General features: G+C 59.2%; 54 protein-coding genes and 1 pseudogene. 36 read left to right on the top strand and 19 right to left on the bottom strand.

Annotated features, from left to right (window positions below):
- Nucleotides 1-359 (top strand): HlyD family efflux transporter periplasmic adaptor subunit (locus tag LJD17_RS21630; protein WP_227386281.1); only part of this gene is annotated, 359 nt, incomplete at its 5' end.
- 413 nt (nt 360-772) lie between these two features.
- On the opposite strand, the gene LJD17_RS21635 is transcribed toward LJD17_RS21630, so the two are convergent.
- A complete protein-coding gene (locus LJD17_RS21635) occupies nt 773-1,018 on the bottom strand; it encodes a hypothetical protein (RefSeq protein WP_227386282.1) in 246 nt (81 codons plus the stop codon).
- A 143-nt stretch (nt 1,019-1,161) separates the two neighbouring features.
- Between LJD17_RS21635 and LJD17_RS21640 the strand changes: the two genes are divergently transcribed.
- The 5 genes from LJD17_RS21640 to LJD17_RS21665 all read left to right on the top strand — a co-directional run bounded on the left by LJD17_RS21640 (nt 1,162) and on the right by LJD17_RS21665 (nt 9,450).
- Nucleotides 1,162-1,803: an SOS response-associated peptidase gene (locus LJD17_RS21640; protein WP_227386283.1), complete on the top strand. Its 642-nt coding sequence runs from the start codon at nt 1,162-1,164 to the stop codon at nt 1,801-1,803.
- Between the two features lie 440 nt (nt 1,804-2,243).
- A complete protein-coding gene (locus tag LJD17_RS21645) occupies nt 2,244-2,594 on the top strand; it encodes a hypothetical protein (RefSeq protein ID WP_227386284.1) in 351 nt (116 codons plus the stop codon).
- Nucleotides 2,595-3,235: 641 nt separating this feature from the next.
- A complete protein-coding gene (locus tag LJD17_RS21650; protein ID WP_227386285.1) occupies nt 3,236-3,580 on the top strand; it encodes a hypothetical protein in 345 nt (114 codons plus the stop codon).
- A gap of 2,355 nt (nt 3,581-5,935) precedes the next feature.
- The gene (locus LJD17_RS21660; protein ID WP_319799718.1) at nt 5,936-6,886 is read left to right on the top strand and encodes an SEL1-like repeat protein; all 951 of its coding nucleotides are present in this window, start codon (nt 5,936-5,938) and stop codon (nt 6,884-6,886) included.
- Between the two features lie 743 nt (nt 6,887-7,629).
- A complete protein-coding gene (locus tag LJD17_RS21665; protein ID WP_227386286.1) occupies nt 7,630-9,450 on the top strand; it encodes an SEL1-like repeat protein in 1,821 nt (606 codons plus the stop codon).
- Between the two features lie 561 nt (nt 9,451-10,011).
- On the opposite strand, the gene LJD17_RS21670 is transcribed toward LJD17_RS21665, so the two are convergent.
- Nucleotides 10,012-10,272: a DUF7696 family protein gene (locus LJD17_RS21670; RefSeq protein WP_227386287.1), complete on the bottom strand. Its 261-nt coding sequence runs from the start codon at nt 10,270-10,272 to the stop codon at nt 10,012-10,014.
- A gap of 141 nt (nt 10,273-10,413) precedes the next feature.
- Between LJD17_RS21670 and LJD17_RS21675 the strand changes: the two genes are divergently transcribed.
- Complete coding sequence (locus tag LJD17_RS21675; protein WP_227386288.1) at nt 10,414-10,902, top strand: tetratricopeptide repeat protein; 489 nt, start codon at nt 10,414-10,416, stop codon at nt 10,900-10,902.
- A gap of 15 nt (nt 10,903-10,917) precedes the next feature.
- Here LJD17_RS21675 and LJD17_RS21680 read toward each other — a convergent pair whose 3' ends face one another.
- The gene (locus LJD17_RS21680) at nt 10,918-11,571 is read right to left on the bottom strand and encodes a hypothetical protein (protein ID WP_227386289.1); all 654 of its coding nucleotides are present in this window, start codon (nt 11,569-11,571) and stop codon (nt 10,918-10,920) included.
- 762 nt (nt 11,572-12,333) lie between these two features.
- A complete protein-coding gene (locus LJD17_RS21685) occupies nt 12,334-14,418 on the bottom strand; it encodes an ATP-dependent helicase (protein WP_227386327.1) in 2,085 nt (694 codons plus the stop codon).
- A gap of 271 nt (nt 14,419-14,689) precedes the next feature.
- On the opposite strand from LJD17_RS21685, the gene LJD17_RS21690 reads away from it, so the two are divergent.
- The 4 genes from LJD17_RS21690 (at nt 14,690) to LJD17_RS21705 (ending at nt 17,971) form a co-directional block, all read left to right on the top strand.
- Nucleotides 14,690-15,340, top strand: coding sequence for a CGNR zinc finger domain-containing protein (locus tag LJD17_RS21690; RefSeq protein ID WP_227386290.1), 651 nt, complete (start codon nt 14,690-14,692; stop codon nt 15,338-15,340).
- Between the two features lie 41 nt (nt 15,341-15,381).
- Entirely contained in the window at nt 15,382-16,203 is an 822-nt protein-coding gene (locus tag LJD17_RS21695; RefSeq protein WP_227386291.1) for a DUF2066 domain-containing protein, read from the top strand.
- A gap of 300 nt (nt 16,204-16,503) precedes the next feature.
- Entirely contained in the window at nt 16,504-16,947 is a 444-nt protein-coding gene (locus tag LJD17_RS21700) for a cupin domain-containing protein (RefSeq protein ID WP_227386328.1), read from the top strand.
- A 190-nt stretch (nt 16,948-17,137) separates the two neighbouring features.
- The gene (locus LJD17_RS21705; RefSeq protein ID WP_227386292.1) at nt 17,138-17,971 is read left to right on the top strand and encodes an inositol monophosphatase family protein; all 834 of its coding nucleotides are present in this window, start codon (nt 17,138-17,140) and stop codon (nt 17,969-17,971) included.
- A 35-nt stretch (nt 17,972-18,006) separates the two neighbouring features.
- Here LJD17_RS21705 and LJD17_RS21710 read toward each other — a convergent pair whose 3' ends face one another.
- The gene (locus LJD17_RS21710; RefSeq protein ID WP_227386293.1) at nt 18,007-18,261 is read right to left on the bottom strand and encodes a YdeI/OmpD-associated family protein; all 255 of its coding nucleotides are present in this window, start codon (nt 18,259-18,261) and stop codon (nt 18,007-18,009) included.
- 101 nt (nt 18,262-18,362) lie between these two features.
- On the opposite strand from LJD17_RS21710, the gene LJD17_RS21715 reads away from it, so the two are divergent.
- The 3 genes from LJD17_RS21715 to LJD17_RS21725 all read left to right on the top strand — a co-directional run bounded on the left by LJD17_RS21715 (nt 18,363) and on the right by LJD17_RS21725 (nt 21,055).
- Nucleotides 18,363-18,980 (top strand): hypothetical protein, encoded by a 618-nt coding sequence (locus LJD17_RS21715; protein ID WP_227386333.1) that lies wholly within the window; start codon nt 18,363-18,365, stop codon nt 18,978-18,980.
- A complete protein-coding gene (locus LJD17_RS21720) occupies nt 18,931-19,086 on the top strand; it encodes a hypothetical protein (protein ID WP_264478544.1) in 156 nt (51 codons plus the stop codon). The genes LJD17_RS21715 and LJD17_RS21720 overlap by 50 nt, the downstream gene beginning before the upstream one ends.
- An 850-nt stretch (nt 19,087-19,936) precedes the next feature.
- Nucleotides 19,937-21,055: a branched-chain amino acid ABC transporter substrate-binding protein gene (locus LJD17_RS21725; protein ID WP_227386294.1), complete on the top strand. Its 1,119-nt coding sequence runs from the start codon at nt 19,937-19,939 to the stop codon at nt 21,053-21,055.
- Between the two features lie 307 nt (nt 21,056-21,362).
- Here LJD17_RS21725 and LJD17_RS21730 read toward each other — a convergent pair whose 3' ends face one another.
- Complete coding sequence (locus tag LJD17_RS21730; protein ID WP_227386295.1) at nt 21,363-22,247, bottom strand: MurR/RpiR family transcriptional regulator; 885 nt, start codon at nt 22,245-22,247, stop codon at nt 21,363-21,365.
- Nucleotides 22,248-22,315: 68 nt separating this feature from the next.
- Complete coding sequence (locus LJD17_RS21735; RefSeq protein WP_227386296.1) at nt 22,316-23,083, bottom strand: HAD-IIA family hydrolase; 768 nt, start codon at nt 23,081-23,083, stop codon at nt 22,316-22,318.
- A 202-nt stretch (nt 23,084-23,285) separates the two neighbouring features.
- Between LJD17_RS21735 and LJD17_RS21740 the strand changes: the two genes are divergently transcribed.
- The 8 genes from LJD17_RS21740 (at nt 23,286) to LJD17_RS21775 (ending at nt 33,374) form a co-directional block, all read left to right on the top strand.
- Complete coding sequence (locus tag LJD17_RS21740; protein WP_227386297.1) at nt 23,286-24,209, top strand: ABC transporter permease; 924 nt, start codon at nt 23,286-23,288, stop codon at nt 24,207-24,209.
- A 3-nt stretch (nt 24,210-24,212) separates the two neighbouring features.
- On the top strand, nt 24,213-25,136 hold the full coding sequence (locus tag LJD17_RS21745) for an ABC transporter permease (protein ID WP_227386298.1): 924 nt from the start codon (nt 24,213-24,215) through the stop codon (nt 25,134-25,136).
- A 156-nt stretch (nt 25,137-25,292) separates the two neighbouring features.
- Nucleotides 25,293-26,759 carry an ABC transporter substrate-binding protein gene (locus tag LJD17_RS21750; RefSeq protein ID WP_227386299.1) on the top strand — a complete coding sequence of 489 codons (1,467 nt, stop codon included), beginning with the start codon at nt 25,293-25,295 and terminating at the stop codon, nt 26,757-26,759.
- A 71-nt stretch (nt 26,760-26,830) separates the two neighbouring features.
- Nucleotides 26,831-27,709, top strand: coding sequence for a metallophosphoesterase family protein (locus LJD17_RS21755; protein ID WP_227386300.1), 879 nt, complete (start codon nt 26,831-26,833; stop codon nt 27,707-27,709).
- Between the two features lie 10 nt (nt 27,710-27,719).
- Entirely contained in the window at nt 27,720-29,546 is a 1,827-nt protein-coding gene (locus LJD17_RS21760; RefSeq protein WP_227386301.1) for an ABC transporter ATP-binding protein, read from the top strand.
- Between the two features lie 1,355 nt (nt 29,547-30,901).
- A complete protein-coding gene (locus LJD17_RS24455) occupies nt 30,902-31,174 on the top strand; it encodes an HU family DNA-binding protein (protein ID WP_227386330.1) in 273 nt (90 codons plus the stop codon).
- 604 nt (nt 31,175-31,778) lie between these two features.
- Complete coding sequence (locus LJD17_RS21770) at nt 31,779-32,195, top strand: alpha/beta hydrolase family protein (RefSeq protein WP_406600864.1); 417 nt, start codon at nt 31,779-31,781, stop codon at nt 32,193-32,195.
- A gap of 456 nt (nt 32,196-32,651) precedes the next feature.
- On the top strand, nt 32,652-33,374 hold the full coding sequence (locus tag LJD17_RS21775; RefSeq protein WP_227386302.1) for a hypothetical protein: 723 nt from the start codon (nt 32,652-32,654) through the stop codon (nt 33,372-33,374).
- Nucleotides 33,375-33,410: 36 nt separating this feature from the next.
- Here LJD17_RS21775 and LJD17_RS21780 read toward each other — a convergent pair whose 3' ends face one another.
- Both LJD17_RS21780 and LJD17_RS21785 read right to left on the bottom strand, forming a co-directional pair.
- Entirely contained in the window at nt 33,411-34,226 is an 816-nt protein-coding gene (locus LJD17_RS21780) for a hypothetical protein (protein WP_227386303.1), read from the bottom strand.
- 29 nt (nt 34,227-34,255) lie between these two features.
- Entirely contained in the window at nt 34,256-34,957 is a 702-nt protein-coding gene (locus LJD17_RS21785) for a hypothetical protein (RefSeq protein WP_227386304.1), read from the bottom strand.
- Nucleotides 34,958-35,316: 359 nt separating this feature from the next.
- On the opposite strand from LJD17_RS21785, the gene LJD17_RS21790 reads away from it, so the two are divergent.
- From LJD17_RS21790 to LJD17_RS21805, 4 genes are all read left to right on the top strand, one after another.
- Entirely contained in the window at nt 35,317-35,895 is a 579-nt protein-coding gene (locus tag LJD17_RS21790) for a DEAD/DEAH box helicase (RefSeq protein ID WP_227386305.1), read from the top strand.
- A gap of 44 nt (nt 35,896-35,939) precedes the next feature.
- On the top strand, nt 35,940-36,479 hold the full coding sequence (locus tag LJD17_RS21795) for a hypothetical protein (protein WP_227386306.1): 540 nt from the start codon (nt 35,940-35,942) through the stop codon (nt 36,477-36,479).
- Between the two features lie 107 nt (nt 36,480-36,586).
- On the top strand, nt 36,587-36,832 hold the full coding sequence (locus tag LJD17_RS21800; protein ID WP_227386307.1) for a type II toxin-antitoxin system Phd/YefM family antitoxin: 246 nt from the start codon (nt 36,587-36,589) through the stop codon (nt 36,830-36,832).
- Nucleotides 36,829-37,215, top strand: a complete 387-nt coding sequence (locus tag LJD17_RS21805; protein WP_227386308.1) for a type II toxin-antitoxin system VapC family toxin — start codon at nt 36,829-36,831, stop codon at nt 37,213-37,215. Before LJD17_RS21800 ends, LJD17_RS21805 begins: the two co-directional genes overlap by 4 nt.
- A 568-nt stretch (nt 37,216-37,783) precedes the next feature.
- Here LJD17_RS21805 and LJD17_RS21810 read toward each other — a convergent pair.
- Both LJD17_RS21810 and LJD17_RS21815 read right to left on the bottom strand, forming a co-directional pair.
- Nucleotides 37,784-39,214, bottom strand: coding sequence for a Do family serine endopeptidase (locus tag LJD17_RS21810; RefSeq protein WP_227386309.1), 1,431 nt, complete (start codon nt 39,212-39,214; stop codon nt 37,784-37,786).
- Between the two features lie 360 nt (nt 39,215-39,574).
- Nucleotides 39,575-39,724: a hypothetical protein gene (locus tag LJD17_RS21815; RefSeq protein WP_227386310.1), complete on the bottom strand. Its 150-nt coding sequence runs from the start codon at nt 39,722-39,724 to the stop codon at nt 39,575-39,577.
- 511 nt (nt 39,725-40,235) lie between these two features.
- On the opposite strand from LJD17_RS21815, the gene LJD17_RS21820 reads away from it, so the two are divergent.
- The 4 genes from LJD17_RS21820 to LJD17_RS21835 all read left to right on the top strand — a co-directional run bounded on the left by LJD17_RS21820 (nt 40,236) and on the right by LJD17_RS21835 (nt 44,471).
- The gene (locus LJD17_RS21820; RefSeq protein ID WP_227386311.1) at nt 40,236-40,724 is read left to right on the top strand and encodes an EF-hand domain-containing protein; all 489 of its coding nucleotides are present in this window, start codon (nt 40,236-40,238) and stop codon (nt 40,722-40,724) included.
- Nucleotides 40,725-40,779: 55 nt separating this feature from the next.
- The gene (locus LJD17_RS21825) at nt 40,780-41,208 is read left to right on the top strand and encodes a hypothetical protein (protein WP_227386312.1); all 429 of its coding nucleotides are present in this window, start codon (nt 40,780-40,782) and stop codon (nt 41,206-41,208) included.
- An 85-nt stretch (nt 41,209-41,293) separates the two neighbouring features.
- A complete protein-coding gene (locus LJD17_RS21830; protein WP_227386313.1) occupies nt 41,294-43,357 on the top strand; it encodes an autotransporter family protein in 2,064 nt (687 codons plus the stop codon).
- A gap of 226 nt (nt 43,358-43,583) precedes the next feature.
- Nucleotides 43,584-44,471: a PhzF family phenazine biosynthesis protein gene (locus LJD17_RS21835; protein ID WP_227386314.1), complete on the top strand. Its 888-nt coding sequence runs from the start codon at nt 43,584-43,586 to the stop codon at nt 44,469-44,471.
- Nucleotides 44,472-44,827: 356 nt separating this feature from the next.
- Here the strand turns inward: LJD17_RS21835 and LJD17_RS21840 are convergent, their stop codons facing one another.
- From LJD17_RS21840 to LJD17_RS21865, 6 genes are all read right to left on the bottom strand, one after another.
- The gene (locus tag LJD17_RS21840; protein WP_227386315.1) at nt 44,828-45,634 is read right to left on the bottom strand and encodes an ABC transporter ATP-binding protein; all 807 of its coding nucleotides are present in this window, start codon (nt 45,632-45,634) and stop codon (nt 44,828-44,830) included.
- Nucleotides 45,631-46,686: a dihydrodipicolinate synthase family protein gene (locus LJD17_RS21845; protein WP_319799719.1), complete on the bottom strand. Its 1,056-nt coding sequence runs from the start codon at nt 46,684-46,686 to the stop codon at nt 45,631-45,633. The genes LJD17_RS21840 and LJD17_RS21845 overlap by 4 nt, the downstream gene beginning before the upstream one ends.
- A gap of 35 nt (nt 46,687-46,721) precedes the next feature.
- Nucleotides 46,722-47,567 carry a GNAT family N-acetyltransferase gene (locus LJD17_RS21850; RefSeq protein WP_227386317.1) on the bottom strand — a complete coding sequence of 282 codons (846 nt, stop codon included), beginning with the start codon at nt 47,565-47,567 and terminating at the stop codon, nt 46,722-46,724.
- Nucleotides 47,554-48,597 (bottom strand): NAD-dependent epimerase/dehydratase family protein, encoded by a 1,044-nt coding sequence (locus LJD17_RS21855; protein ID WP_227386318.1) that lies wholly within the window; start codon nt 48,595-48,597, stop codon nt 47,554-47,556. Before LJD17_RS21855 ends, LJD17_RS21850 begins: the two co-directional genes overlap by 14 nt.
- Nucleotides 48,594-49,409: an ABC transporter permease gene (locus LJD17_RS21860; RefSeq protein ID WP_227386319.1), complete on the bottom strand. Its 816-nt coding sequence runs from the start codon at nt 49,407-49,409 to the stop codon at nt 48,594-48,596. The genes LJD17_RS21855 and LJD17_RS21860 overlap by 4 nt, the downstream gene beginning before the upstream one ends.
- An 88-nt stretch (nt 49,410-49,497) precedes the next feature.
- Complete coding sequence (locus tag LJD17_RS21865) at nt 49,498-50,166, bottom strand: TetR/AcrR family transcriptional regulator (protein WP_227386320.1); 669 nt, start codon at nt 50,164-50,166, stop codon at nt 49,498-49,500.
- A gap of 124 nt (nt 50,167-50,290) precedes the next feature.
- Between LJD17_RS21865 and LJD17_RS21870 the strand changes: the two genes are divergently transcribed.
- From LJD17_RS21870 to LJD17_RS21885, 4 genes are all read left to right on the top strand, one after another.
- On the top strand, nt 50,291-51,283 hold the full coding sequence (locus LJD17_RS21870) for an ABC transporter substrate-binding protein (protein WP_227386321.1): 993 nt from the start codon (nt 50,291-50,293) through the stop codon (nt 51,281-51,283).
- 464 nt (nt 51,284-51,747) lie between these two features.
- A complete protein-coding gene (locus LJD17_RS21875) occupies nt 51,748-52,269 on the top strand; it encodes a thermonuclease family protein (RefSeq protein WP_319799720.1) in 522 nt (173 codons plus the stop codon).
- A 41-nt stretch (nt 52,270-52,310) separates the two neighbouring features.
- Nucleotides 52,311-53,018, top strand: a complete 708-nt coding sequence (locus LJD17_RS21880; RefSeq protein ID WP_227386322.1) for a hypothetical protein — start codon at nt 52,311-52,313, stop codon at nt 53,016-53,018.
- 166 nt (nt 53,019-53,184) lie between these two features.
- The gene (locus LJD17_RS21885) at nt 53,185-54,276 is read left to right on the top strand and encodes a hypothetical protein (protein ID WP_227386323.1); all 1,092 of its coding nucleotides are present in this window, start codon (nt 53,185-53,187) and stop codon (nt 54,274-54,276) included.
- A 72-nt stretch (nt 54,277-54,348) separates the two neighbouring features.
- Here the strand turns inward: LJD17_RS21885 and LJD17_RS21890 are convergent, their stop codons facing one another.
- A complete protein-coding gene (locus LJD17_RS21890) occupies nt 54,349-55,170 on the bottom strand; it encodes a hypothetical protein (protein ID WP_227386324.1) in 822 nt (273 codons plus the stop codon).
- A 299-nt stretch (nt 55,171-55,469) separates the two neighbouring features.
- On the opposite strand from LJD17_RS21890, the gene LJD17_RS21895 reads away from it, so the two are divergent.
- Nucleotides 55,470-56,228, top strand: a complete 759-nt coding sequence (locus LJD17_RS21895; protein WP_227386325.1) for a class I SAM-dependent methyltransferase — start codon at nt 55,470-55,472, stop codon at nt 56,226-56,228.
- Between the two features lie 171 nt (nt 56,229-56,399).
- Nucleotides 56,400-56,753, top strand: coding sequence for a hypothetical protein (locus tag LJD17_RS21900; RefSeq protein WP_227386326.1), 354 nt, complete (start codon nt 56,400-56,402; stop codon nt 56,751-56,753).
- A 47-nt stretch (nt 56,754-56,800) separates the two neighbouring features.
- On the opposite strand, the pseudogene LJD17_RS21905 reads toward LJD17_RS21900, so the two are convergent.
- Nucleotides 56,801-57,139: pseudogene (locus LJD17_RS21905) on the bottom strand (nucleotidyltransferase domain-containing protein); the annotation flags it as partial.

The raw sequence follows: 57,139 nt of genomic DNA on the forward strand, positions 1-57,139 counted from the left end.
TGCCGACGAACGACAAGCTCGAGCTCGAGGCCAAGGTGATGCCGAACGACATCGACCAGGTGGCCATCGGCCAGAATGCGACGGTGCGGGTGCATGCCTCGAACCAGCGCATGGTGCCCGAGCTGCACGGCACGGTGAGCCGGATCTCGGCGGACGTGTCGCGTGATCAGCAGACGGGTGTGACGTTCTACACGATCCGTGTGGATCTGCCCGCGGATCAGATCCAGCGTCTGGAGAACCTGAAGCTGATCGCCGGCATGCAGGCCGAGGTGTTTGTGGAAGTGAACAGGCGCACGCCGTTCGAATACTTCTTCAAGCCCATGGAAGAACAGTTCGCCAGAGCCTTCAGAGAACACTAGATTGCGAATCTACACTTAGCTCTTTGGGTTGGATCAGAAACGTCCGCGGAACCCATCTGAACACGATCACTAACGCTGGGAAGGCAGGGGGCCCGATCTGTAAGCCGATCGTTTCCGGCCAAGGCTTCCTTCTGTCTCAAGCCTGAGGCAAAATAAGGCTTCCAAGTTGGTCGCCTGCGAAATCTCGGGCAATGGAGGCGCGTCCCAGTCTGATCCAGCAGAAAGAATGCGTTCTCGATCGGCGTCGTTCATTTAATCAAAACTCCCCTTACAACAACTGATGCAATTTTGAGTGTTTCCATATCACATAACTAGCTTTTGTCCGTAGCAACTAAGTCACAGTTTTAAAGTTTCAGCTGTTTCAAGATGCAGGATCAAATCAGGCTGAGACGCAGCAACGGCCGGCTCGTCCGTTAACTGCGATAGCTGACGCCCATCTGCTCGGGGGATGGGGCTTCCTGACCCCGCCGATACGGCTCTACCGATTTGGCCCTTGCTCCGCAGCGCTGGCATTTGAACTTCGGAGCAATGCGGGACAGCATCTGCCCTTCCGGTAGCTTCAAGAGATTCCACCAGGTGATAACGATAAAGCCGCAGCCCTCACAGGTGATTTCCAGGCCATCAAAGCCTTGTCGCTTGAGATCCCCAATGGACGGCATACTCTGCTCCGTGAACGAAGCAAGAACATGCCATAAGGTCAGGCTTGAGTCGAATCCAGTACTCGGACTTGTGGATGACGATGAGGGCTTCAGAGCTCCGCGCCGGCCATTGCTGTTCAGCTGTCGTTTGGTAACCTGAGCCGATGTGCAACCTGTACTCGATCACCAAGGCGCAGGACGCGATCCGGCAGCTGTTCCAGATCCGTCAAGACCGCACCGGCAACCTTCCGCCCATGCCTGGGATCTTCCCGGACCAGATGGCGCCGGTGGTCAGGAACCACGATGGTGAGCGCGAGCTTGCAATGATGCGCTGGGGCTTCCCGCCGCCGCCGAACGTCAATGGTCCGCCGGTAACGAATGTGCGGAACGTGAAGAGCCCGTACTGGCGCGGCTGGCTCAAACCACAGTACCGTTGCTTGGTGCCGCTCACCAGCTTCTGTGAGTACGAAGACACCAAGCCGAAGAAAACGCCGACCTGGTTCGCCTTGTCCGAGGACCGGCCGCTGGCGGCCTTTGCCGGGATCTGGCGGCCGTGGACCGGTACCCGCGGCACCAAGGCCGAACCGGTGGAGGGTGAGCATTTGCTATACAGCTTTCTGACCTGTGAGCCGAATGCCGAGGTGAAGCCGATCCACCCCAAGGCCATGCCCGTGATACTCACGTCAGACGAAGAGTTTGACGCCTGGCTGAATGCGCCGGTCGAGGAGGCTCTGAACCTACAACGGCCCTTGCCCGATGGGGCGTTGCAGATCGTTGCCCGCGGTGAGCGGAAGGATGCTGCATAGATGAATGAGTCGCCTTCATCAGGTCGGCCACCGTCGCGAGCCGAAAAATTGATCGGGGCGGCTGTTACGGCTCTAGTGATCTGTGGCGGGACAGTAGCCTACGCAAAGGGCTATGGGCTGGTCGTAATTGGTCTTGTTGTCCTTATCCTCATTGGCCCGTCTCGACTCGGGCTTCGGCGAAAACGGCAGGACCCAGTCACCGCTGAAGAGAACCGCAAGCTGTAGCTTCTTACGGTTTCATTCTCTTGCAATTATGTTGCCATATTCCTGTGCGGAGCGTCAGCTGACGCCTATCCAACAGAGGCAGGGTGGAGATCCCGCAGGCCGCGGCTTGCGGGTGAAGCGTCAGGAGCAATTCAGCTCTGTGCCGCCAGGCCCGCGCGCTCGACTTGTGCAGAAGGCCGCTTATGGAACGGCGAGCTGAATGATATGGCGGGGGGATGCTGATCAGAACGCCGACGAAAACCGAGCTTGTGATCCAGGGGCTACTGGTAGCCCTCCTGGTCGGGGTGCTGGTGGACTTTTTCCAGGCACTTGGCGCTGCCGCATGCACTGATCCCAACGCGGGCGAGAACTGTTACCCATGGGGGATGACAGAGGACCCTATGGAAGGAGAGAGTTGGAACTACAGAAATAAGGCCAACTATCTGATTTCGTCGGGAGCTTGGATGATTGTCGTCGCAATGGCAGCCTTGGCTCCATTCGTTGCGAGAGGCCGTCGGAGCGGCTTGATTGCACTGGCAGCCATTCTGGTCTTAGGGCGTCTGGGCTTCTGGTTGGCGACTGCGTAATTTCTGATAAGCGCCTTTAATGAGTAGCTTGTTCCTGCTTGGCTATACAGACCGGCTCATCATGACGCTGAGAAACGTAATGGCCAGACATCCCACGAAGGCGCTGAAGACAGCCATTCTCACAGGATAGAGGCCAGCTGCCCGAGCTGCTTGCCACCAATCCCGTCGAAAGATCCGAGATTGCCAATAGGGGCTGACCAGCCAGAGGGGAGAGTAGCTTCTGCCTTCCCGTTGGCAGACATGGCGGAGGATAGCGTCATCAAGGATGACCTGCACCAGCACCAAGGCTGTTCCGAGGACAAAGAGAACTATTGTTACATCGCTCATGCAAATGGGCTCTCTAACAGGTCAACCGATCGCAGAGAGTCCTATCAGAACATCAATCCAATTTCCGATATGTCCCTGCATGGAATCGGACAGTGTGCCTTTTGAGGGTATTCGGAAGATAAGTTCACAAAGCTCAGGCGCGCCTCTGCAAGGCTAGTCTAACTGCTCTCGTTTCCGGCGTCAGCTGTATCCGTAATATTCAAAACTACTTAAGCACTCTCCCCCGCCTTTCCGACACTCGCGAGAACACGCTTGTGGGACAATATTGCTACAGATTAAGCTGCATCGGACGAGCTGTAGAAGAGGGTTCAGACATGTGGCGGGGACTGAAGTTGACCCTCTTGGGTCTGTGCTGCGCCCTTATTGGATTTATCGGTGGTATTATCTTTGTCCGAACCCCTAGCAGCATGGTCGTCTCTGTTGTTCGAGAGCACGTTGATGCCTCAACAGGTCCCTTTATGTGCATCTTGGACGAGATGGGCAGTGTGCGCCGCTACCTAAGTCGGGAAGGGATCCAGACCGACAAATTCGACAATCTCAGGACCATCGATGACGAGAACATGCTGGTGGTGTTTGACGGGCGTGAGGTGACTGCGGTGAGGTTCACAACCTTCGGATACAGGTTTGGCGAGGAAAAATGCTCCCGAATCGACCGATGAATGAGATCTCGCGAAACGGGCGTCATGGAGGCGCAGAACGGCAAACGAAGCTCGGGAGCAAGTCAGCCCTGTGAACGCAATCCGGGCGCGTGCGCAAAGTCTCCAATTGTTGTTAGGAATCTATACGTGGGTTAGGATGCCTACGCCCTTATGAACTCCATGACGCACCGGGTGCCGCGGGACGATGCTATCAAGAGCACAGATTGGACGATCCTGGATTGCGCTGACGACATTTGCTGCCGTGATCTCGTTTTGCAGCAATGCGCAAGCGCAAGCGAGTACTGTCTACACAACAATCGGATATGGCGAATTTGATATGGCGCTGCGACAGCTTAAGCACTTGGACAGGGAAGATTGGATTTCTCAAAGGTTGTCCAGCTATTTCGTAAAATTCTGTTCCAAGAAAAATACAAACGACCTTGAAGGGCAGGGCTTCCGATGCTCTGGCCGACGCTGTGAGATCTCAAAGACTGAGGCCATAAGAGGCGTGTTCGGCGGAAATTTGCTCACTCGAACGTGGTATATCCAAGTCAACTTAGGCGGCAGGAGGTGCCCGTCGGTCAACGTTGATCTTCAATCAACGACACAACTCAACTGACTTATGGGAAGGCCTGTCTTCTCTCGCACATCTCACGGAGCGGGAAGTGAATTGGTTCCGGTGGATAGCAGTGGCTTTGGGCTCGGCCGCACTCGGCTTTGTCATGGCTTGGGTTGCCGGGTGGCTTCCCATCGAACAGAAGCCGGCGTTCTTCACTCTTGATGGGGCTTACCGTCTAAATTGCTACGGCGGTCCCGACACTATGCCTGGGCTTCCGATCACTCTTCAGTTTTTGGATCAGGGCCATACGGCGATTCTACGGCAAGGACAGACCGAAATAAGACTGCGCTTCGGGCCTGGCAGTCTGGGTGCTAGCGTCTGGTCCGCGGGAAGGGTCCAGCTCATGCTCGATCCGGAAATCTACATCTATGGTCTAGAGAGCCATCAGATCGGACCGTGTGAACCCATCTAAATCCTTGTGAATTTTAGTGGACGGCCCTGCTGACCTGAGTTCGAGCCGTATGTTCAGATCGCCATCCGTTTAACCCAGTGGCGGCAGGTCCGGTCCATGGTCAAAGGCGATGTCACATTAGAGAAGGCATTGAGGCTTTGAGATGCCGCAGCTGCGCGATGCATGCATCGAGGTCCGCTCGGACCTGCTCGGCTGTTTCGAGATCAAAGCTGATGTAGTTCCGCAGCCGCCCCTCTGGTCCGGCATATCCATCTAGGATGAGCTTCAGCGAAACATACAAGGAGTGAGTGCTATCGAGGCCTCTTTTCACTCGCCATTGAAACAGCGAGTGCGATGACTGGCCCTGCAGCTCTGGAGTTTCGAAAACGACATCTCCGAGGAGCGCGCTCAAGGATTTGGATTTTGAAAAGAGCTTCTGGAGCGGTTGCCACAAAGGTCCGCGAGCCTCGATAAGGTGATCTTGTATCATTTCTCAGTCTCTGGTGCGCTGGTCCTCGCTGCGACCCTGGCAAACGCAGCTGTATGGCTCCTCTCCTCAACCATTCCTGGTGCAAAGGAAATGCTGCTGGCAGTCCCTTACTTGGGGGCCGCCCTCAACGTATTCACGGGCCTTTACGTTGCGTGTTTGATCCTTTGGGTGATCTGGTTTCTGATATTTTAGAACCAATGTGCGGCCTGGAGTTCATTTCCTGTTCTTCTGCCGGGCCTCAATGAGCTTTTCCATCCAGCTTCTGACTATCTCAGTGCAGGGGAAGTGCCGTTTCTCAGGACGGCCGCCATCCGAATTTTCCGTCAGCGTTGAGAACAATGCTGCCACCACAGCCGCTTTGCCATGTTGCGAGTTCCAGAGCATGCTCGCGAATGACATAGGGCTGATCTCCAATCGAGATCTCGACAAATTCGTTGCCGAACCAAACGTAGTCTGACCCAAGGGAAGCGCTCAATATCCGTCCGGAAAATGAGTTTCGCAGCCGGGCCGATCGCTGGGAGCCCAAGCCAAAACAGGCTCTGTCGTTACCGTGGGCCGTAAGCGGGGTGTCGATCTTGAGCGGGAAGGCGCTTTTGTCGAAGCACCTGAGGTCGACGCACTGAGCCCAATGCGCCCACTGAGTGAGGGCGCTCCAACCCGGGAACGCCAGGATGAGAATTGCTGCAGCCACCCATACCCACCTCATAACGTTCCGAGCCCATCCTCTGACCATGTGTTCTCAGGCTGGCTGATCATCTCACAAATGGTGGTGTCGCTCCAATGAACAGGAGCAGGCGCCGGGCTGGTGCTTGACTCGATGATGTCCAGCCTCAAGATGGCGTGACCTTTCGATCGCTCTGGCTCTGCGACCTCATCATGACACCCTGGACTCTCCGGATCGCCGCGTTCGGTCTCGCACTCAGCCTTGCTGGAGGGGTAGCGGCGGACACAGTGGCCGATAGGCAAGCGGCGTTCTCGCGCGGCGATTACGCCACCGCCCTGCAACTCGTGCGACCTGCGGCGGAGCAAGGCGATGCGGAGGCGCAGTTCAGTCTCGGGGCAATGTATGAGCGGGGCCTGGGCGTCCCGCAGGATGACGCCCAGGCAGTCGCTTGGTATCGCAAGGCCGCCGACCAGGGATCCGTCGTCGCGCAATACAATCTTGGCCTGATGTACTTCCACGGCCGTGGCGTCCCGCAGGATGGCGTCCAGGCGATCACGTGGTTTCGCAAGGCTGCCGACCAGGGGCTCGCCGCTGCTCAGTTCAATATCGGCGTAACGTATGACGAGGGCCGTGGCGTGCCGCGGGATGAAGCCCAGGCTCTCGCGTGGTACCACAAGGCTGCGGACCAAGGGTACGCCGAGGCGCAGTATAACCTTGGGATGAACTATGCCAACGGCCAGGGCGTGCCGCAGGACGATGCTCAGGCGCTCGCATGGTTTCGTAAGGCTGCGGACCAAGAGTTCGCCGCCGCGCAGCATAATCTCGGCGTGATGTATGCCCTTGGCCGTGGAACGCGAAAGGACGACGTCCAAGCAGCCAGCTGGTATCGCAAGGCGGCCGACCAGGGATACGTCGCCGCGCAGTACAATCTCGGCGGGATGTATGCCAATGGCCGTGGCGTGCCGCAGGACTTGGGGCAGGCTTATCTCTGGTTCCGGCTGGCCGCCTTGCGTGCCACCGACGGCCAGGTTCGCGAGAGGGCGGAAGGGAACCTTGCTCGTGCTGCTACGAGCATGACCACCGCGCAGATCGCCGAAGCGCAACGGCGGGCGGCTGCATGGGTTCCGACGTCCAAGGCGAGCGAGAGGGCGCAGCTTCGCTGATCGTCGATTACCTCGGTTTGGCAGTGATGGCAGCCTTTCTGGCAAACGGCGTTCTGCTAGGCAATGCCTTCAGCAGAATGCGCAATGCCGCCGCGGTTCGCGATAAACTGAGGTACCTTGCCCAATACCTGCTCCTTCTTGCAGCAGGGATGGGGATGGTCGCCGGATTCATGTATTTCAGGAGAGCGTTCCCCACGCTGCCTGCCCGATGATCCTCCACTTCTACATCGCTGTATGTGGCGCATTTATTGTTGGAATGGCTGCTGCGCTCGCCGGACAGGACGGCGTAGCTGCAAGGTGGGCAGCCCTCGCGAGTTTCGGTGCCTACCTTTGCTTCGCCTACTTACGACATCGGTCCCGCCCACGATCTCGGATGACAATGGAGGACTGGGTAGGGCGAGCGGTTTACTGGACGCTCTTCGGGACAGCGCTGATTGCCTACGCAAAGGGCTATAAGCTGGCCGTCCTCGGAATTTGGCTCGTCGTTGTCTGCCTCTTGTGCAGCTTCTTGATCCCGTGGGCCAGGATCAAGCGAAGGTGGGAGCTAAGGCAGCTTCGATATCGTGGGGCAACCGGCGGCAATCGCGACCGCAAACGGTAGATTCCAACGGTACCTTAGGAGCAGACCCCATTGATACAGGCCGTGTTGGAAGGCATGGGCAGGTTTAGGTCCACCTCTTGACGCCTTGGCGGATCGCCTCAAGATGGCGTGACCTTTCGATCGCTCTGGCTCTTTAATCGTCGTGAAACCCTGGACCATCTGGATCGCCGCATTTGGGCTTGCCCTCAGCCTCACCGCGCTTGGTCTTGCCCTCAGCCTCGCCGGAGGGGCGCGTGAGGACCCCGTAGCGGACGGGAAGGCAGCCTACTTGCGCGGCGATTATGCTATTGCCCTGCAACTCATGCGGCCCTCGGCGGAACAAGGCGATGCGGAAGCGGAGTTTAGTCTCGGCGTTATGTACGAACGCGGCCTGGGTGTGGCGCGCGACGAAGCCCAGGCGGTCGAATGGTATCGCAAGTCGGCCGAACAGGGATACGTCGCAGCACAGTACAATCTTGGCCTGATGTATTTCCAAGGCCGTGGCGTACCATATGATGGCGGTCAGGCGGTTGCATGGTTTCGCAAACTCGCCGACCAAGGATTCGCTGCTGCGCAGCTCCTTATCGGCGTAGCGTATGATGAGGGCCGTGGCGTGCCGCGGGACGATGCCCAAGCCATCGTCTGGTACCGCAAGGCCGCGGATCAGGGATATGCCGAGGCGCAGTATAACCTCGGGATGAACTACGCCAACGGCCAGGGCGTGCCACAAGACGATGCTCAGGCGCTCGCGTGGTTTCTCAAGGCCGCCGATCAGGGACTCGCCTCCGCCCAGAACAATCTCGGCGTAATATACAGCGTGGGCCGTGGTGTGAAGCGGGACCAAGCTCAGGCTCTCGCATGGTATCGCAAGGCTGCCGAGCAGGGCCATGCCAAGGCGCAAAACGAACTTGGCTTAAGGTATGTTCAAGGGCTCGGAGTCGCAAAGGACGAGACCGCAGCGCTTGAATGGTTTCGCAAGGCTGCCGATCAAGGATTTGCGGCCGCACAGGATAATCTTGGTCGGATGTACTCAGAGGGGATCGGCGTGCCGCAGGATGGCATCCAGGCTCTCGCCTGGTACCACAGGGCCATCGACCAGGGATATGTTGCCGCGCTGCATAGTCTCGGCGTGATGTATCAACAGGGCCGGGGCGTGGCGCGGGATGATGCCCAGGCAGCAGCTTGGTACCAGAAGGCTGCCGACCAAGGCTACGATCCGGCGCAGTACAATCTCGGCTTGATGTATGCCAACGGCCGTGGTGTACCGCGTGATGATGCGCGGGCGGTTGTCTGGTATCGCAAGGCCGCGGACCAGGGCTACGCTCCGGCGCAGAACAATCTCGGGCGGATGTACGCCAACGGCCGCGGTGTACCGCGGGACGAAGCCATTGCCCTTGATTGGTATCGTAGGGCTGCCGAGCAGGGAGATCTTGGCGCGCAGACCAACATTGGTGCCATATATTCCTCGGGCGATGATACGCCGCGAGATTATGCTAAGGCTCTGGAACTGTATCGCAAGGCAGCCGACAAGGGATTTGCCGGCGCGCAGTTTAATCTCGGCCAAATGTACCTTCATGGCCGTGGCGTGCCTCAGGATGATGTGCAGGCTGCTGAATGGTACCGCAAGGCGGCCGACCAAGGACTCGACGCCGCGCAATACAGTCTCGGCGTTCTGTACGTTCAGGGCCGCGGCGTGCCCCGCGACGATACGCAAGCCCGGGCTTTGTATCGCAAGGCCGCGGACCAGGGGCACCCCGAGGCTCAATATAATCTTGGGCTGATGTCTGCCAATGGAGAAGGTGGGCCGCAGGACTTGGAGCAAGCCTATTTCTGGTTCCAACAGGCCCTGCAGCGGATTACGGACGGCAAGGTGCGTGAGATGGGGGAAATAAACCTTGCGCGGGTTGCGGCAGCCATGACCCCGGAGCAGCTCGCCGAAGCACAGCGAAAGGCAGCTGCATGGACGCCGAAGCTTATGCACTGATCCGAGAGCGCAATCTGACAGAGGCAGGGTGGAGATCCCGCATTGCCGCGGAATGTGGGTGAAGTGTCCGGAGCGTTTCAGCCCTGTGCCGGCACACCCGGCCCGCGCTTTTGAGATGAGCAGAGGTTTGCTAAGGAGCGCCTTTCCGGCGGAAGACGAAGCTCGCGGTTGCGATCCCGCCCGCAACGGCCGCGAGAGGCGCAAAAACAAAGGAGAGAATCATAAAGAAGAGCCCTGCGCCCAGATCGGTACCAGGGTTCTCAGGCTCTGACCCATCGATAAAGAAGTAGGTGACCGCCCAGGCGACAAAAATGCTGAGGAGCAGAGGTGCTCCTATGCCCGCCAAGACGGCCGCGACCTTCAACAAGACGACACCAATCCGGCTCAGAATTTGCCTGTAGGGATGGGGCGGTTCGGTATCAGGGGGCGTATGCATTCGCAGACAATAGGCGGAAACGACTGAGGAAGCCTAGGCGGCTCTGCACATGCGCGAGACCATGGTCTCGGCGAGCTGCACGTAACAGGCACTATGGAACCTCTGGCTAGTGGATCTATCTGAGCTCATTGCTCGCCTTGCCGGGCCGCGATCAGCTTCTCCATCCAGCTCCGGACGATCTCGGCGCCGTGCTGACAACGGACAGCGATCACCCCGCGCTGGCCTGCTTCCTTATCCCCATTGAAAAATGCATCGCGAGCCTCTGAGGACATGGCCAGGACGGCACGGGCTTCGCATTCAGCGCGCCATTCCTCTGACCATGTATTCACAGGCTGGCCGGTGATCTCAGAGATGGTGGTGTCGCTCCAATGGGCAGGAGGAGGCACCGGTCTGGTCCTTGACTCGATTATGTCCGGCCTCAAGATGGCGTAACCCTTCGATCGCTCTGGCTCTGCAACCTCATCATGACACCCTGGACACTCCGGATCGCCGCGTTCGGTCTCGCCTTCAGCCTTGCCGGAGGGGCGGTGGCGGATCCGCTGGCCGACGGCCAAGCGGCCGTTTTACGCGGTGACTACACCACCGCCCTACAGCTCCTGCAGCCTGTGGCCGAGCAGGGCGATATCAAGGCGCAAAACGAACTTGGCTTAATGTATGTTCAAGGCCTTGGGGTCGTAAAGAACGAGACCACAGCGCTTGAATGGTTTCGCAAGGCCGCCGACCGGGGCTATGCCGCGGCTCAGTACAATCTTGGCCTCATGTATCTGCAAGGAAGAAGCATGCCAAAGGATGCGCCACAGGCCTATTTTTGGTTCCGGTTTGCCATCTTGCATGCCACTGATAGTCAGATTCGCGAGATAGCGGAACCATATCTCGCTCAGGCCGCAGTCGCCATGACCCCAGCGCAGATCGCCGAGGCGCAGAGAAAGGCCGCGGCGTGGACGCCAGCGCTAGCGCGAATAGAGGAGAGCAGCATTAGCCGTGAAATCGGATTGTGCATATCTCGCAACTCATGAACTGCCCAATCTAGTTCAGGAACCGGCCAGGAACTCGGTCGCCTGCCAGCGCCAGACCCCATCCTGCTTGACATAGATGACTGCTGTAAGCAGCACTTCCGCTGGATAGCTTCCAACCGCTCCATCCTGCCTCCTGTAGCGGCCAATTTCACTGCCAGACACCACGATGATCGCCCGCTTGTAGTCCTGATCAAAGACAGGAAACGAGAATTCGAGCCGCTTGATCCTGAGGCTCCGCTCCAGATGACCATTCTCAGTCTTCAGGCTGTTGCGTTTGAACTCTTCGAGCAGCGCGTTGGTCCGCTTGCTGGCCTCATCGTCGTCGCAGAACTCCTCTTTCATCGTGCCCGCTGGATCGATCACCTCGGCGGGCTCCCTCCCGTGATACATCGGCACGAGGTCGGCGTGGACCGTCAAGCCGAGATACTGGTGCGCCACGTCGTAGGGAACCGGGTCGCTGATCCACGTGCTGCCCAAAGAGCAATGCCCCCGTACGATGGTCTGATCCTTGATGATGCCCTGGAACAGCGCGGTCGCTTCACGCTTCAACAATTCGGCTGTCTCCTCGGCGGCAGGTTCTGGTTTCTCCTCGGCGATAGAAGGGGTAGGCATGGTCGCGATCAAAAGTGCAGCACAGAGAACCAATGCAATGTGGACAGGTTTGAGCATGCGTGGTCTCTCAAGATATGGACAGAGAATTATGCTGACTTCGCTGGGATTGGCAAACGGCTAGCTCATTTAGAGTATCGCCCCATGGAACCTGCCGTAGCAACGATGCCTGCGGCTACTACAAGAGCCATAACTGTTTTGGGTGGACGGGGCGCATGCGCTCGACCAAACTCAAAGCGCGTCCAATCCGGCCTTAATGCGCCGTATTCCGCGACACGGAGAGGCTTCGATTATCAAGGTGACGCCTCGAACTCTACCAACAGGTGCTTCCATTCGTCGTAGGAGGAACGGAACTACGGTCCGATCTTTAGAGGAAAGCAACGCCGGACGGCTCGCAGGGCCGCCGCTGCGACAGAGTTGTCCGTTGAGATTCCGATCACTTGTGGCGGTTCCGAAAGGGAGCCATCGCGTTTGAGGCGAAGATCTAAACGAACCCTCGTTAGTCCTGACTGGACGGGCGCAGCATAGCAGCGCTCAATCTGCTCGCGGAGACTTTCAAAGAACGCCCTACGATGCTCCGTAGGCGTAGCCTGCGCCGAACTTAAAGTGAGAAGGAAGGGGAGTATCCATGTTCCAGCAAATCGTATCAAAGGCATCAGTTCCCCGACAAATGGCTAGCACTGACGCCAGCACCGCCAGCGCCTTGCAAATTGTATAAAGGCAGGGAAGAGGTCGAGTCAGCAAGAGTTACCTCCGGGACCCGCTAATTTGGGGATTGGTCAGGAGTGGTGTTCGGAGACAAGGCGGGTCAAGGCTAATTGCTCAGCGCCACATGCCACGCATCCTGGCGCCGATATCGACGCGGACACTGCGGGTTGCTGCCGATGGCGTTGCACTATCGGGTGATGCGATAGGCCATGACACTCGCTCGAACAGTTTCAGGAGCGGACTGGGAATAAATCGGGTACGGGCGGCGTAGACATGACGATCGCCCGTGGCGGATTGCTGATGAGTAAAAAACCGCTGCGGCACGACAAGATGCAAGTTGTCTTTGGCGCGGGTCATTGCCACATAGAGCAACCGGCGTTCTTCTTCAATCTCTGGAGTGCTCCCGGTCCCCAAATCCGAGGGAATGCAGCCGTCAACCACATTCAGGACGAAGACGGATTTCCACTCCTGCCCTTTAGCGGAATGGATGGTCGACAGGATCAGATAATCCTCGTCGCGAAGGGGTACACCGGCTTGATCGCTGGTTGCATCGGGAGGATCGAGGGTGAGCTCCGTCAAAAACCGTTCGCGAGACGGATAACCAGCCGCGATCTGTTCCAGCTGAACCAGGTTCGCAGTACGGATTGATGCGTCTTCATGGATACGGGCGAGATGCGGCTCATACCAGGTGCGGGCTTGCTCCATCTCAGCCGGCCAGCCCGATCCCCCTGCGCGCAGGGCCACGATGGCGTCAACAAAGCCCTGCCAGTCGTCTCCGGCTCGCGGTGGGGCAGAGGCCTCCAGCAGCGCTCCGATCGGATCGGCGGCGTCAGCCATACGATCCAGCACCCGCTGCGCAGAGGTTGGTCCGACGCCCGGCAGGAGCTGCATGAGCCGGAAGCCGGCAACTCGGTCCCGCGGGTTCTGAACAAACCGCAGCAGCGCAAGCAGGTCTTTGACATGGGCGGCATCGAGGAATTTCAGCCCACCGAACTTGACGAACGGAATGTTGCGGCGGGTGAGTTCAACCTCAAGCGGGCCGCTGTGATGTGAGGTTCGAAACAACACGGCCTGCTGCTTGAGCTTTTGACCGGTCTCGCGGTTTGCGAGGATCTGCCCGACGATATAGCGGGCCTGATCCGCTTCGTCGCGGACGGCCACCAGGTACGGGCGCTCAGTCGCGGCACGGTCAGTCCAGAGATTCTTGGTAAAGCGCTCGGATGCGAGTTCGATCACCGCATTGGAGGCTGCCAGGATGGGCTGACTCGACCGGTAGTTTTGATCGAGGGTGACAATAGCCCCCGGCGGGCTAAAGAGCTTTGGGAAATCCAGAATATTGCGGACGGTAGCGGCCCGGAAAGAATAGATCGACTGAGCATCATCACCCACTACTGTCAAACCGCGCCCGTCTGGTTTCATGGCGGTGAGAATCGAGGCCTGGAGCCGGTTGGTGTCTTGGTATTCGTCGACCAACACATGGTCGAACCGTCCGCCGATGTCGGCCGCGAGCGAGGGCTCGGCCATCGTTTGGGCCCAATAGAGCAGGAGGTCATCATAGTCGAGCACGTTCTGGCGCTGTTTGGCCTCGACATAAGCGGTAAACAGCTGCCGCAACTCCGAGGCCCATCCGGCGCACCAGGGATAGGCGGTGCGAAGGGCCTCTTCGAGCGCGATATCAGCATTCACGCAGCGGGAGTAGATCGCAAGGCATGTGCCCTTGGCAGGAAAGCGGCTTTCGGTGGCCGAGAAGCCGAGGTCGTGGCGTACGAGGTTCATCAGATCGGCCGAGTCCTCACGGTCGTGGATCGAGAAAGCGGGATCAAGGCCGATCTCGGGCGCGTAGTCCCGCAGCAGGCGGGCCCCAATTCCATGGAAAGTGCCCGCCCAGGTCAGGGCATCGGTCATCACAGCAGCACTTGGGCCGAGGACCTGCCCGGCGATTCGTTCGATCCGGCGGGCCATTTCGCCAGCGGCACGGCGAGAAAAGGTCATAAGCAGCATACGACGCGGATCGGCACCGTTGACTATGAGATGGGCGACCCGGTGCGCAAGTGTGTTTGTCTTGCCAGAACCTGCCCCGGCGATCACCAACAGCGGGCCGGCCGGGGATGCTACGCCCAGCGTCACGCCATGCTCGACGGCACGACGTTGTTGCAGGTTCAGTCTCTCGAGGTAGGGGGACGGCGCGGGCTCGGACACGGTCGAATCAATCCTTATCGAACCGCAATAGAGCCGGTTTCCCGTTTTGTTCGCAATGTTCCAGTTTAGGCAGCGGAACCGCCGAATACAGTCAATCAGTGTCGTTGGTGCGGGCGATGACCTGGCCGACCACGTGCTGCTTCTCGCTCCCCCAGAAAGAAGTTTGGGTTGCCTCACAGCTGGAAGTTCGGCCGACTTGCAAACATTGACGTAACCATCAAAAGCTGTTTTGATGGAGTTGACGCAGTTTTTCTCTCGTTCGATAAGCACGATGCCCAGGATCTATTCCGACAATCCATCGCGAGCGGGCTCTCTTCATTTGATTGGGGATGTTGTTGCCCTTGACTTTGCCAATACATCCAGCGGTCGGGGAAGTTCGCAGCACCTGGATCATCTTCGCGAACCACTTCATGTCGTAGCCTGGGCTCATCATGTTGGGGTACTTGGCGATGCGGCATCGGTCCAAGCGCAGGCCCTAATCGAAAAGAACGATCCGGCCTTCCGGGATCTTTTGCCAAGAGCTCTCATGCTCCGTGAAGCCATTCATGGGATTGGAGAGTCTGTCGCGACGGGCAACACGCCTCGTCAGGCTGATTTGCGGACGGTGGCGATCGCCTGTGCGTCGGCAATCGCCGCAGCCGATCTCACACCAACAGATGATGGTTTTCGTTGGACTTGGCCGACCGATCCGCCTCTCCCTGAAACAATCTTAGGTCCAGTCGCTCTTTCGGCGGCTGGTCTGCTACGGGAAGGTGACCTGTCACGTCTGAAGAAGTGCGGAGGTGAGCACTGCGGCTGGCTGTTTTTTGATCTCACCAAGAACAACAGTCGGCGTTGGTGCGATATGGCTGTCTGCGGTAACCGGCAAAAGAGCAAGCGTAATCGCCAGCGAAGGACCTTTGCGGCGAGTGAAGAGCCATAACTAAACACCACCAATTATGTCGCGTTCATTGGAGACTTCGAATGCGTGCCGCTCCCATAATCTTGATCGTGCTGGTGCAATTTCCTTTCATAGGTTCACCTTCGAGCGCTGCTGAGATCGTGCCCAACCTCTATGTTGGGAAGACGATTACGACAGGCGTGACCAACGAGCACCGCCCAGCCGCTCTAGCACGGTGTTTCGTTGATGTATTGGTTAAGGTGTCCGGTGATCCCCGTCTGTCCACTGACAGGAAAGCTGCACAGTTCGCAGCGGACGCGGCAAGCTACGTCAAAGATCTTCATTACAGAGATCGGCTGGAAGGCAAGCCCATCCATGACGAACAAGGGACACGTGATCGCCCACATGATTTGACTGTTGAATTCGAGCCTCAATTGATTGACGGCGTAGTAAGGTCACTTGGGCGCCAACCCTGGGCGGCTGAGCGCCCCGTTTTGACACTCGTTGTTTACGTGCACTTCGGAGGCCAATCCTACATCCTTACGCGTGATGAACCTCGAGGAGTGAACCAACGGGAAGCTCTTGATGCTGCTTCGCAGCAGATTGGGTTACCAGTAAGACTGCCACATGAGAAGGCTCTGTTGGCCGCAAACATCAGGACAGATGAGGTGCGTCAGTTCGGTGTTAGCGAAGCGCGAGACGTTGCAAACAGTATCGGCGCTGATTTGACACTGCAAGGCACCATGGTCTTCAGCGATGAGGCGCAAGGCTGGATCGTCGACTGGCACCTCTATAAACACCCGAGCTTGGTTCACTGGAAGGTCAAAGGTGTAAACTATGACGAGGCATTTCGGGCAGGACTGCGCGGAGCAGTTCAGGTCCTGTCCGGAAATGGTCACCCTTAGTAGGCTGAGAGCGAGCCTGACGACCGAAGGAACCGACAAAGCCGATTGTCTCGTTGAGGGAAGGAATGGTTTTGTCGCAAGTCTGTCGAGGGGCATACAGGTTTGGGGCCGTCACTGGCTGGCTACCATAGCATCGGCGGTTTGAGACGGTAGTGACGGTCTGGAGCAGAGTCAAAAGTACTTCTACTTAAGTTTACGACAGAGCTTTTGAGAACACGAAAACGCTGCCCCAGCAGACCGCGCGATCAGAAGAAGCAGAGGAAGCAGGAAGGTTAAATGACTGCCATCACACCAGATCGAATGATCAAAGAGGAAGGACCTCGGGATAGCCCCTGTGGTCCAAACCAGACATTCTGGATCAGCGAGGTAGGCGGGCTCACCCAATTTGGCGCATTTGTAGAAGTGTTGCCGCCAGGTTCTCGTTCCTCGATCAAGCACTGGCATAGTTCCGAAGACGAAATGGTCTTCGTTCTCGAGGGTTTGGTCACCCTCATTGAGGGCGATCGGGAACTCGTTCTGCGACCTGGCGATGCAGCAACATTCAAGGCTGGCGACGCTGTCGGCCATTGCCTCGAGAACCGTGGCGAGACGGCGACCAAGTGCCTTGTCGTCGGCACACGCGCTTCAATCGATCGGATCACATATCCGGATCACGACCGAGTTTGCCATCGTGACCGATCGCTTCCCGATGACATTTGGACCGACAGCCGAGGCAATCCTGCAGCGTCGCCATACCAAGTGTAGCGAGCAGTTTGGGCTGACATCAAGACCTCTAAGTGAGTGCTATCGATTGAACATATCCTATCTCGGCGATAACACGCCGCGCTGTGGGAAACAGTGGAGACCTGTTCGCTAAACTGCAAACGATTCAGTCTAAGAGGCACGGCCCATCGGATGCTTGGGGCCGCTTGCCCCATCGTGTTGGAGCCAGCCGATGAAGGAGATGGCAGAGCTGTTGGCCCTTGCGGAGCACATTGCCCAGACGGCGTCTCAGGTTGTCTTGCAGCATTTCCGCGCCTGCTTGGTCGAGTACAAACCCGACGGTTCAGAGGTCACCATTGCGGATCGCCTCGCTGAGGAGGCCATCCGTGAGATCCTCTGTCGGGAATGTCCCACTCACGCGATCCTCGGTGAGGAGTTTGGTGGCGAGTTTGACGCGGAAGGTTACACGTGGGTTGTCGATCCCATTGATGGCACAACGTATTTCGCCATGGGCGTTCCCCTATTTGGTACCCTGATCGGCCTGCTTCACAACGGTGAGCCCATCGCCGGGGTCATACGGTTTCCTGTCCTCGGCGAGACGGTCTATGCGGGCCAAGGTCTCGGCTGTTGGCGGCGTCTAGACCGGGAAGTCGCCGCTCAGGTGCACGTTGCCGCGGACAAGCCCCTCCGCGAGGCTTTCTGTTCGGCCTCAGGAGTGCACGGCTGCGATTTATCCGTAGACACTGCGGGTATTGTTCGTCTCGGGAGTATCATTCGGCAAGCGGGCAAGTTTCGCATGCTCGGGGATTGTCAGCAGCATGCTTTGCTCTGCCGCGGTTGCGTCGACCTTGCGATCGATACAATGATGCAACCATGGGATACCGCTGCGCTCGTACCCTGCATTCGGGAGGCTGGCGGCATCGCAACATCCATCTCTGGCGAGGCTAGAGGCGTGGTGTCGAGTGGGAGCTTGCTCGCAGCCTGTGGCCCAATCATTCATACCGAGGCCGTCCGCCTATTGAACGTATCAAGTTCTGGCGCCGCACGTCACACGCAGAGATTCTGAAACCCCCGCCACATCCGAACTTAGCGGGCTCGCAGTTAACCTGCTTTCTCTGCTTGTCCAGTCGAGCCGTTATAGGCCATTCCCATGTAGCGATTCCCGAATCGGAGCTCTTCGAGCATTTGCTCGAGGCGCCTGTTGCGAGTCTGTGCTCGCTTGGCATCACCAATCCACCAGAGATAGTCGTTCCGCTGATAAGGCGGGCGTGCCGCATAGGCTCGCTCAAGCCCTTCGGACTTGAGCCGAGCTCGGACATCGTCCGGCATGGGGACGAGTTTCCGCTTCAGAGCCACTCTTGATCTCCATATAAGGACGCTTGGGTGTAACATATGGCAAGCGACAGCAGACCTTCCTGAGATTATAGGGCCATCGACCGCATAGATAGGCCGTACTAATGCCTGTTGGTATCGTGCGCCTAGCCGGGCGTCTGCTCTGCGCGGAGCAGTTCCCGCTCATCGGCGCCTACGTCGTCTCGCAGCACCGCTCGAACATCTTAGGGGCGGTCCAGACCATGGGATGGCCGGGTTTCTGGATCGCGCTGTTGTCGACGCTCGCGATGGTCTGCTTCATTAGCGCTCTCAAGTTGGCGCCCGTGGCCGAGGTGATGACAGTCCATGCTGCGATCCCGTTTGTGACAGACGTACTGGCGGCCACATTCGTCGGAGTCCGGGAAAGCTGGGTTACCTGGGGTGCGAGCATCGTTGCCTTGGGCAGGGTTGCGATCATGGTTAATCCCAATGCACCAGGCATTCACATCAAAGGGTATAGTTTTGCGGGCGTGATCGCGCTCTCCTACGCCGCAATGATGGTCATCATTCGGCAGCAGCGACACGTCTCGATGCTACCCGCTGCTGCGCTTTTTGCGGGTTTATGCGCACTCCTTGTCCTGCCCGCGGTCAGACCTCTCGGTGCCAGCCTCCGCCCTGTTGCCCCTTGCCCTATTCGGCACACTCCAGTTCGGCTTGGGCTTGCTACTCATGACGATCGGAGCACGGATGATCTCAGCCACTAACTCGGCACTCATCGGTAGCCTGGAGAATACGCTGGCTGCGGTCTGGGTCTGGCTCGCCTTCAGCGAAGTGCCGACATTTGCTGCTTGGATCGGGGCAGCCTCGTGATGGCTGCCGTTGTCGGGGACGTCTGTGCTAAGGCCATGCGGAGGGCGCGCTCCGCAATCTTGTGATGCTATGGCGCTCACGAATTGATGTCCAATTCACCCCCGATCCCCGCAGTGCTGTCCAGCATGATGCTCATTTAGTCGAACCGGCTCTGGGACTTGTTATCCTTCTGAGAATCTCTCGCAGGTCAGTTCGGATCGCTTTGTTATGGTGTTGCTGTGATTGGGGTCGAAGAACGGGCTGGGCTGACTGCGCTCCGCCGAGCGGCTTCCAGATCAGCCTCCGTTGCTCGTAGACGCCGTTCGGGTGAGATCACGCGTGTTGCGAGCTCGACTGGACCGCCGACCGTCTATTTCCCGACGCTAGGCGGTCGAGTGAGGTCAATGACGCTGTTGGAAGGGTGCCCAGGCATGCTGCGTAAGTCCGGTTTCGCCAGGGGATCGCAGACGGCAGATTCCTAATTGCTAAGCTACCGCCGAAATTCGAGATGATGGATTATAGAACGGCGCTTTGGGGTGCGCTACTGGGGGCTTCGTCGGCTAACGCGCTGAAGTGGGTCCATCCAGGCGGCAATGCCTATGTTGGAGATCTCGCATGCCAACGGCCTCTGAGAACCGGATGGGCTGGGAGGGCGTCCTCGGCAAAGAACCCGACGTAGATCCACCTGCGTCGACGGGGAGGGGCCGCTATGCGGGTCTCCCGGGACCGAACCATCTCTAACGTTCTTCCGGATCCTGCGTTACGGCCGTTTCGATTGTCAAAGTGACATCTGGTGGCGCCGGCGGAGCAAAACGATGTTTAGGATGCGGGCATCTCATGGTATCCCTGATCAATCAATCGGAGGATTGTCATGTCCGTCAGATCGCTGTTGTCCCTGTCCATTCTGTCTCTCTTGGCGGCCGCCGGAGCGGCGCGCGCGCAGGATATCACAATCGCAGTTGCCGGCCCGATGACAGGTGCAGTCGCCTCGATCGGTGAGCAGATCAGACGTGGAGCCGAGTTGGCGGCGGAGGCCATCAACAAGAACGGTGGCGTCAACGGCAAGAAAATCCAGATCTCGATCCAAGACGATGCCTGCGATCCCAAACAGGCCGTCGCCATTGCCAACCGCATCCTATCGGCAGGTATTAAGTTCGTCGATGGTCATGCCTGCTCCGGCTCGTCCATCCCAGCCGCTGAAGTCTATGGTGAGAACAATATCCTGATGATGAGCCCGGCCTCGAGTGCCCCAAAGCTCACGGATAGTGCCGCAACGAGCGGCTTTACAACAATCCTGCGGCTCTATGGCCGCGACGATGCACAAGGCCGGTTCATCGGGCCGTGGATCAAGGAAAACTACGGCACGAAAAAGATCGCGATCCTGCACGACAAGAGTGCCTACGGCAAAGGCCTCGCCGACGTGGTCAAGGAATCCCTCAACGCGGCCGGCATCAAGGAAGTGCTCTATGAGGGCATCAATGCCGGTGAGAAGGATTACAGCGCTGTGGTGAATCGCCTCAAGAGCGCCGGTGTCGAGTTTCTCTATTTCGGGGGCTATCACACGGAGGCTGGGCTCATCAAACGGCAAGCAGGCGATCAGAACTATCAATTCCAGTTGATGATGGGCGACAGCCTCGCCACGCCTGAATTCTGGTCCGTGGCCGGGCCTGCGGGGGAGGGCACACTATTTACCTTCCCAACCGATGCCCGCGAGACCGAGGCGGCCAAGGGTGCCATGGAGCAGTTCAAGCAGATCCACTTTGTGCCTGAGGGCTTCACCCTGTTCTCTTACGCGGTGATCCAGGCGATCGCTGGTGGTATTGGGAAGGCGAACAGCACGGACCCTGTCGCCGTCGCGAAGACCCTACGCAGTACGAGCGTCGACACAGTTCTCGGGCCTGTCAGCTTCGATGAGAAGGGCGATGTCAAGAATCCCCGCTACGACATCAATGTCTGGAGGGACGGTAAGTACAGCAAGCTGACGCAGTAGCACTGGTGAAGGCTTGAGATAGGCAAAAGTCGAGTTCTTGATTGCCGAATTCGACCGCCTGCACCTATGTTGGAATCAACGTTGCTACCGGTAAGCTCTACGCCCTAAACGGGCTGGAAGAGACCTGGGAGGGTATCAACCTCTGCTTGCTAAATAGTTCAGGCGGCGTGCCGAGTAGTCAATACGAACCGCCTCAGGATCTTTCCGTCCGCAGTCAGAAATCGCGACAAAGCCTGCCGGAGTGATGGCGAAGCGGACGTGGATAGTCCGGCCGATCGCCGGCAGGACACGCCAAACCCCTGGCGGCTTAGAACCGCTTTGTCGAGAGCACCTCGAACGTCCTACCGATTGTGTCCACAGCTCGGTCATAGGTAAGAAGTGCGAGCTTGGCAATTAGCGCATCGATGATGGCAAGCTGTGCAATGCGGCTTGTCATGGCTTCGGTCCGGAACTGAGTTTCTCGCGCCATAGTGTGCAGCACGATATCAGCATGGGCGAGGAGAGGCGACTTGCCGAAATTCGTGATGCAAATTGCAGTGGCCCCAGCCTCCTTTGCCAGCCGTGTGGCTGTCACCGTCTCATGGGTGCTGCCTGAGTGGGAGATGGTGATTACCGCAACATCCGGACCTGCGAGCGAAGCGCTGATCGCCTGCACGTGAGAGTCGACAATCACCTTGGATTCGATGCCGATGCGCAGAAGCCGGTAGTTGGCGTCCTCGGCGATGGGAGCGGCACTGCCGATCCCATAGAGCTCGACCCGGCGCGCCTGTAGGATCGCCTGAACAGCACGGTTCACTGCATGGGTATCGAGTACCTTCAGCGTGTCCTGCAGAGCTTGCATGCCACTGCGGAAGATTTTCTCGATCACCGCGCTGGTATCGTCGTCGCGTGTTAAGTCTTCATGAATGAATTGCACGGGGCGCACGAGATCGCGCGCAAGTGCGAGCTTCAGCTGTTGGAATCCGCGTGCGCCCAGTTGCTGGCATAGCCCAACGACGCTTCCCTCACTGGCTCTGGCGCCCTCGGCCACCTCGGTGACTGACATGTTCACGACATTGTCGGCATTCGCGATGATAAAGTCCGCGATCCGGGCCGCAGCCGGCGCCAGCGCCGGACGAAGCAGGCGTAGTCGATCGAGCACGCCCTCAAGCGGGCCGACTCCGTTGCTACCGGCTTTGTCGATCCCGTTCACCTGATCTACGGCCTCCTTGGTTCGCCCTTGCATGAATTCACCTCAAATGTGTCCGATCGAATTCCTTGCTATGGTGGTGATGCCATATATGCGGCCGGCTCCATGCTCTCGGCTCGCTTATCGGCACTCACGACATGCAAAAGGCGTCCATCGTGGACCTCGATGTAGCCGATGCCGAGGCGGCGCGCGCCCTCGCCATCGGTGGCCGGATTGTCGCCAATCATCACCGTAGCTTCTGGGGGAGTGCCAAGAAGTGCGAGCGCTGCGGTGAAGAGTGTCGGCTCAGGCTTTCCCACAACGCGATAAGGCACCCGACCCGCGCAGGCTAAGAGCGCAGCAAGGAGCGCGCCTGTCTCGGGAACAACTGCCGCTTGAGGGGCGGGATGCATGAGATCCGGATTCGCGACGACCAGTGTTGCCCCACCGCGTATGACATTTGCTGCTGTCGCGAGCTTGTCATAGGAAAAATGCCTGTCACGCCCAAGAACGACGACTTCCGCTTTATCCTTGACGATCCGGAGACCGGCTTGCCGAGCATAGGCTTGAAGCGAAGCACTAGCCAGCAGCATTACGCGCGCACCAGGCCTCTCGACCGCAACTTCATCGATGGCGGTTGTGCCGGCCAGCACAATGCGCTCTGCCGGTACTGGGAGCTGAAGGCTCTGCAGCTTGTGAGCGAGTTCGCTAGGCGTGTGCTCGGCGTCGTTCGATACCAGAACGAAGCGGTCGTGCAGATCAGATAGAAACTGGCGCGCCTCGGGCAGCGCCTTTCCGCCGCTGACGAGTGTGCCGTCGACATCAACCAGAAAGCCGCATGCTTCAAAACGAGATTGCATCGCCAATTCCCTGTCTGCCGGCGTGGCTATCAAAGCGCTGCATGCACTGAGATAATCTCAGTGTCAAATATCGAATTCAATGAGGCTAGTTCATAAGACTGTCACGGAAGTGCGCCATAGCAGGGCTACGTGACGGGAGAACTGCACTACGAGTTTGCAGCTGACTTCCCAGTCCTGCGACAGCGGAGAGGGGATAATCCTCATGGTTGAGTTTCTTGTCGCCCGCGTGCTGCGCGTCGTGGTTACCTTATGGGCAATCATTTCTTTGGTCTTCATCGCCACTCGCCTGACCGGCAATCCGATCGATTTCCTGATGCCGGAAGGCTTGGACGCGCAGTCGCGCCAGGAGATGATTGCCTACTGGGGGCTCGATCGACCGACTCTCGAGCAGTACCTTCTATTCTGGCGGTCTCTCATGACCGGCGATTTCGGCTTGGGTCTGATGGAGCGCCGACCCGTCGCTGCGATCTTCGGCGAACGGCTCGGACAGAGCGCTTCGCTTCTTCTCGCGACCCTTGCCCTCACCGTTGCCGTTGGCGTGCCGGCGGGGATCGCCGCCGCGATCTGGCGCCGCTCCATTCGTGGCACGGCCGTCCTTGTGGTGGCCTTTCTCGGCTATGCCATCCCCAATTTCGTGCTCGCGATCTTGCTGGTGCTGATCTTCTCCCTGAGCTTGCACTGGCTACCGAGCGCAGGTTCTGCGAGCCTAACCCATTACGTTATGCCGACCATTGCCCTGTCGGCCTACTTCGTTGCCGGGCTGACCCGCTACACCCGGGACGCCATGCTCGATGTGCTGTCGCAGGACTACATGCGCACCGCCCGGGCCAAAGGCCTGTCCGAGGCCGCCGTTGTCCTGCGCCACGGGCTTCGCAACGCCTTGATCCCGGTCGTCACCGTGCTTGGCCTGCAGATCACGACACTGGTGTCTGGCGCCGTTGTCATTGAGACCGTGTTCGCTTGGCATGGTGTTGGCGATCTCCTGGTCGGAGCCACCCTGCGGCGCGACTACCCGGTCCTGCAGTTCGGCGTGCTGGTCGTCGCTGGAGCGGTTGTCGTGGTGAACATCGCCGTCGACCTCGCCTACGCCGCCATCGACCCGCGTGTGCGTCTTGCCGGAGCCTGATCCATGCCCAACGCTCTTGAAGCTAAACCCTTGATCAAGCCAGTTTCCATGATCACCGGTGCTGCCTGGGGACTCCTCAAACGGCCCACGCTGCCGTCAGGCACAAACGGCATGGTCGTCGTCGCTGCCGGTCTGGCACTGCTTCTCATCACAGTCGCGTTGCTGGCGCCGGTTCTCGCGCCTTTTGATCCGGACCAGCAGAAACTATTGGCACGACTGAAGCCGCCAGTCGGCTTTGAGCGAGCGAACCTGACCTATCTGTTAGGGACCGATCAGCTCGGACGAGACCTGCTGTCCCGGTGTCTCTACGGTCTACGGCTAACGCTGGCGCTCGCCCTTCTGGGCACCCTTGTCGGCCTTGTCATCGGGGTCGGACTGGGCCTCGCCGCCGGTCTTCTGGGCGGCGTTGTCGACGCCGTCATCATGGGACTCGTGGATATCAAGCTGTCGCTGCCATTTACCCTCGTGGCCCTGCTCGTGATCGCGCTCGCCGGCACCGATATCGCCGTGTTGATCGGCGTCCTCGGCATTGCTTACTGGGCCCACTTTACCCGGCTTGTCCGCGCCCAGGTGCTGAGCCTGCGTGAACTCCCCTATGTCGAGGCGGCTCGGGCTTCCGGAGGCTCGGGCTGGCGGATCGCGACGACGCACATGCTGCCCAACATCATCTCGCCAATCCTGGTGATGATGAGCCTGAACTTCTCAAACCTGATCCTGCTGGAGTCTTCTCTTTCATTCCTCGGTCTCGGCGTACAGCCGCCGACGGCTACGCTTGGGTCGATGGTCGGGCAGGGCCGCGACTACATGGCGTCCGCGCCCTGGATCGTCGCCGTGCCGGCACTGCTCATCGTTCTGGTGAGCCTGGCGGCCATGCTGATGGGCGACTTCCTCCGGGACCGGTTTGACGTGCGTTTGCGCGAACGCTGACAACCAGCAATTGCGCTCAAGATGTCTTCACTTCCCTCTAGAAAGGCTAGACAGATGACGGCTCAATCCATGAAGACGCTTCTCGCTGCGGCGCTTACAACCACAGCGCTCGTAAGTAGCGTTGGAGCTCAAGAGCTAAAAGTCGGTGTGCAGAATATGGCGCCCTGGCTTGATCCCGGCCGCGATTTCTCCAACGTCGGCTCCCAGTTCTACTTCAACACCTTCGATCCGATGATCGGCAAGGATCACACCAAGGTCGAAAGCGTGTGGGAGCCGGGCCTCGCGACCTCATGGAAGCAGACTTCTCCCACCGCGATTGAGCTCAAGATCCGCCAGGGCGTGACGTTCCACAATGGCGACCCTATGACGGTCGAAGATGTCGTCTTCTCTCTCGACCGCATCATCAATGCGACTTTCCCACCCTACACCGTGCGTCAGCGCGACACCCTGCCGAACATGGCGAAAGTTGAGGCCGTCGACGCCGAAACCATCCGGGTCACGGCCAAGAAACCAGAGCCTCTGTTCGAGACTTTGCTCAATGTGCAGCAAACGATGATCGTGCCGAAGAAGTACATCATGGGGCTGACAGGAGATCCAGCCGTCGCCGAGCCGTCAGATTTCGAGGCCTTCGCCCTCAAGCCCGTCGGCACTGGCCCCTACAAGATCGTTGAGTTCGTCCCCAACCAGAAACTGGTCTACGAGCGGTTCGACCGATTTTGGGGTGCCAAGGCCCCGTTCCAGCGCGTTGTCGTGCAGCGTATTCCCGAGCTGTCCTCCCGCATCACAGCCCTGAAGAACGGTGAGGCGGACCTGATCACAAACGTTCCGCCGGATCAGCTCGACATCATTGCTGGGGACGGGAAGCTGAAGGTGGAAGGGATGCAGACCCCGCTTTTCCACGTTGTGATCTTCAACACGCAAAACCCCAAGATGGCAGATAAGCGCCTGCGCCAGGCACTGTCCTACGCCATTGACCGCAGGATGCTAAACGAGGCCCTGTGGTCGGGAAAGGCTAAGGTCCCGACCTCCCATACCTTCGAGCAGTTCGGCGCCTTGTACATGCCCGAACTCAATACCTTCGAATACAATCCCGAGAAGGCAAAGCAGCTGCTCAAGGAAGCAGGCTACGACGGCTTCCCAATCCGCTACGACATCCAAGCGGCCTATTACACCAATGGTCTCCTAGCGGCACAGGCCATCCGCGAGATGTGGGCTGAGGTCGGTGTCAAGATGGAGATCAACGTCACCGAGCAATGGACAGGTAGCGACCCCACTATGATGGCGCGGGGTTGGTCGAATCCGATGTATTTCCCCGATCCGGCTGGCTCCTTCGGCATCATGTGGGCCCCAACTGGAAACTCGGCGACCGAGGGCCGCTTCAGGCCGGATGCGACCTACGCTGAGATCTGGGACCGCTTCCGCTTCTCAACCGATCTCGTCGCGCGCAAGAGAGCTTTCGCGGAGTTGATGCAGGCGATCAAAAACGATCCGCCGGTGCTACCGCTCTACCAGCCTTACGAATCGTACGGGCTCAAGCAGACGATCTCGTGGAGGCCGCTGCCGGGACATATTCCTTACGTGCTCGACTTCCGTGCCGGGCGCATCGCCACTGCTTCGAACTGAACCTCCCTCTGCCCCCTCAGCGCTGCCGGACAGCGTCCGGCAGCGTCTCAACCAACAAGTGAGTGAACTCCATGGCCTCTCCGCTGCGCATCGCCGTTGTTGCCGATATCCACCACGGCAAGGACAATTTCACCAAGAAGGCTTCCTCGGCGCTTCCCCTGATGAGCGAGTTCGTCCGCTTCGTTGCCGATGCGAGCCCGGATGCGGTCATCGATCTCGGCGACCGTATCTCGGATGAGGGGCATGCCACTGATCTCGTGCTTGAGCGCGAGGTCGCCGAAGCCTTCGCACCGATTTCGCAACCGCGCTTCCATGTCTGCGGAAACCATGACCGCGAGTATCTGACAGTCGCCGAGAATGAAGCCATTTTCAACCAGCCAATGGGGCATCGCACCATCGACATCGGAGATTGGCGCCTGGTCATGTGGGCCGCAGACACCTTGATCCGCCGCCCCGGCGGCTTTGTCCTCACCGAGGCCGACCTGCTCTGGCTTGCTGGGGTCGTGGCAACGGCGGATCGGCCGTTGGCTATCATGAGCCATGTGCCAATCTCGGGGCATGGCCAGACCGGAAACTATTACTTCGAGCGCAATCCTGACTCCTCCACCTATCCGGGCGCCGAGCGCGCCCGCGCCGTCCTGCGCCAAGCAAAAGTGCCGGTTGTCTGCGTCTCGGGACATGTGCACTGGAACACGCTGACCACCATCGATGGAATTCCTCACATCACGCTGCAGTCGCTGACCGAGAGCTTCACGACCTATCCTGAGCCAGCCGGAAGCTGGGGGCTGCTTGAACTCGGAGAAACGATTAACTGGACCGTTTTCGGCCGCGATCGCTTCGCAGTGCAACTTGATGCCAGGGCCACGGCGCAACGCTGGATCGCCCCGCTCCAACCGTTCCACGAGCACCCCGAGAGGCGCCTGCAGCGGCTGACCGTGGCTGCCGAGTGAGGAACCTGGGATGACACCCCTTCTTGCCATCGACAGGCTGTCGGTCGACTTCCGGTCGCAAGGCCGCCCAGTATCGGCTGTGAAGAACCTGAGTCTCTCGATCCAGCCTGGCGAGGCCGTCGCGATTGTCGGAGAATCCGGCTCGGGCAAGTCCGTCACGGCCTTGTCGGTCATGAGACTCATCGAGCGGGAAGGGGGTATCATCTCGCGTGGAGCGATCCGCCTGCGTGAAAGGAACGAGGTGCACGATCTGTTGCAGCTTCCTGAAGCGCAGATGCGGCGCATTCGCGGCAACGTCGTCTCCATGATATTCCAGGAGCCGATGACCTGCCTTAACCCGGTTATGACCATCGGCCAGCAGCTTGCCGAGGTGCTGATGCTGCACGAGGGGCTCGCTCGAGGCGCCGCCTACGCGGCCGCGCAGCATATGCTCGACCGTGTGCGCCTGTCCGATGCCGCCGGACGCCTCAAGCAGTATCCTCATGAGCTCTCCGGCGGTATGCGCCAGCGCGTCATGATCGCGATGGCGCTCCTCTGCAGGCCTCAACTCCTCATCGCCGATGAGCCCACAACTGCTCTCGATGTGACGGTTCAGGCTCAGATTCTTGGGCTGATCCGGGAACTCCAGCGGGAACTCGGCATGGCCGTCCTGTTCATCTCGCATGATCTCGGCGTGGTTGCCGAGGTGGCTGAGCGGGTGGTTGTGATGCGCCAGGGCGAGAGCATCGAAGAAAACGCGAGTGTCGAACTCTATGCTCGCCCGCAACAGAAATACACCAAGGCGCTAATCGCAGCTGTCCCAAGACTTGGTGCCGAAAGAGCGCCTGAGACAGTTCCAGATCAGAAGCCGGTTTTGACGGTCGAGGGCTTGGTCAAGCGCTTTCCAGTGCGCAAGGGACCGCTCAAGAAGCTGGTCGGCCACGTTCACGCTGTCGAGAATGTGTCTTTTGAGATCCGTGCGGGCGAGACGCTGGCCCTCGTGGGCGAGTCCGGCTGCGGCAAGTCGACGACTGGCCGCGCTCTGATGAAACTTATCGAGCCGACCTCCGGCAGCATCACGATTGCGGGCCAAGATGTCACTCACCTGCCACGCAGCGCGATGCAGACGGTCCGGCGGAACGTGCAGATGATCTTCCAGGACCCGTACGCGTCCCTGAATCCGCGTCTCTCAGCGCTGGACCTAGTCACGGAGCCGCTGATCATCCACGAGCCGCAGATGACGCGGGAGGAGCGCCGCGCCCGCGCCTCGGCCCTATTGCGGCAGGTCGGCCTCGACGACGAACATCTCGACCGGTATCCGCATCAGTTCTCGGGCGGTCAGCGTCAGCGGCTGTGCATCGCGCGAGCCCTGTGCCTCAAGCCCCAGCTGATCGTGGCTGACGAACCGGTCTCGGCCCTCGACGTTTCAGTTCAGGCACAGGTTCTCGACCTGATGCGCGACCTGCAGCGCGAGCTCGGCCTGGCATACCTCTTCATCTCGCATGACATGGGCGTGGTCGAGCGCATGAGCCACCGGGTTGCCGTGATGTATCTCGGTCAGATTGTGGAGATAGGGCCGGCAGGCGCCGTGCTGGGAAGCCCGCGTCACCCCTACACTAGGCGTCTTTTGGCATCGGTGCCGATCCCCGATCCATCCCGACGATCTCGAGCAATCACTCTCGACGACGGCGAGCTGCCGAGCCCGGTGCGCAGGCTGGGGGATGATCCATCAACCCCACCCCTTGTCCCGGTCGGCCCGGCCCATTTTGTTCAGAACAGCAGTAATTTCTCGGCCGATCCTTACACGCAGGGCTCTTTGCCTCAACCTGCCATTCTCACCGTGGAGCAGTGTTGTTGATAGTCTCTGCTGAAGTTAGGTGTACGAAGGCCCAAGAGCTTCCGAGAGCCGACGAACATCCCGGGTCAACACTCGAGGTGGTTGAATCCGCTGTGAGTCAGACGGTGCTGGTGCGCAACGGACATCGGTAGTGCGCTCCATGGTTCGTATGACGCATACTTGTGATGCTTCTGCGGTTCGGGTTCGGGCACTTAGCTCGGTATGGAAGGAGCAAATGAGGTGCCGGCGGGTGTACTGGCGGGAGCGCGCAATTCAGTCGGTGAGGGCGAGCTTGATGTTCTTAGGCATGCGATCCGACGGCGGTTTGGCCATCCTCCGGTTGGTCGGACCTTGTTCATTCCGCGACGGCTGTCCGACAGGATTTCCGATGGTGCTCAAAATCCGTTAGACTTACGGTCGAATGCACGGTGATCCATCGTTTGTCACGGTGTTTGAAAACGTCCAGGGAAATGAGCGCGCTGCTATCGGGTTTCACTAACGTACGATCCGGATCAACGCAGGCGCTTGCTCGCAAATCTTGTTTTCCTCTCGCAACCGGGTGAACCTAACCATCTCAATGTCCTGCTCACCCAATGCAAATGACATACGACAGTCTTCCACCCGCTTAGTTCCAACGCGCTGGCTAATGCGTGGAGTTTAGATGTCCGGCTGTTTCACAACGCCATAATGATCGGTCGGAAGAATGGGATTGCCGGCACACCTCTGACCGAGGACCTATCTACTGCACCAGTCGAGGCGTATCAGAAGATCAGCCATCGATTGCGGAGGGGAGCGCTTTACAATGCAGCTCTTCCCTCGCTTTAGCGCCGTACAACCTCGCGAGGATCCGATTCGGCACATTGCCTGCTTTTACTTCGAGGGTGTCTGGCATCCTCTCGGAGGCATCCGATCCCGCTCCGCTACCGCAAATCGGCTGGTATGTCTTCGAGATCAACCGAGGTGACTGGCAGTGCAAACCAGACGTCATCGCGGCCATAATTCATCTCCGCTTCAACCGGCAACCGCGTTCTGGAGAGTTGGAAAAAGTCTGCAAAAGCTCAAAATCACTTGAACCGCCGGTCTTTTCCGTTGCGTATGCTATCATGTTCGCTATGTAGCTACGCAGACCATAAGGTCCTGACTTCAAAAGGAAGTATTCAATGGCAAAAGCCGCAACTAAGGCTTCGGTGAAGAAGCCCGCCGCCCGCAAGGCAACCACGACGAAAGCCGCTGCGACCAAGACCGCTGCGAAGACAACTGCGAAGAAGCCCACGAAGACCGCTGCGAAGCAGGTCGCTGCGCCGGGCTCGCGTAAGACCGCAGCGAAGACGGCGACAAAGGCAGCTGCAAAGGCCACGGCCACCAAGAGCAGCCCGATCCTGACGCTTCGTCATATTGCCGAGCAAATTTCTACGACCTTCGAGGTGCCTAAACGCCAGGCAAATGAGATGCTCACCCACGTGGTCGAGCAGATCACGAAGAGCCTCAAGAAGGGCGACAAGATCCGCCTGTCCGGCCTCGGCATCCTGCAGGTGCGCAAGCGCGCTGCCCGGATGGGCCGCAATCCGCGGACGGGTGAGCCGGTGAAGATTAAGGCCTCCAAGAAGATCGCCTTCCGCGCCGCGAAGGACCTCAAGGACGCGATCTAAGAAACCCAGGGCAGCCGTGGACTTATGGCTGCTTTTTTCGATCCCAAACGTACCGACTGAGGGTGAGAGAGAATATGATCGGCTCTGTTTTGCTCGATTTCGACGGTACTTTGGTCGATTAGAGCCCCCGGACTTCTGAGCTATAGCAGTAAATCCACTGGTCGGAGGTTGGCTTCAAGGGCAGATCCTTACTGCTGGAACCTACTGTAGACACCGAAATTGACATGCAATTCCTCGTCTCCGATCTGTTCATGGTTTTTGTCAGCCTAAAGGCGCACGCGACAGAGCGCGTGATCTTGCATCCGGACGGCCCATCTGGACCTGCCGTAGAAATGTTTGTCGCCATGCCACCCGCGGGCGGCCCGCATCCGGCCATCCTTTATGTCCATGGTCATCAAGAAGACCGCGTTGGCGGGCGGGATATGGCTGATGCAGGAGCACTCGATCGGATGGCCCGGCGCGGCTATGTTGCCGTATCCTTGTCGCAACCTGGCTATGGGGGTCGGCTGGTCCGGCGGACTATTGCGGCCCCGCAACTCAGCGCGCTATCCGAAGTGTTCTCGCTTATCTGCGAGAATTGCCGAGTGTGGATGACGGCCGCTTGGTGCTCTACGGCGTCAGTCGGGGCGCCATCGCCTCAGCCGTCGTGGCGGCCGATGAACCACGGTTGCGCGGCCTCATCCTGATCGGGGGAGTGTATGATCTCGCTGCGGCTTGGCCTGCTCTGCCGGCCGGCATTAAGCATAACGTCCGGGAGGAAGCGGGGACCTCGGCTGAAGCGTTTGCCGCGCGATCGGCCCTCTTCGTAGCTGGGCGCATTGGTACATTGGTACTCATTTTGCACGGCCGTCGCGACGCGAATTCGCCGCCCGACCAAGCCGAGAAATTTGCGGCGGCCTTACGCGATCACGGTACTAATGTCGCCTTGAACTGGTTTGATTCAGGTCACATCATACCATTCAAAGATCGGGCCAGAGCCATCGAACCCTTCCTGCAGGAAATCCTGGAGAGCAGGAAGTAGGGCCACTAGCTCGCGCTCCTTCCGTCTGTTTCGCCAGACGAGCGAGTGCCCGGACCAATTTTAGAGGGCAAATGCGCCTTTCACTTCCTGGGGAGGCATCCGGACTTGTCGGAGTGGCGATAATGATCCCTGAGAAGCCGACAGGTATTTCGCCCGACTGACTGCGACGGAGAATCCGCACACGCCACTTCAGTCCGTTGTGAATTCTATGTCGAGCCAGTGAAACCGGACCAAGCATGCGCGCGTGGTAACGATAATGAGCATCAACCGCTCTGGGAGTGCGCAGTCGATCAGGATTGCTTCGCGGTCGCGCCGGACGTCAGCATAAAAGCAGCGACCAATAAAGCCGTGGCCACTCCCAACGAGCGCTAACCCTGTTGGGAGGTTTTGGGTGAAGACTTTCCTAACGGTGATAGATCCCGACCTCAGCGAGAACCGCGAGATTGGGAGCATCCGTTGCAAGTCTCGACTCGAATTAATGATCAGGATTTTACGTTTTCAATTTGGAAAGGAACAATCCAACTCGTGCTGGCCGCTCGACGTCCGAAAACAGTCGGCGCCGCCGATCTACTCCTCCAATCCGCAGACGGCGAGCGCCGATCAATCCTGATCAAACCCAAGATTGAGATGACGAAGGGCGACAAGATTTCCCTCGTTTATGCACAGCCGGCAGGGCAGGGGAATGGTGTACTTGGAGGACTGATCAACCACGAAACCCAAGACTTCTGTTCGATGCCCCAGGGCGTCATACCGATCCGACTGACCCCAACGGTGCTTATGAGCGTGATGACCGAAGCACGTCGCCTCACGTTGCCGGCGACTGGTCTTGTTCTCGTGGCATTGGCTGCGGCATGCCTAAACTTATTCGGTAACGGTCTTCCGATGCTGACGTGGATGCTCATCCTTGGGATCGTGCTGGCACTTCTGTGGGCCTTCAACGAGCTTGCCCAGTGGCAGCAAGAACTCATGGAAGGTCGCGTACGACAGCACACCGACACATTTCTTGAAAACCTCGCCCTCATGAACGCACGGACGAACAATCATACAGCTGGCGATCATCATGGCGCGACCTGGATCCTCATGGGTGACCTCTGGACCCCCGCATTTGACGCGGACTGGGGTGGCCCTCAAGAGCGCGAGCGGCCTAATGACCTGGGCCGGCTGTATCAGGGATACTAAAGGCGCGTCAAAAGCACAGTAGACACTTTGCTTCGGCTACCAGTCCCGGGCGAAATGCTCCACCGACTTACATTTCACGATGCGATCAAGATGAAGGCTCTCTCGGCTGTGCTCGCTCACCGGCCAGAAATCGCCGCGCCTATACGACCAGTTAAAATACTCTCTCTCTGACCCTTCGCCGACCACGAGCAGGGCATGGAAATTCCACGTCCAACCACCATCGTTCCGCGCGACCATCGTTATCCCGGTCAGGTCGTGTGCGCCCGTCGCGGGTCGACCATCGACATCAATGCAGTATGGCCGGCCCTGTGCGGTTGCCTCGGCAGCGGCAATGACGCGAGGCGGCAGTTGCTGGGACCAAAGCACAATCCCTCCACCCCAGCCGCCGACGATCGCAGAAGCCAAGCCGGGAAAGAGCCAGCGCGGGCCGCCAGACAGCCGCCCGAGCCGCCGAGCTCTGTGGGTGGCAATCCAGACCATGAGAAGTTCAAAAGCCAGGATAGCCAGCAGTACGAATTTGATGAGCGCCGCGATTGTATCGCCTGGTGAGGAATGGCCAGGCCTCGAGGCGAGAAGTGTCACACTGATAAACGCCGTATAGAGTGCCGCGTGCACCTTCGCGGCCATGATGGACGTCGGCCCTGGAGCAAGCAAAGCCCAGGGAAGGCAAATCGGGGCCGTAGCCGTGAACAGCAAAAGGGCTCCGCCCGCCGCAAGCCCGACAAGATAATCAAACTGGTTCGAAGTTCCGAAATTGAGAAAATAGACGAAGGTCACGCTCGCACAGCATATGGCCAGTCCGCCGAGCACGAGGAGCCATCGCCACTCTCTCGATGTGAGGCGTAGGCTCATAGGTTCCTTGTCGGCCATATTATTCGAAATCAACGGCGTGGCTCTGGCCGGTTCAATTTCCAACTGTCACCGGTCAAAACAGCATCCGTCTCAAAGGCGGTTGTCTCGCCACCCGACATAAAATTGACCTTGAATTTGATGCGCTCGTCCCCATCCCATCCTGCGAATTCCCAGTACTCCATGAATTCGGTTTCTGGAGCGCTGTAACGCAGCTCTTGCTTCGGAAGACCCGCGGTCGTTGACCAGATCGCCACGTCGTAGTCTCGGGACATCTCGGAGTCGTTGGTGGAAACCAGCCATCGCCCGCTCGGCGAATAGTGCGGTAGCGTGTCGAGGAGCATGGACTGGCCGGTATTGGCATCAACCAATTCCGCAGCCCGTCCTTCCCATGCTCCGAGATCAAGCACGTAGGTGTGCAGGGTAGGGTGATACGCTCGCAACTCGTAAGACATGCACTTTTCGGCATCACCTGCCTCACATGCTTTACGGTTACCTTGTCGAACCTTGGTACGTCCATTTCCCAGCTTCAGCCGCAATTGATCGCCTGAGCGGGAGGCAATACCTTTGAGCTGCTGCAGGCAGTCGGCCTCCTCTTCACACTGGACGCTGCCGGCGGGAAAGTGCGCTGGATCGGCTTGGGCCGCGAAGGACACAAGAGCTGAGAACGTTAACAGATAGATCGGACGCATGTGTCTAAAGGCTGGGCTGCTCGGCTTGAGAACAGTACGCATGCCCGGTTCAAAAGAAAAGCGCCCGCAAAGGCGCCAAGTGACGGCGGCTCAGGGGGCTTGGGGATGAGCCGTCCATCAACGTTATCCGCATCTGAATGTTATTGCCAAGCACGGCCTTGCATTGCTTGCGTTTATTCTTAAAGGCCAAGCTTGCAATCTTGAGTCCTGCGGAGCTGAACGCCGGCCCCAAACCGACTATAATTTTCTCAGTTCAAGCGTTTCCTGCTGATTTACGAATCAGCGCCATATCCTCCCGTCCATTCGTCTTTTTTTCCTCTCTGATTCTTCGAAGATCTTCCATGACCGCCCCTCATTGCCTGAACGACACACAGCCTTCATCCTCGGCTACAGCGCGGACCATGGGCGAGCACACCTCTGAGCTCTACCAGGCCCGCATCGCTAATTCCGTCGAAGGTGCCATTCAGACGGGACGGTCAGGCGTCGTGCTGGCCCCAACCGGCAGCGGTAAAAGTTTTCTGGTGGCGTTCGCGTCTGAGGATGCGTTGCGCCACAAAAAGCCGGTCCTGATCCTCCACCCGGACATCTCGCTGCTGCGTCAGAACTATGCGCAGATCCGACGATTGCCCGCCTTGGAGGCGGCGCGCACCGCGTTTTTTGTCGCCAAGAATGAAACGGTCGGCGATGGACCGATGCTCCGAGATACCCTCGACGCCGACGTTATCGCAGCCATCAATATGTCGCTCGTCAACAAGCTCGACGACGGGCACTTTCTGAATGCTCTCGAGCGCTTCGGGAAGAGGGGAGGGGTCGTCGTCATCGACGAGGGCCAGAAGGCGGCGGCCGACGAGCTCGCGCGCGTGCTGAGCCGCATAGCCCTGGCGGGCGGGTCCGCGGCATCGAGTTCACCGCCACACCCTTCAGGACCGACGGCAAGGATCCGCTTGAGCCCTTCGGCGCCAACAGCGAGCAGGACCTGATCGACGTTGCGACCTATGATGAGGTTCTGGCGACGGGCCGGATCGTGCCGACCCGGTTCGATATCGCGACCAGTGAATTCGAGGCCCATCTCGGCGCTGAAGCGGTCCGGCTCCTCAAGAACGCCTTCCTGGCACTCCTGGCGGAAAACAAGTCGGTTGACCAGGCCTCGCAGCAGGCCTTCTCGCGCTTCTTTAAGGCCGATGCCAGCGAGGGCGACAGGGCAATCGCCGCCCTCATCGTGTCGGCCGTAGCCAGGATCTGGTCGCGCCGTGCCGCGGCTGCCACACTGGCAATGGTCCACTGTGATAGCGTGGAGTTTGCCCGGGCCCTGTCTGCGGCAATCGCTCAGGAACTCTTACCGGAAGGGTATAGCCGGGCCGGGGACAAGCCACGGGTCGCTTTTGTGGTCGCCGGCGAAATCCGCGTCTGGCGCGATGGCGAGGAGACCGGGCTAGGAGAGAGGGAACCGACCGGCCGGGGGATCAAGCGAGACGAACTGCTCCAGGCGGCCCGTGCCGGCAGCTTCGACATCCTGGTCAACGTCAACGCACTAAGGTGTCCAGTCTTGAGCAAAACTCCCTGATTATTCTGGAGGCGGAGCCCGGGATTACTGATCTCTCTTGACTTGGTTGTGGGACGTTTGTATCTGAGTTAGACTAAGTTCAGTAAACTAAGTTTTAAGGTGCTGGCATGGACACGGTGAATATCCACGAGGCAAAAACCCATCTGTCCCGCCTGATCGAGCGGGCCGCGAAAGGGGAAAGCTTCGTGATCGCTAAGGCAGGCAAGCCCATGGTCAAGGTAGTGCCGCTGACTGCCTCCGAGGCCACTCAAGTCAAAAGGATTGGATTTCTGTCCGGCCAAGTGAGGGTCCCTGCTGACTTTGATCGCATGGGTGACGAGGTCATCGACGAACTCTTCAACGGCAACTCATGAAGCTTCTCCTCGATACGCACCTGCTCCTCTGGACGGCTGGAGAACCAGATAAACTGTCCGACGAAGCTCTCAGACTGATTGAGGCGCCTGACAACGAGTTATTTTTCAGCGCCGCGAGCCTCTGGGAGATTGCAATCAAGAGCAGTCTTGGGCGAAGCGACTTCGCCGTGGATGCCCGTGTCTTACGGCGAGGTCTGCTCGACAACGGCTACAGTGAACTGCCTGTTGTCAGCGAACATGCGGCGGCAATCATCGGATTGCCTGCGATCCACAAGGATCCGTTCGATCGCATGTTAATTGCTCAAGCGATGATCGAGGGCATCACTTTACTGACCGCCGATGCGATTGTCGCTCAATATACAGGGCCGATCAGGAAAATCTAACCGCATTCCTGGCCATGCCAATTTCTACGCCGAAATCTGGATTGTCATGGAAAAGCCGAGGAGCCCAGGTTCTGAACATTGCGACTATGCATTGTCTCGAGTAGTTCGCAATGTCTCATTTGCTTCGCAGATGCTCACAGTTCGAGGCCTGGTTCGACAAGGATCCGAGCCTTCGCGACCAGATTGACGTTCGCCGGCGCCAGATCTGGCTGCGAACGGGGGACAGCGATCAGGAACAGTATGCGGACGCTCTCGACCCAACCATGGAATGGGGCGACGAAAAGACCCTGCCGCTGCCCAAGCCGCTGGCCAAGGGCCTGCTGGCAACCGGCAGCAGCCGTTACGATTCCGAGACCCGCAAATCCACCGGCCGAATTGCTTTGTTCTGCGACCTTAAGGAGGCGGGCCTTTATTCGGATGATCGCGGGTCACCGGAACCCATGGACAGCCTAGCATCCGCCGCTCGGCGCGGACATCGGACGTTCCCCGGAATGTCCCCGGTGGAACACCCGCCGGACAGCGGTTTCATGCCCAAGGCAGTGCTAGATGCGCTGGCTAGTCGGCTGGGTCAGACCCCTACGGCCACGAACAGGGGCTGCCCGTCTCGACTGACCCGGAGCAGGACAGGCCTGTTCTGTCGCTGAGCCGCGGTCCAGGCGTTCGCCACGTCCGCAGGCTGGCTCACCGGACGGTTGTTGGCCGAGAGGATCACGTCACCAGGCCTGAGGCCGGTTTCCGCCGCGGGACTGCCGGGTTCGACCTGCTGCACGAGGAGACCGGAGCCCCCTGGTTCGAGGCCGAGCCGGTCGCGGGCCGCCTCGGGAAGCGGGCCGAGAGCGAGCCCCATGCGCCTGCCTGGGGGCTCCGGCGAGCCCTGTCCGGCCGAAGCGTCCGGACGTGGACCGATGGTAAGGGAGAGATCCTGTGATCGCCCATCCCGGTGGACCGCGACCGACACCTGCGTACCGGGCTTCGCGGCAGCTATGGCCCGCGAGAGGTCACGGCCGCTCTCGACCGGGTTGCCGTTGAAGCCGATGACAACGTCGCCCAGCCGGATGCCTGCCTTCTCGGCCGGACCGCCGGGATCGACAGAGGCGATGAGCACCCCCTTTTCATCCGGTCGGCCGAGGGCCTGGGCGATGGCAGGTGTGAGTTCCTGCAACCGGACCCCGATGTGCCCACGTTCGACGCGGCCGGCGCGGATCAACTGTTCGGCGATCGTCTGGGCGTTGCGGGAGGGCACGGCGAAGCCGATGCCGACATTGCCGCCGGAGGGCGAGTAGATGGCGGTGTTGACGCCGATCACCTCGCCCTTGGCGTTGAACAGGGGGCCGCCCGAGTTGCCGCGATTGATGGAGGCATCAGTCTGGAGGAAGTCGCTGTAGAGACCGGAGCGGATGTCGCGCGACTGGGCGGAGATGACACCGACGGTCACGGTCCCACCTAGACCGAACGGACTGCCGATGGCGATGGCCCAGGAGCCGGGCTCGGCCGCGTCGGAGTCGCCCCATGTGGCAACCGACATGCCGGCGGGCGGATCAACCTTTAGCACCGCGATGTCCGTCGCGGGATCGCGGCCGACGAGGCTTGCGGGAACACGCTTGCGGCCGCCGAAGACGACCTCGATCTCCTCAGCGTTTCCGATGACGTGATCGTTGGTCACGATGTAGCCCTCGGGGCTGATCACGAAGCCGGAGCCCAGGGACTGTCGCGGCTGCTGGGAGCGCGGGTCGAGGCGCTCCTCGAAGAAGCGGCGGAGGAACTCCTGCAACGACATGTCCTCTGACGGGGGAGGCGAGGCCTCCGGTTCCTGGACACGTTGCCGGGTTGTGATCGCCACGACGGCCGGCATCGTCTGGCGCACCATTGCAGTGAAGTCAGGGGCGGCTGCTGCCCCCTGGCCAGCAGCTGGAGCAGGCATGGACAGGATGACAGCGATGGCAGCGGCGCCTGCGAGCGCATCAGCTCGAAGCGCGGATCTCAAGCTCAAACGTGGCATGTGCATCCTCCAGGCATGCAGCTGCGAGGCAGGGGTCGTTTGCGGCCCGCGGCCCGCTCAGGGTTTCGCTGCACATGCGGCCCACTTTGAGTCATTTCCGCTCGCTTTGGTCGATGACCTTGGGCCCTTGACCTAACCGCGGTGCCAACTTCGCCACAGCCAGGCACAGTCTCATCTCGGTTGATCGGCATGGCTATTGGGGGGAACCCCGATATCAGGCGGCGTGAAGCCGGAGGAGGGTCATCGAGAACCCTCACCTGCGCCACCAACGCATACGCAGTTTTCAGGGCTGCAAGGAGGATTACGAGACCGATCATTCCAATCCAGGCATTGAAGGAGGGGAGCCGTGTCATGGCCGCCTCAGGCACGATGGTCGGCCAGGCTCTCGCCCACTGCCGACTCCGCAATGGGTCCGTCAGCAGTGGCAGCTTGCGGTCGTCCCCAGATGCCGAATGCCAATGTCAGGAGAGCATCGATCCCCTCGCCGCGGATCCTTAGGTGGATGTTCATGCCTTGGCCTCCCCAGATTACCCTTTGTGTGAAGCCCTGGAGCGGCCGCCCACGCCCCGAGGTACTGCCGCGGGGGAGGCGGCGTTTCCGGCGAGCGTTATACATACCATTCATGATCGCTCGTGGCCTTCGGGTGACACCCCAGGAATGAGCGGGGAAAGACCCGAATTCCAAATGGAAGAATGCGTGCTCATTTTTCGGCAGGCCGCGTTACCTGGGAAGGTTTGCTTCCTCGTACGCAAACTCAGGCCATTCCGGGCGTCGGTTCGGGATTAGCACCGATATCCCCGTCGTCTGGATCCGATATTCTTGCGACTTGTTGCGGCCCCCCTGGCTCCGCGCGAGGAGACAGCCATGTCTGAGTTGGGAGCCTGCCATACGGCTCCAGCGGAACGGCTTGCCACTGCGGCTGTTCAGCTTGCGCTGGATCCTGCTCGGTATCGTGGTCCTGATGGTTGCGCTCGGGTCCGCGCGACGTCTTGAGCGCTGGGGCAAGGCCAGGGAGGGTACGATGAGGAAAGCCGTTGCGGCCTTCACGGTCGCCGCCATTGCCGTCACCGCCCTATCCGTCCGGGCGGCTCCGTCGCAGGCGGACCGGGCCGTGGACTTCGAACGGGTAATACGGATGCTGTTCGACAGCATGGATAGGACGGGCGACGGCCTGATCGATGGAGCCGAAATGAGGCGCTTTGCCGACGATACCTTCGCCATGTTGGATGCCGACGGCAACCTGAGGCTCACCTACGCCGAGTTTCGAAATCTCGATTTCGGCTTGCGCGGCCTGGCGGAACGTCATGACCGGCTGAAGCTGTACGCTGATGCCCGCAAACGCATCTGGCAGCGCTGGCGCCATCCGCGGCCGAGAGAGGTGACCAGAGCCGCCTTTCGCCAACACCTGCGCGGCGAACTCCTGCGTGTCTCTCGCGGCCACTTCGGCGTGAGCTACGCGGAGTTCCAGCAGGCACGCTTCGTTCAGGATCTTGCGACGGCCTTCAGGTGAGGCTGCATCTTCGAATGAACCGCGACAACCCATCCGCTCATAGGAGACAGCGACGATGGCACGTTTGAAGGGGATCATCGCCTCCAGCCTGACCCTTGCCACGATCGGCCTTGCGCCGACACCCGCCCAAGCCGCCGTGCCAGCCGAGGAGGCCGTCCTGATCGCTGAAGGCGAGGCCGCTAGGCGCGAGATCCTGCGGCTGGCTGGGATCAGGGTCATGCCAGCAACATCCGTTGGAACCGGTAGTTCGTTCGAGCCAAATCAGAATTATAGTATCCAATGGCGGTGGATTCCCTGCAATGCTCACAGACAATTCAATAGTAGTTTCGATTGCTGCAAAACGAAAAAATTGCGCTCGGGCAGATTCCAGAGGAAATTGAACTTCGACTGTTCGGTTCGGGGTGCGCCGCTTCCAAAGACAATTTCGCGCAGTAAAGCGCATCCAGTGTTTTCGCGACTTGCGCCGGAGGGAGAGCATGCGTGAATATTGGTTCGGACGATGCTGTTCTGATTATGGAGGTTTTATCGTCGGGCGTCGCTGGGGAGATGCACGGCGGGGAGGGGAGAGCATGCCAGCGCAAAGCTCGTACCCGTTCATCGCTGTCGGGTTCCTGATTGCATCGCTCGGGTTTCCCACGCTAGCCTGGGCCCAGGTGCCACTCGGGACCACCCTCGATCCGGCAACATGGATCGGTGGAACCGGGACAAATCAGTGGAACAACCAGAATAATTGGGTGCTTCCTTCAGGCGGTCATGCAGTTCCGCTCCTGATTGCGAATTTCACTAATCTTGCTACTCCGGGGAACAGGATTGTCCGCGATCAAAATAGCCAATCGATTGGTATGCTTAATTTCACCGCCCCCAATTATCTCTTGAGCTTGGAAAATGGTACCGTGCTGACCGTTCATGGTACTGGCTTTGTGGTCAACGATCCCGCCGATCGGCCAATCGTTAGCGTCGGCACCATTGGCAGTGGCACGATCAAATTCACCAACGCCTCGACAGGGAGCTTGGCGAAGTTCGCGATCGCCCCGAATGGGACGCTCGATCTGTCGGGCCGTTCGACGCCGGACGGGATGACTGCCGGCGCGATCGAGAACGCCGGACGGATCATCATTACCAACAGAGATGCCGGTAGTGTCGGCAATACGCTCACCGTTTTCGGACCTTATACCGGGAACGGTGGCTCCATCAGCTTGAGGACTGTTCTCCAAGACGACAGCTCACCCTCCGATCAACTCGTCATCAATGGCGGTAGGGCGACTCTTGACGGTGCGGCCCAAGCCACCGGCAGAACACTTCTGTACGTCGCCGCCGGTCCGAACAGTACGGGCGGCTACACCGATAACGGCATCCTGGTGATTGATGCGACCAACGGCGGCACGACTGCGGCAGGAGCGTTCTCGCTCGCGAACGAGGTAAGAGGCGGAGCTTTCGACTACCGCCTGTTTCGAGGTGGTCTCGACGGCAGCAATCCAGACGATTGGTTTCTTCGCTCGGACTTTCTCGGAGGCGGCGGCAACGGGAATGGGAACAATGGTGGGAATGGGCCCGTCACACCACCGGACGAATTGCCCCCAGATGAGTTGCCCGAAGTTTTACCTCCCGTGCTGCCGCCGGGTGTATATCCGATCATCGGACCTGAGATTGCCACATACAGCGCAGTCCAGCCGAAGGCCAGGCAACTCGGACTTGCCACGCTCGGCACCTTGCACGAGCGCATTGGCGACACGCTCGTGATCGGAAATGGGGCGGGTGCCGGATTCGGCCAAATCCATTCCGCTTGGGGGCGCCTATTCGGCGAGTATATCAACGACCGCTTGCGCTCTTTCGCCCACCCACGCACCGATGGCCCTCTGGGTGGCTTTCAGGTCGGCGTCGATCTCTTGCACAACGGATCGGCTGCCGGGCACAGGGACGTTGCCGGCATCTACTTCGCCTTGGGCCATGCCAATGTCGATGTGACCGGGCTTGTCACCAACGACGCTGCAACCAACTACGAATTGCGCAAGACCGGAAGTATCGATCTCAACGGGTTGTCGGGCGGCGCCTACTGGACGCACTATGGCCCGAGCGGCTGGTATGTCGATGCGGTGTTACAGGCGACGGCCTACGACGGCACAGCATCCACGCGGTACGCCAGCCTGTCGACTGAAGGAGTTGGTTTCGCCGCCTCACTGGAAGCAGGTTATCCAATTCCTATTCCGACTCTCGGCTCTGGCTTCGTGTTGGAGCCGCAGGCGCAGATCGTCTGGCAGCATGTTTCATTCGACGTTGATGACGATGGCTTGGGCGAGGTTGCGCTCGGCTCCACGTCCGGGGCGAGTGGGCGTATTGGGCTGCGGGGCCGCTGGACCATCACCGGCGATGGCGGTCAGGTTTGGCATCCATATGTACGGGCGAACCTTTGGCACAATTGGGATGCGCAGGCGACTACGACCTATTCCGGTATTGATCGGGTTCCGCTGCTCCAGACCGGAACACGAGTTGATCTCAGCGCAGGCGTGACGGCTGCGGTCAATCCCGGACTGAGCCTATACGTCCAGGCTGGCTATCAGTTCGCAGTAGGGAATAGTGGCAGCCACGATCACGATGGCGTTCGGGGCAGTCTTGGTCGGCGCTACAGATGGTAGGCCGATTCTGTTCCCCCTGTGCCGAACCGTCGACATTCTCCAATTGAGGGGACCGTCTGCCTTTGGTGCCGCCGGCAAACAGAGTGGGACCGCTGGCGCGCCTTATGCGGTCATCCTGTCGACTACGATCACCAAAGGTGATCGGTCATATTCCATCGCTGCATTGGTTTTCATCCGGCTTCGCTGGTAGGAATTGGTTGATCCTGACCCGCCTTCGGAGGCTGCCATGCCCCGCTTTCCGTATGAGACTGTAGACGTCTTCACCGACCGCCCCTTCGGTGGCAATCCGCTGGCTGTCTTTACCGATGCGCGCGGGTTCTCCGATGCACAGATGCAGGCGCTGGCCGCGGAGATGAACTACAGCGAGACAACGTTCGTCCTGCCGGCCGACGATCCGGCTAATGATGTCCGTGTGCGCATTTTCCATCGCACGGCTGAGATGCCCTTTGCCGGCCATCCCAATGTCGGCACGGCTTATGTGCTGGCGCGACATGGACGCGACCGCAATGGCATGCTGCGGTTCGAGCAGAAGGCTGGCCTTGTCGAGATCGCTGTGGAGCGCGATGCGGCCGGAGCGGTGACAGGGGCGGTTATTGCGGCACCGCAGGCCCTGTCCCTAGGCATGGAGTTGCCGGTCGACGGGATCGCCGCCTGCGCTGGGCTTTCCGTCCCCGATATCGTTACAGCGGCCCACAAGCCAGTGCAGGCCTCGGTCGGCGTCAAGTTCGTGCTGACGCAGGTCGCGCCGGAAGCTCTTGCCAGAGCGACACCTGATCTCGCCGTTTTTCGCAAGCTCGTGCGGCTGTATGGTGAACTGGCCGGACGCTTGTCGCTGTTCCTCTATGTGCGTGATGGCAACACGATCCGAGCACGGATGTTCGCACCGCTCGCAGGCACCTGGGAAGACCCGGCGACGGGAAGCGCCAGCGCCACGCTCGGCGCTCTGCTGCTCTCGCTCGATGGTGGCGACAAGGCCGCCTTCACCATTACACAGGGCGTCGAGATGGGCCGGCCGAGCTTGCTCAAGGTGACGTCGTGGCGCGCCGAGGATGGCTATCGTTCGCGTGTCGGCGGCAGTTGCACCCCGATGTTCCGGGGTGAGGCGCTGCTTTAGAGAACCGAGTGCTCAAAAAGCGTTCTGCCGCAACATCAAGGTTGAACAGCTTGGTAACCGGCTCATCGATGCAACGGCCGCGGCCAATCGGGAATATAGCGCACGCACAGAGCAAGGCCGTACTTTAAGAGCGGTATGGCAGATCTTGAGGCCAAATAATAGGACTTCCCAACCGGGCGCAGAATGACCTTGATTTCTGAACTTCAGATCAGACCGAAGCCTGTCAGGTCCGCAATGTACTGGTTCACCTAATCATGCCTCGGACTCCTGGAGGTTGCCCGACTTTTTGGTTGCCAATTGAATACTGCAAGGGTGTGAGTTCAAAGCAATCAAAAGAAATACTGTTCCCGCAATGGTTAGTCCATTCCGAGAAGGTGATAAATTCGCTTGGTATAAGTGCCGAACTGCTCCGTTGTTTTGACTTCGAGAGTGCGTGGCAATGGCAGCACGATGTCGAAATAGTCCGCCATGCGGGCCGGCCCAGCCGTTAAAACCGCACAGCGTGAGCCGAGGAATACAGCCTCCTGAATGGAGTGCGTCACGAAGATGATCGTCTTCGAGCTTTGCTGCCATATCCGCAGCATCTCAAGGTTCATCTTCTCTCGGGTGAGGGCGTCGAGCGCTCCGAAAGGCTCATCCATCAATATGAGTTTGGGATCGTGCACCAGAGCCCGTGCGATGGATGCGCGCTGCTGCATGCCGCCTGAGAGCTCATACGGATACTTGTTCTCGAAGCCCTGCAGCCCGACCATATTGAGAAGGTCACGAGCGCGCTCCTTCGCTTCCCGATGGGGAAGGCCGAGGATTTCCGCAGGTAGGATCACGTTCTCCAGAATGGTTCTCCATTTCAGCAGGAGCGCCTGCTGGAAGACCATGCCCACGTCGCGTCCAGGCGTGAAGGTAGAGGCGCACGTCCCGATCCTTACCTCGCCGTCGTCGGCATCGTGAAGCCCGGCGAGAATCCTGAGGAGGGTGCTCTTGCCGCATCCGCTTGGGCCGACAAGGGAAACCATGTCTCCTTCCGCGATGTCCATCGTCACATCGGATACAGCGACGAATTCTTGCCCGCCTGTGCGGTAAACTTTGCGCACGTTGCGCAGGCGGATCATTGGATCGGCTTCGTTCGTGATTCGCGTCCGGTTCGGTGCAAGTGCGCTCATCATGCCAGCCACCTGTGCAGGTTCTCTGCAACGAAGGAATCATCCGAAAGGTCGGCATGGTCGCGGCTCACCCGGTCGATTTCCTCTAATTGTCCGGGGCTCAGACCCTCGTGCGGATCAATGCACCAAATGCCTTCGAGCAGGCCCTGGCGGCGCAGAATCTCATGGCAGCCGGCAATGCAGCCATGAAAGTCATGGGCGACGTCGAAGAAGGCCGAGTTGCAATCGGTCACTCGGGCATCGAGCGCGAGGATCTCCGGCGCAAGGGGGCCCGCTTCGACGGCGTTTTGTAGCTGATCCAGCATCCGGACGGCGTTGCGCGTCCAGACGGACCAATGGCCAAGAAGACCGCCCTTGATGCGGACCGTGACAGACATCCCGTCTCGAATGGCGGTGAACGGCGTCACAAGATCGAGCACGATGTGATCGTCGTTTCCCGTGTAAAGCGTCACGCGCTCCTCTGCACGCGCCGCCACCACACCTCGCACCACGTCCAAGGTCCGATAGCGGTTGAAGGGCGCTATCTTGATCGCAATGACGTTCTCGATCGCGGCGAACTGTTCCCAGAACGCTGCATCCAACGACATGCCGCCGACGGCAGGCTGCAGGTAGAAGCCAACGAGGGGAATTTCTTCGGCGACGCGGCGGCAATGGGCGATGATCTCGTCGATGCTCGCGCCCTTGAGGGCGGAGAGGCTCAGCAAGCCTGCGTGGTAGCCGAGACGGACGGCGGTCTGCGCCTCTGTGATGGCCTGCTCGGTCTTGCCGCAGACGCCGGCCACCATCACGAGATGACGGTCCGCCCATCCCTTGCTGTCTTCCATGGCGGCGGCGAGAACCAGCTCAAAGAGGCCAATCTCGCGGATGGCGAACTGGGTCGTGTGGACGCCCACCGCAAGGCCTCCGACACCTGAATCAACGTAGTAGCGGGTCAGCGCCCGCTGCCGTGCACGGTCGAACCGACGCTCGGCATCAAGAGCCAGGGGATGCGCCGGGATGGCGACGCCCCTACGGATCATGCTGAGAATCTCCGGTGAAAGTTGGGAGTGGTGCAGTGCCATGCGGGTCGTCCTCTCAGCGGGCGGAATGATTAGCCGAATTCGGGTCCGACGGCGGCAAAGAGCCGGCGGGGATCACCGAACGGTGTCGAACGGTTCTGCGCCATGCGCAGGAATGGCCGTTGGATCGAGAACCCTCTGTCCTTCAAGACACGCGCGAGCTCCGGATGCGCATCAATTACGTCGATGAAGACCGGGCCGTCGACCAGATCGAGCGCGGCCTCGAGAAGTTCTCCGGCCTTCATCTCGGACCGGGCGATAGCGGGTCCCAGCTGCGTCGCCAGCCTTCCGGGCCGGGCCAGCAAGCAGCCTGATCCGTCGTCCGTCGTGAGAGCGAGCCGTGGCGCTCTTCGAAGCAGAGACGTCAGCAGGGCAGGGCGCTCGGCTCCGAAAGCCATGGCATCTGAAGCGACGAGAGCCGCCACCTCGCTTTCGCGCAGCGGCCTTATTCCTGGGCGCATCCTACTCGTGTTGCCGCCTTGTCCCTGCCAGCGCGACAGGCCAAAGTGAGGCTCGAAGCCCAGGGGGCGATAGACGGTTTCCCCAGCAGGTGTCGCGTCCAGGACCGGCACAAGGCCTCTGCCCCGCACCTCCTGCAAGCAGGCCTGGAGGATGCGTGTGCCGAGTCCCTGCCGCCGGTGCGAAGCGGCAACCAGGACCATGCCTATCCACGCGAACCCGCCCGAATATGGAAGGGTCGCCCCCGTGGCAACGGGTTGCCCGCCGTCGTCCAGCAGGGCGAAGACCTTGCCGTGCCTCATGAAGAAGGACCAATCATCCGGAAGCTGGTTCCAGCCGGCTTCCCCTGACAAGGCCATGCAGCCTTCGATCAGGCCTTCATCGATCGGTTGTAGTCGGAGGTTCTCAATAGGCGCCATCGCGGGTCTCGAAATGCGTCGGCTTGCCGAGGCTCGGACGATCGCGGGCGACCCACTCGGCCACCCAATCGATCATGCGGTTGAGCGGAACGGAGGGATAGCCGAACAGCCCGGAGGCCTGTGCAGTGTTTACGAGCCAGGCGGTTGGTGCTTCCTGGCCGACGATCTGGGGCGTCTTTCCGAGGCGCTCACCGAAGGCCTTCGCGAGCCAACGGATGGACGTGGTTTCGGGACCAGACACGTTGATGGGGCTCGTCGGGTCCGTTGCATAGCGCAGGCATCGCAGGGCCTGGGCATTCGCATCACCCTGCCAGATGACGTTGACATGGCCCATGGTAACGTCCACCGGCTCGTTGTCGCGAACCTTCTGGGCCACGTCGAACAGGACGCCATAGCGAAGATCGATGGCGTAGCTCAGGCGGAACAGCCGGCCGGGTGTTTTGTAGATCTGGGAGAAGTGCTCGAAGATCCGTTCGCGACCGATGCAGGAGAATGCATACTCGCCAGGCGGGTTCAGAACACTGTCCTCCGTCGCTCCTTGGCTGCCGATCCCGACGAATGGGTACACGCAGGCGGTCGAAAACGCGACGATTCGCGACTCGCGAAAAGCTTCGGCTACGAGCCCGGGCACATGGACGTTCATGGCCCAGGTGAGGGCCTGATTGCCTTGAGCGCCGAACTTGCGCCCGGCCATGAAGATTACGTTGCGTGTCTTCTGCAGACTTTCGACGGCGGCGCGATCCGTGAGATCGCAGGAGGTCGTCTCGATGCCATGGGCTTCGAGGCTGTCGCGCAGGCCCGGTTCGCTGAAGCGGGCCACGCCGATCACTCGCTTGTCGGGCGCCGCTTTGCGGGCGAGGCGCGCAAGGGTAGGGCCCATCTTGCCGCCGACGCCAAGGATCATGATGTCGCCGTCGATGGCCGCCAGATCCCTTGCCAGCGCGCGCGTCGGTATTGCCATGAAGGCATCCACGTCTTCAGGGGTATCGAACCCTGCGGGCCAGGAGCCATCGTCGAGCCAAGCAGTCATTTCATCCTCGCGTCTTTGGGAACCCACAGGTGCTCCATCACCATGACGATGAGGTACAGCGCGATGCCGAGGAGCGTGAGCAGAACCACGGCCATGAACATGGCGGGCGTGTCGAGCGAGGCCTGGACCTGGATCATCAGGTATCCGAGGCCGCGCTCGGAGGCGATGAACTCGCCGACGACCGCGCCGGCAACAGCCAGGATGGCCGCGACCTTCATGCCGGAAAAGATGTAGGGCAGGGAGCCCGGAAGCTGGATGTAGCGGAAGGCCTGCCAGCGCGAGCCCTTGAGGGAGCGCACAAGGTCGAGAATGTCGGGCTCCACTTCGTTCAGGCCGCGTACCGTTGTGAGAAGGATCGGGAAGAAGCAGAGGGTGAACGTGATCAGAATGTTCGTGCTGATGCCGTAGCTGAACCAGACGATCACGAGGGGGCCAAGGGCAACCTTCGGGATCATGTTGAGCGTCACCAGCAGGGGGAATAGCAGCAGCGTTAGGATCCGAGACCAGGAGAACAGCAGCGCGAGAACGACGCCGAGCACCACGGACAGGGCGTAGCCGCCGAATATCTCGGCTGCGGTCACCAGCGTGTTCTCGACCCAGCTGTAATTGGGCTTTGCCAGAGAGGCTATGATCGCCGTTGGGGCCGGCAGGATGAAGGAGGGGATCGGGAAAATGGTGACGATCGCCTGCCAGAGGACGATGATCCCGATGTGGACGGCGGCGATGGTGAGCCACCTCCGGCCTGTTGCAGACGCGAACTTGCCGGGAGCAGGTTCAACACGGGCCGTGGCAGTCTGGACACTGCTCGTCATGGGAAGCCTCTCCCGTTTCCGTCAGGTGAAGGGAGGCTAGCTTACCCTAAGCTGCTAATCAACTATCTGGTTGGTTGATAAGATGCGACTATGGTTGAAGAGGGCGGAGCGCCCCGAGGGCGAACTCGATGACGTGGCGGCGGCGGACTGCGACGGCTTTCGTATCGCCAAGATTCGTGCCGAAGATGGCCGACAGGGTCCGGTTGTTGGAGAAGAAGAAATACGACAGCCCGGCGATGGAAATGTAGAGGTTGATCGGGTCGATATCGTCCCGGAAAACCCCTTCCCGAACGCCCCGCTGCAGGGCGTCCCGGATAAGCTCGACGAGCGGCAGATGCATGCTTTGCACCTCTCGGAGACCATCCAAGTGCATGGCGCCATAGCGGTTCTCGTCGTTGAGGAGCGCGATGAATTCTGGATGTTCCGCAAGGTAATCGAACGAGAAGCCGACAAGGCTCTCCATGGCCCTCACAGGGGGAAGATCGGAAAGGTTCAGAGCGCGCTCACGCGCACGGATCCGGCCATAGACCTCTTCGAGGGCGGCCCGAAAGAGATCATCCTTGTTGCCGAAATAATGATACACCATCTGCTTGTTGACGCCGGCGCGGCGCGCGATCTCGTCGACACGGGCTCCTGCGGGACCCTTGCTGGCGAACTCGGCAATGGCTGCGGTAAGCAGGGCCTGACGGGAGGCCTGAGGATCGCGCTTGCCGGTGCGTGCCGTATTGTCTTCGGAACAAGGGGTGAGATCAGCCATTGGAGCCCTCTACGCGTGTATCAACCAACCAGTTAATTGATAGTTGATCTAGGTTGGCTCGAAAGGCTAGTCTTTTTCTAGCCCCGGCACCAGGACGGGCCGGAGACCTAGAGGGACAACAATCATGATCAAACTTGCGTCCGCCGCCCTTGCCACCGCTGCGCTTCTGGCTCCGGTCGGCGCCTTGGGTAAAGACAAGGTCAACCTGGTTCTCAACTGGGTTCCGACCGCCGACCATGCTCCGTACTATTATGCGAAGGCGCAGGGATGGTACGACGAGGCCAACATCGATCTGACGATCGAAACCGGAAAGGGATCCGGCGTTTCGGCCCAGCGGGTCGGTGCCGGAACCTCCGAAATCGGCATTTCGGATCTCGCAACCTCGCTCCTCGCCCGCGGCAAAGGTGCCAAGCTCGTAGCGGTCATGGCCATCTATGCCAATTCCCCTCAAGGCTTCTACTGGCTCAAGAGCAGCGGCATCGGCGGCCCGAAGGATTTTCCCGGCAAGAAGATCGGTAACCCGCCCGGTGACGCATCCCGCATCATGTGGCCGGCCTTCGCCAAGCAGGTCGGGATCGACCCAGGTTCGGTCAGCTTCGTCAATGTGAGCCCGCAGGCCAAGGTGCCGTCCTTAAAGAGCCGCGCCATCGACATCACGAGCGATTTCTATAACGAGCACGATCTCAAGGTGCGCGAGTTCGGCGACGATCTCAGCTTCCTCGCCTGGCGCGACATCGGCATCAATCCTTACGGCAATTCCATCATTGTCAACGCCGACTATCTCGAGAAGAAGCGCGGAGTGGTGAAGGCCTTCACCCAGGTGAGCCAGAAGGCGTTCGCGGCCTGCGTGCAGGACGTCGCGCCTTGCCTCAAGGCCCTGATGGCCAGCGTCAGTGGTCTTGATGAGGCCAACCAGCGCGATCAGTGGAATCGGATCAAGGAACTGATGCGCGATCCGACGACGACCTCGACCGCCCTTGGAGCCTTCGACGACCAGCGGGTGAAGAACGACTTCGAGATGGTGAAGACCTATTTCGGCCTAGAGCAGCCCTTTGAAGCCTCCACGGCTTATACCAACGAGTTTCTCGATACTTCGATCAGGATGACGGCAAAGTAGGTACTCATTTGCGACTCGCTTTCAGACCGCGACAGACGACCGCCGATATTGTGGCTGACCCTCTCACATCAGCATGAGTCTAGCTTCGTACTTGTACACACAGCGTTTGGTTGCACTTCCGGCATTCGTTGCGCATAGTAGCGGTGTGGTGTTGCAACCGGCATCACAAAAGCGCCCTGGCAGTGAGCTCCGCACGGCTAACCTGTCAGGGCGTTGTCATGTGTGAGCACATTGCTGTCATCGACGGGAAGCCAAAGTTTATCATGTGGCTTCTCCCCCCTTGGACCGCCGAAGCCTTAGCCGAGGTTTTTAAGGCAGCATGTCGGCTAAGGCATCTCTATATGTCGGCTTAGGATGCGGATCGACCACATCTCGCTGCGTGATCAGGCGTTGAATGTAGAGCTCGACAAACTGAGCAGAGCACTTGTTTCTCTGGAAACGGCATCGATATCCACGGCAAAAGCATCCGCCCGCATGGGATTGATGCTCTAGAGAGCTCACAGGCCAGCAAGGACACCGTTGGTGCAGGCTATTGCTGCGGCAGTCAGGCCGCCCCCGCACTTTCCAACAGGATCGGGTCGCTCGTCTCTTGCTTGGGGCGAGACCGGGACCGCTACGGCCGCACGATTGCGGTCTGTTCACAGAATGGCGAAGACCTTAACGCCTGGATGGTGGCGAGCGGCTATGCGATCGCCTGCCGCCAGTACAGCAACGACTACGTGGCAGAGGAGGACGCCGCACGAGCTTCCCGCCGCGGGATATGGGCCGGAACCTTCACCCAGCCCAATTGCGGCCTCGACACCAGCGGTTATGATCGGCTGTGGCGCGGAACATCGCCCCGGACCGAGATTGTCTGCGCGGATTTCAAAGAAACCAGGGCAATGCGTGAGGCAGCGGTCTCAGTCGCCAAGCCTCCTTTAGAATTCACCCCCGAACCACCGCGCCTTCCGACCACGTTTCTTCGGCAGGTAGATCTGTTCGCATGACCCGCTCTGTTTCCTGCTCGTTGCCCAACGTGAGAAATACCATGACCGAGAACAGAACTCTTCTTTGCCAGACCGAAATCCGTGACTGGCGCATTGCCGATGGCAGCGCCGAAGACCTGATCGGCCGCCAATCGGAAGACTGGCTCTTTCAGATTTCCCATTCGGATTATGGCGGCCTCACCCTGACCCCCAAAGCGCCGGACGGTACCAAGCGTTTGATCGATTTGGAAATCGATCAGGGCAACGCCGTCATTCGCTCATATAGAGGCGATGAGCCTGACGCCAAAATGATCGTCGCGGCCGACGCCACCTACGTGTCCTCCTGCTCTGAAGTCGGACCACTAGGTCGAAAGCTCATACGGTACGAGTCCGAGGATGCAGACTTCTGCAACGGCGAAGTGCCGGCGAACATGACCATCCGGGCTAGCGACTTGGCCGGCTCGGAGTGCACTGATCCAATCCTGAAGAATCTCAGCTCAAGTGAAGCTCGCTACACGGTCGTCCTGGACACCTGCGGAAATCCAGATCGTGGCCAAGATCCCTCGCGCCGGGACCCTGGCGCCATCCGAAAAGTCGTTCCGATTGAAGAGTTCGCTACGGCTTCGAAAGTCTGCAGGGGTTACATCGAGCACAATGACCGTGGCAGTGCCAATTGGACCGCCGGCGAAATTCAAGAGAACGGCCAGATCGTTGGCAAGATCAGCTGTAACGGGACTGTCTGGCCACCGGGGAATTTGCTGTCGGCATGACGCCACTCTGGCCGGAGCCGAACGAGGAGGCGACGAAGCCGAAGGACCCACCCGGGTGGAAGGCGGTCCAAATATGTTCGCCAGGGACTGCCAACGTCATGAAAGGGAGTTGACCGTCCCGATTAAATCGCCGAAGGCAGGAGGGATCTAACGCGACCGTCGTTCCATGAAGCTAAAATTCGCCTTTGCAGCATCCGCCACATTCATGAGTTGCACCCTTCCGGCCTTCGCTCAGAATGCAGAGGATGTGATGCATCCTCTGGATCTGCGTGAGCCTGGGATCTATTCCCATCCCGCAGTTGAGATCTGGAAGGACCTACTCGACAAGGCCAACGCCGAACGAAAAGGGAATCCGGCCACATCTGGGCAACTCGTGCCAGGATACGTTTTCGCCAAGGAGTTCAAGGACGGCGACACGACCGTGTTAGCTTCTATCTATCGCGCATGGGATACCGTTTGCGATAACGGGCCGAACTCTTCGACCAGCACAGTGGATTGGGGTACCTGCCCGGTCAGGATTAAGGTCACCGAAGGCGGCCGGTCGCGGATCGTCGAAGACGACGTTTGTACAACGATCACCGCCCTCGTCGACGCCTCCAATGCCCCGGACGACAAAAACTATGCGGCGTTCATCCCGAACGTCGGGATCCAGTTCAATGTCGCATCCAAGGGCAGATACGCAAAAGAATGCACCAAGCTCGTCCGTCTTGATAGGGCGAGATCTGCGACAGCGAAGCTCGACAAGATGGGTGAACCCCTACCTCCGCCCACAGGGACCATCACCGCAGTTTATTCAGATACTCAGGGCAAAACCTGTAAGCAGATAGTGAGCGAGTCCGAATTCAGCCATTGGAGCTGCTCGGCGCCCGGTGGACGGAGGGCTCAGTTCATGGACACCGGTCTGGTAGCCGCCGTTCGTTTTGGTGACAGCACCAACACCCAACTCGAGCCTGGATTCCAAGTCTCTGGCGGTATGATTGGCAAGAAGATCGAATGGCGCGTTCGAGACGGCAGGCCCTTTGCAGGGATCCTCCGGTACTTCACCCGAGGTGCAGACGACAAGCCAAGCCAGGTTTTGGTCGTGACAAAGGTCAACGGGAATGAAGCTTGCCACATCGGATATGTCAGCGCCCGTCTGAAGAACGCTAATCAACAGGCGGCTGAGGTCGCCGATAACACGGCGCACACGTTTAAGTGCGGCACTGATCGTCCGATCAGAATAGGCAATCCTCAGATCCGTCTGGAATCCGATGATTAATCAACGGCGATCACCCGGTATGTCCGCCCGGGACGATCTTGGTGCCGGGCGCCTGCTTGACCGCCCGAAAGTCTAATCCACAGTAAACGACCATAGTAAGCGCTCGACTCCCATTTGGATGTTCTTCCAATCTTCCAGAAATACGCGGCGATAGCGAAACCGAACCACCGCATTCAGAGGCAGGAAGACCATCGTCTGTTCACACTGTGCGACGATTTTCGCGCTTGGATCTTCTTCTTTGCTCCTGCGTTGGTCCGAATCACAAACGATGAAGAGCGGACTACGCTCAACGTCCTCTCCTAGAAACAAAAGATCCTTGACCTTGGTATAGGGATTGAGCTCCGGGAGGGGCGCCTGAATGCCAATTCTGTTGAGGCCGAACTTCGGAGCTCTTCGCTCCAGTGGCCTATTGCGCAACTCTGGTTCAGTTAGATCGACAAGAAATCTTTGCGCGAGGGATAGCTTTATCTCGTAACGCTTTCCTTCGGTTACGTCGCTCCCGACGATGAAGCCCGCTTCAACGGCACCTTCCAGTTTGTCTCCGCCACCAGGCCGGGTGAAATCCGCCAAGTTGTCTGGGGTTCGTGGGCTCAGATCGGGCAGGAGAGCGGCAAATAGGAAGATCGCTTCTGCTCCGTTGGCGGCAATACCCTGATTGGGATAGTCTTTTCCAAGCCAAGCTGAGACGGCCCCACCCCAAAGTGACGTGTAGCCGGCGGGCTGTCGCAAAGTGATGACGCGGTCAGGGTTTCGCACCATCCAGGGGATGAAAACAACCTTCTGCCCTTTCGCGCTCGGGGGACTGCTCGCAGCCCTCGCAATGGCTGAGTCTGCGCCAATCATGGTGATCAAGACGGCCAGGTAGCGCCAGATTGGCTTGGTGTTCATTTCCATTCATACCACTCCATCAAAGATGGGTTGGGCATCATCCAGCTTCGGACGCTGCAAGACGAGGCATGCGGTCTGAATGAGAGACAGGGGCGTGAGCGTTGTTCCTGACATGAGCCATTCTCGTGCAAATACCAAGGTGGCAGCAAGAGACGGGTCGACTGTTCACACCAAATTCCGTAGCACGCCGTTTTTGAAATTCGAACTTTATTGCGAGTTCTAAAAACGGCTTCTAAGCCATAACGTGACAGCCTCTATGGCTGCCTTCTGTTTCAATATCACGTGGATATGAATGGAGTTGTCAGATGGACGAACCTCGGCTCGACCGGGAACACTGGACACGCGTAGCAGCAGAATGGACAGCCTGGGCGCGTTCACCCAAGCACGATGCCTTCTGGGCTTATCGCGAGGCTCTCGTTGCATATATCAGCGAGGGCAGTGGTAAGGCCCTAGAGATTGGATGTGGCGAAGGGCGTGTCTCCCGAGAGCTCAAGGCTCTTGGATATCAAGTCACCGCAACAGACACTGTCGCCGATCTCGTCGGGGCCGCCCAGCAGGCCGACTCTGCTCACGAGTATGCGGTTGCAGATGCTCGCGATCTACCGTTCGCAGAAAGCAGCTTCGATCTGGTGATGGCGTACAATGTTTTGATGGACGTAGAGGATGTACCTGCGACGCTACGAGAAATCCGCAGGGTCATGCGTCCCACCGGGCAGCTTTTCATTTCCCTAGTACATCCATTCCGGGATCGAGGGAGCTTCACTAGCTCGGAGCCAGACGCTCCATTCGTTCTGAAAGGCACCTACTTTGGACGCCAGCGATTTGAGGGGATTGAGGAACGCGACGGTTTGCAGATGCACTTTGCTGGGTGGTCACAGCCTTTGGAGGCCTATTCCGCAGCATTGGAAAAAGCTGGGTTCGCTATTACCTCCCTACGAGAGCCAATCCCGGATCGTAGCGAGGGCCAAGAGCACTTGAAGCAATGGGCGCGTGTTCCACTGTTTCTGTGGCTGAAGGCACGTCCACTTCTCCATGCAGAAGCTTGTCATGCGAATTTCCGTTAAGCTGCGTTATGGAATGCAGCAGGGGTGAGAATAGTATAACCTCGGCTAGCCTTTGGAAATGTCTTAGACAGATCTCTGATTATCCAAACGGGATTCATGGCCATACTTGCTGAGATCAAACTCTTTCTAACCGCCTTGCTCAGAGCCGTATCAGCAACGTCTTAGAAGGAGTTGGCGGAACTTGGAGCCGACCGCCCCGTTCGCATCCGGTTCGGCACCGACCGCTGGTTTCGTGTTCATCGCCGGTTTGTCGAGCTGTATGATGGATTTCAGGAGCGTCCAGAGGCCAACTTCGGGCGCGAACACTTCTCCAGCTTCATCGAAGGCTTCTGTTCGCTCCTAGACGGGCAGCTTTCCGAGGTTGTCTTGGCTCATCAGAGCGGCCACTTCGAGCTACGCGCCAGCATGGTAGCGGATGACACAGTCGAAATCAGGATCCTAGCCGGTCAGTCTCACGAGTTAATTCATCTTGGTATCAGTGAGGCCAAGCAGATCGCTGACGAATATCGATCGGCAGCGACATGAGGCTGATAAGGGACCAACAGAGCCTACGGAATTTCACCGAACGTTGTTTATGAAATGTCGGCCTTTATCGAAGTTCTGGCTTCAGACGGAGCATCTAGTCTGTAACCCGCGAAATAGCGTCCGCCATGACGATCCAGTTCACTTTCTGCGATGGCCAACAGCGGCCCTGCATGGCCCTCGGCTGCGCGTCGAAACGCGTGTTCAAATCTATCTGCGATCTCGAGGTCTAGCTCCTTCAGCTTCCTTGGCAACCACTTGCCCCGGCCTGTCCAAGCGCCGCGCCCTAACAGGATCAAGTCACCAAGTTTCTGATAGAGCGCGGTCGCAATCGCAAAGACCTCTTCGGGCGAGCGCTCGCCCCGTAAGTCGTCGGCGAGGTCACTGAT

Origin of the sequence: Microvirga rosea (assembly GCF_020595095.1) — a bacterium.
Classification (GTDB): Bacteria; Pseudomonadota; Alphaproteobacteria; order Rhizobiales; family Beijerinckiaceae; genus Microvirga; species Microvirga rosea.

Coding starts and splice junctions, on each gene's coding strand:
- LJD17_RS21635 (WP_227386282.1), bottom strand. CDS start 1,018: ATGCCGTCCATTGGGGATCTCAAGCGACAAGGCTTTGATGGCCTGGAA.
- LJD17_RS21790 (WP_227386305.1), top strand. CDS start 35,317: ATGGGCGAGCACACCTCTGAGCTCTACCAGGCCCGCATCGCTAATTCC.
- LJD17_RS21885 (WP_227386323.1), top strand. CDS start 53,185: ATGAAGCTAAAATTCGCCTTTGCAGCATCCGCCACATTCATGAGTTGC.
- LJD17_RS21705 (WP_227386292.1), top strand. CDS start 17,138: ATGAAGGAGATGGCAGAGCTGTTGGCCCTTGCGGAGCACATTGCCCAG.
- LJD17_RS21880 (WP_227386322.1), top strand. CDS start 52,311: ATGACCGAGAACAGAACTCTTCTTTGCCAGACCGAAATCCGTGACTGG.
- LJD17_RS21740 (WP_227386297.1), top strand. CDS start 23,286: ATGGTTGAGTTTCTTGTCGCCCGCGTGCTGCGCGTCGTGGTTACCTTA.
- LJD17_RS21780 (WP_227386303.1), bottom strand. CDS start 34,226: ATGAGCCTACGCCTCACATCGAGAGAGTGGCGATGGCTCCTCGTGCTC.
- LJD17_RS21745 (WP_227386298.1), top strand. CDS start 24,213: ATGCCCAACGCTCTTGAAGCTAAACCCTTGATCAAGCCAGTTTCCATG.
- LJD17_RS21835 (WP_227386314.1), top strand. CDS start 43,584: ATGCCCCGCTTTCCGTATGAGACTGTAGACGTCTTCACCGACCGCCCC.
- LJD17_RS21695 (WP_227386291.1), top strand. CDS start 15,382: ATGCGTGCCGCTCCCATAATCTTGATCGTGCTGGTGCAATTTCCTTTC.
- LJD17_RS21810 (WP_227386309.1), bottom strand. CDS start 39,214: ATGCCACGTTTGAGCTTGAGATCCGCGCTTCGAGCTGATGCGCTCGCA.
- LJD17_RS21750 (WP_227386299.1), top strand. CDS start 25,293: ATGGCGCCCTGGCTTGATCCCGGCCGCGATTTCTCCAACGTCGGCTCC.
- LJD17_RS21850 (WP_227386317.1), bottom strand. CDS start 47,567: ATGGCGCCTATTGAGAACCTCCGACTACAACCGATCGATGAAGGCCTG.
- LJD17_RS21825 (WP_227386312.1), top strand. CDS start 40,780: ATGGCACGTTTGAAGGGGATCATCGCCTCCAGCCTGACCCTTGCCACG.
- LJD17_RS21820 (WP_227386311.1), top strand. CDS start 40,236: ATGAGGAAAGCCGTTGCGGCCTTCACGGTCGCCGCCATTGCCGTCACC.
- LJD17_RS21640 (WP_227386283.1), top strand. CDS start 1,162: ATGTGCAACCTGTACTCGATCACCAAGGCGCAGGACGCGATCCGGCAG.
- LJD17_RS21690 (WP_227386290.1), top strand. CDS start 14,690: ATGCCCAGGATCTATTCCGACAATCCATCGCGAGCGGGCTCTCTTCAT.
- LJD17_RS21645 (WP_227386284.1), top strand. CDS start 2,244: ATGCTGATCAGAACGCCGACGAAAACCGAGCTTGTGATCCAGGGGCTA.
- LJD17_RS21870 (WP_227386321.1), top strand. CDS start 50,291: ATGATCAAACTTGCGTCCGCCGCCCTTGCCACCGCTGCGCTTCTGGCT.
- LJD17_RS21800 (WP_227386307.1), top strand. CDS start 36,587: ATGGACACGGTGAATATCCACGAGGCAAAAACCCATCTGTCCCGCCTG.
- LJD17_RS21755 (WP_227386300.1), top strand. CDS start 26,831: ATGGCCTCTCCGCTGCGCATCGCCGTTGTTGCCGATATCCACCACGGC.
- LJD17_RS21660 (WP_319799718.1), top strand. CDS start 5,936: ATGACACCCTGGACTCTCCGGATCGCCGCGTTCGGTCTCGCACTCAGC.
- LJD17_RS21700 (WP_227386328.1), top strand. CDS start 16,504: ATGATCAAAGAGGAAGGACCTCGGGATAGCCCCTGTGGTCCAAACCAG.
- LJD17_RS21725 (WP_227386294.1), top strand. CDS start 19,937: ATGTCCGTCAGATCGCTGTTGTCCCTGTCCATTCTGTCTCTCTTGGCG.
- LJD17_RS21865 (WP_227386320.1), bottom strand. CDS start 50,166: ATGGCTGATCTCACCCCTTGTTCCGAAGACAATACGGCACGCACCGGC.
- LJD17_RS21855 (WP_227386318.1), bottom strand. CDS start 48,597: ATGACTGCTTGGCTCGACGATGGCTCCTGGCCCGCAGGGTTCGATACC.
- LJD17_RS21760 (WP_227386301.1), top strand. CDS start 27,720: ATGACACCCCTTCTTGCCATCGACAGGCTGTCGGTCGACTTCCGGTCG.
- LJD17_RS21805 (WP_227386308.1), top strand. CDS start 36,829: ATGAAGCTTCTCCTCGATACGCACCTGCTCCTCTGGACGGCTGGAGAA.
- LJD17_RS21680 (WP_227386289.1), bottom strand. CDS start 11,571: ATGCTCAAACCTGTCCACATTGCATTGGTTCTCTGTGCTGCACTTTTG.
- LJD17_RS21815 (WP_227386310.1), bottom strand. CDS start 39,724: ATGAACATCCACCTAAGGATCCGCGGCGAGGGGATCGATGCTCTCCTG.
- LJD17_RS21830 (WP_227386313.1), top strand. CDS start 41,294: ATGCCAGCGCAAAGCTCGTACCCGTTCATCGCTGTCGGGTTCCTGATT.
- LJD17_RS21715 (WP_227386333.1), top strand. CDS start 18,363: ATGCCTGTTGGTATCGTGCGCCTAGCCGGGCGTCTGCTCTGCGCGGAG.
- LJD17_RS21840 (WP_227386315.1), bottom strand. CDS start 45,634: ATGATGAGCGCACTTGCACCGAACCGGACGCGAATCACGAACGAAGCC.
- LJD17_RS21895 (WP_227386325.1), top strand. CDS start 55,470: ATGGACGAACCTCGGCTCGACCGGGAACACTGGACACGCGTAGCAGCA.
- LJD17_RS21735 (WP_227386296.1), bottom strand. CDS start 23,083: ATGCAATCTCGTTTTGAAGCATGCGGCTTTCTGGTTGATGTCGACGGC.
- LJD17_RS21785 (WP_227386304.1), bottom strand. CDS start 34,957: ATGCGTACTGTTCTCAAGCCGAGCAGCCCAGCCTTTAGACACATGCGT.
- LJD17_RS21890 (WP_227386324.1), bottom strand. CDS start 55,170: ATGGAAATGAACACCAAGCCAATCTGGCGCTACCTGGCCGTCTTGATC.
- LJD17_RS21650 (WP_227386285.1), top strand. CDS start 3,236: ATGTGGCGGGGACTGAAGTTGACCCTCTTGGGTCTGTGCTGCGCCCTT.
- LJD17_RS21860 (WP_227386319.1), bottom strand. CDS start 49,409: ATGACGAGCAGTGTCCAGACTGCCACGGCCCGTGTTGAACCTGCTCCC.